General features: G+C 58.5%; 57 protein-coding genes and 1 pseudogene (1 of these 58 only partly in view). 26 read left to right on the forward strand and 32 right to left on the reverse strand.

What is annotated here, in order from left to right:
* Both RRF55_RS16780 and sbcD read right to left on the reverse strand, forming a co-directional pair.
* Window positions 1-827 (reverse strand): AAA family ATPase (locus RRF55_RS16780; RefSeq protein ID WP_154236276.1); only part of this gene is annotated, 827 nt, incomplete at its 3' end.
* Window positions 824-2029 (reverse strand): exonuclease subunit SbcD, encoded by a 1206-nt coding sequence (sbcD, locus tag RRF55_RS16785; protein WP_023284724.1) that lies wholly within the window; start codon window positions 2027-2029, stop codon window positions 824-826. The genes RRF55_RS16780 and sbcD, both read right to left, overlap by 4 nt.
* A gap of 182 nt (window positions 2030-2211) precedes the next feature.
* Here sbcD and phoB point away from each other — a divergent pair, with 182 nt between their 5' ends.
* The 5 genes from phoB to malZ all read left to right on the forward strand — a co-directional run bounded on the left by phoB (window position 2212) and on the right by malZ (window position 9380).
* Window positions 2212-2901 (forward strand): phosphate response regulator transcription factor PhoB, encoded by a 690-nt coding sequence (gene phoB / locus RRF55_RS16790; RefSeq protein WP_002890343.1) that lies wholly within the window; start codon window positions 2212-2214, stop codon window positions 2899-2901.
* A gap of 21 nt (window positions 2902-2922) precedes the next feature.
* The gene (phoR, locus tag RRF55_RS16795) at window positions 2923-4218 is read left to right on the forward strand and encodes a phosphate regulon sensor histidine kinase PhoR (RefSeq protein WP_002890344.1); all 1296 of its coding nucleotides are present in this window, start codon (window positions 2923-2925) and stop codon (window positions 4216-4218) included.
* A 413-nt stretch (window positions 4219-4631) separates the two neighbouring features.
* Window positions 4632-5951 (forward strand): branched-chain amino acid transporter carrier protein BrnQ, encoded by a 1320-nt coding sequence (brnQ, locus tag RRF55_RS16800; protein WP_004144627.1) that lies wholly within the window; start codon window positions 4632-4634, stop codon window positions 5949-5951.
* Window positions 5952-6037: 86 nt separating this feature from the next.
* Entirely contained in the window at window positions 6038-7411 is a 1374-nt protein-coding gene (proY, locus tag RRF55_RS16805) for a proline-specific permease ProY (protein ID WP_009485323.1), read from the forward strand.
* Between the two features lie 151 nt (window positions 7412-7562).
* A complete protein-coding gene (gene malZ / locus RRF55_RS16810; RefSeq protein ID WP_125346330.1) occupies window positions 7563-9380 on the forward strand; it encodes a maltodextrin glucosidase in 1818 nt (605 codons plus the stop codon).
* On the opposite strand, the gene RRF55_RS16815 is transcribed toward malZ, so the two are convergent.
* Entirely contained in the window at window positions 9377-10279 is a 903-nt protein-coding gene (locus tag RRF55_RS16815; RefSeq protein ID WP_002890353.1) for a LysR substrate-binding domain-containing protein, read from the reverse strand. The genes malZ and RRF55_RS16815 overlap by 4 nt on opposite strands.
* Window positions 10280-10545: 266 nt before the next feature.
* On the opposite strand from RRF55_RS16815, the gene RRF55_RS16820 reads away from it, so the two are divergent.
* The 3 genes from RRF55_RS16820 to RRF55_RS16830 all read left to right on the forward strand — a co-directional run bounded on the left by RRF55_RS16820 (window position 10546) and on the right by RRF55_RS16830 (window position 13812).
* Window positions 10546-11187, forward strand: coding sequence for a hydrolase (locus RRF55_RS16820; protein ID WP_125346328.1), 642 nt, complete (start codon window positions 10546-10548; stop codon window positions 11185-11187).
* A 186-nt stretch (window positions 11188-11373) separates the two neighbouring features.
* The gene (locus tag RRF55_RS16825) at window positions 11374-11919 is read left to right on the forward strand and encodes an antibiotic biosynthesis monooxygenase (protein WP_130974902.1); all 546 of its coding nucleotides are present in this window, start codon (window positions 11374-11376) and stop codon (window positions 11917-11919) included.
* A 24-nt stretch (window positions 11920-11943) separates the two neighbouring features.
* The gene (locus tag RRF55_RS16830; protein WP_130974903.1) at window positions 11944-13812 is read left to right on the forward strand and encodes an amidohydrolase; all 1869 of its coding nucleotides are present in this window, start codon (window positions 11944-11946) and stop codon (window positions 13810-13812) included.
* A 58-nt stretch (window positions 13813-13870) separates the two neighbouring features.
* On the opposite strand, the gene fba is transcribed toward RRF55_RS16830, so the two are convergent.
* From fba to RRF55_RS16855, 5 genes are all read right to left on the reverse strand, one after another.
* Window positions 13871-14725: a class II fructose-1,6-bisphosphate aldolase gene (gene fba, locus RRF55_RS16835; RefSeq protein ID WP_004218830.1), complete on the reverse strand. Its 855-nt coding sequence runs from the start codon at window positions 14723-14725 to the stop codon at window positions 13871-13873.
* A gap of 35 nt (window positions 14726-14760) precedes the next feature.
* Window positions 14761-15723 (reverse strand): carbohydrate kinase family protein, encoded by a 963-nt coding sequence (locus tag RRF55_RS16840; RefSeq protein WP_002890372.1) that lies wholly within the window; start codon window positions 15721-15723, stop codon window positions 14761-14763.
* 65 nt (window positions 15724-15788) lie between these two features.
* On the reverse strand, window positions 15789-17180 hold the full coding sequence (locus RRF55_RS16845; RefSeq protein WP_004151345.1) for a PTS ascorbate transporter subunit IIC: 1392 nt from the start codon (window positions 17178-17180) through the stop codon (window positions 15789-15791).
* 20 nt (window positions 17181-17200) lie between these two features.
* Window positions 17201-17488, reverse strand: a complete 288-nt coding sequence (locus tag RRF55_RS16850) for a PTS sugar transporter subunit IIB (protein WP_002890376.1) — start codon at window positions 17486-17488, stop codon at window positions 17201-17203.
* Window positions 17489-17493: 5 nt separating this feature from the next.
* Entirely contained in the window at window positions 17494-17937 is a 444-nt protein-coding gene (locus RRF55_RS16855; RefSeq protein WP_002890380.1) for a PTS sugar transporter subunit IIA, read from the reverse strand.
* 55 nt (window positions 17938-17992) lie between these two features.
* Here RRF55_RS16855 and RRF55_RS16860 point away from each other — a divergent pair, with 55 nt between their 5' ends.
* A complete protein-coding gene (locus RRF55_RS16860; RefSeq protein ID WP_032427897.1) occupies window positions 17993-18160 on the forward strand; it encodes a hypothetical protein in 168 nt (55 codons plus the stop codon).
* A 123-nt stretch (window positions 18161-18283) separates the two neighbouring features.
* Here RRF55_RS16860 and RRF55_RS16865 read toward each other — a convergent pair whose 3' ends face one another.
* Together RRF55_RS16865 and acpH are read right to left on the reverse strand one after the other, a co-directional pair.
* Complete coding sequence (locus tag RRF55_RS16865; RefSeq protein WP_002890386.1) at window positions 18284-18886, reverse strand: peroxiredoxin; 603 nt, start codon at window positions 18884-18886, stop codon at window positions 18284-18286.
* Between the two features lie 127 nt (window positions 18887-19013).
* On the reverse strand, window positions 19014-19595 hold the full coding sequence (gene acpH / locus RRF55_RS16870; protein ID WP_021312312.1) for an ACP phosphodiesterase: 582 nt from the start codon (window positions 19593-19595) through the stop codon (window positions 19014-19016).
* 74 nt (window positions 19596-19669) lie between these two features.
* Here acpH and RRF55_RS16875 point away from each other — a divergent pair, with 74 nt between their 5' ends.
* From RRF55_RS16875 to RRF55_RS16910, 8 genes are all read left to right on the forward strand, one after another.
* Window positions 19670-19786: a hypothetical protein gene (locus RRF55_RS16875; protein ID WP_004218831.1), complete on the forward strand. Its 117-nt coding sequence runs from the start codon at window positions 19670-19672 to the stop codon at window positions 19784-19786.
* A gap of 64 nt (window positions 19787-19850) precedes the next feature.
* The gene (queA, locus tag RRF55_RS16880; protein ID WP_002890390.1) at window positions 19851-20915 is read left to right on the forward strand and encodes a tRNA preQ1(34) S-adenosylmethionine ribosyltransferase-isomerase QueA; all 1065 of its coding nucleotides are present in this window, start codon (window positions 19851-19853) and stop codon (window positions 20913-20915) included.
* A gap of 108 nt (window positions 20916-21023) precedes the next feature.
* A complete protein-coding gene (tgt, locus tag RRF55_RS16885; protein WP_002890395.1) occupies window positions 21024-22151 on the forward strand; it encodes a tRNA guanosine(34) transglycosylase Tgt in 1128 nt (375 codons plus the stop codon).
* A 22-nt stretch (window positions 22152-22173) separates the two neighbouring features.
* Window positions 22174-22506: a preprotein translocase subunit YajC gene (gene yajC, locus RRF55_RS16890; protein WP_002890398.1), complete on the forward strand. Its 333-nt coding sequence runs from the start codon at window positions 22174-22176 to the stop codon at window positions 22504-22506.
* A gap of 26 nt (window positions 22507-22532) precedes the next feature.
* Window positions 22533-24380, forward strand: a complete 1848-nt coding sequence (secD, locus tag RRF55_RS16895; RefSeq protein ID WP_002890400.1) for a protein translocase subunit SecD — start codon at window positions 22533-22535, stop codon at window positions 24378-24380.
* Between the two features lie 10 nt (window positions 24381-24390).
* Window positions 24391-25362: a protein translocase subunit SecF gene (secF, locus tag RRF55_RS16900; RefSeq protein ID WP_002890403.1), complete on the forward strand. Its 972-nt coding sequence runs from the start codon at window positions 24391-24393 to the stop codon at window positions 25360-25362.
* Between the two features lie 136 nt (window positions 25363-25498).
* Window positions 25499-25864 (forward strand): VOC family protein, encoded by a 366-nt coding sequence (locus RRF55_RS16905; protein WP_002890404.1) that lies wholly within the window; start codon window positions 25499-25501, stop codon window positions 25862-25864.
* A gap of 23 nt (window positions 25865-25887) precedes the next feature.
* Window positions 25888-26583: a helix-turn-helix transcriptional regulator gene (locus RRF55_RS16910; protein WP_004144646.1), complete on the forward strand. Its 696-nt coding sequence runs from the start codon at window positions 25888-25890 to the stop codon at window positions 26581-26583.
* Window positions 26584-26637: 54 nt separating this feature from the next.
* Here RRF55_RS16910 and RRF55_RS16915 read toward each other — a convergent pair whose 3' ends face one another.
* Together RRF55_RS16915 and RRF55_RS16920 are read right to left on the reverse strand one after the other, a co-directional pair.
* Window positions 26638-27522, reverse strand: coding sequence for a nucleoside-specific channel-forming protein Tsx (locus RRF55_RS16915; protein WP_002890412.1), 885 nt, complete (start codon window positions 27520-27522; stop codon window positions 26638-26640).
* A 298-nt stretch (window positions 27523-27820) separates the two neighbouring features.
* Window positions 27821-28360 (reverse strand): DUF3251 domain-containing protein, encoded by a 540-nt coding sequence (locus RRF55_RS16920; RefSeq protein WP_002890414.1) that lies wholly within the window; start codon window positions 28358-28360, stop codon window positions 27821-27823.
* Window positions 28361-28507: 147 nt separating this feature from the next.
* Between RRF55_RS16920 and nrdR the strand changes: the two genes are divergently transcribed.
* The 6 genes from nrdR to pgpA all read left to right on the forward strand — a co-directional run bounded on the left by nrdR (window position 28508) and on the right by pgpA (window position 32600).
* On the forward strand, window positions 28508-28957 hold the full coding sequence (nrdR, locus tag RRF55_RS16925) for a transcriptional regulator NrdR (RefSeq protein WP_002890417.1): 450 nt from the start codon (window positions 28508-28510) through the stop codon (window positions 28955-28957).
* A 3-nt stretch (window positions 28958-28960) separates the two neighbouring features.
* Window positions 28961-30064 carry a bifunctional diaminohydroxyphosphoribosylaminopyrimidine deaminase/5-amino-6-(5-phosphoribosylamino)uracil reductase RibD gene (ribD, locus tag RRF55_RS16930; protein ID WP_004144650.1) on the forward strand — a complete coding sequence of 368 codons (1104 nt, stop codon included), beginning with the start codon at window positions 28961-28963 and terminating at the stop codon, window positions 30062-30064.
* Window positions 30065-30151: 87 nt separating this feature from the next.
* On the forward strand, window positions 30152-30622 hold the full coding sequence (gene ribH, locus RRF55_RS16935) for a 6,7-dimethyl-8-ribityllumazine synthase (RefSeq protein ID WP_001021161.1): 471 nt from the start codon (window positions 30152-30154) through the stop codon (window positions 30620-30622).
* 19 nt (window positions 30623-30641) lie between these two features.
* Window positions 30642-31061, forward strand: coding sequence for a transcription antitermination factor NusB (nusB, locus tag RRF55_RS16940; protein WP_002891356.1), 420 nt, complete (start codon window positions 30642-30644; stop codon window positions 31059-31061).
* 71 nt (window positions 31062-31132) lie between these two features.
* Window positions 31133-32104, forward strand: coding sequence for a thiamine-phosphate kinase (thiL, locus tag RRF55_RS16945; protein ID WP_004144652.1), 972 nt, complete (start codon window positions 31133-31135; stop codon window positions 32102-32104).
* Window positions 32097-32600 (forward strand): phosphatidylglycerophosphatase A, encoded by a 504-nt coding sequence (gene pgpA / locus RRF55_RS16950; RefSeq protein WP_004177266.1) that lies wholly within the window; start codon window positions 32097-32099, stop codon window positions 32598-32600. Before thiL ends, pgpA begins: the two co-directional genes overlap by 8 nt.
* A 45-nt stretch (window positions 32601-32645) precedes the next feature.
* Here pgpA and RRF55_RS16955 read toward each other — a convergent pair whose 3' ends face one another.
* Genes RRF55_RS16955 through xseB form a run of 4 tightly spaced genes read right to left on the reverse strand, consistent with a single transcriptional unit; the run spans window position 32646 to window position 36704 of the window.
* Window positions 32646-33620 carry an aldo/keto reductase gene (locus RRF55_RS16955; RefSeq protein WP_004147313.1) on the reverse strand — a complete coding sequence of 325 codons (975 nt, stop codon included), beginning with the start codon at window positions 33618-33620 and terminating at the stop codon, window positions 32646-32648.
* Between the two features lie 60 nt (window positions 33621-33680).
* A complete protein-coding gene (gene dxs / locus RRF55_RS16960; protein ID WP_004144655.1) occupies window positions 33681-35543 on the reverse strand; it encodes a 1-deoxy-D-xylulose-5-phosphate synthase in 1863 nt (620 codons plus the stop codon).
* Window positions 35544-35561: 18 nt separating this feature from the next.
* The gene (ispA, locus tag RRF55_RS16965) at window positions 35562-36461 is read right to left on the reverse strand and encodes a (2E,6E)-farnesyl diphosphate synthase (RefSeq protein ID WP_004144656.1); all 900 of its coding nucleotides are present in this window, start codon (window positions 36459-36461) and stop codon (window positions 35562-35564) included.
* Entirely contained in the window at window positions 36462-36704 is a 243-nt protein-coding gene (gene xseB / locus RRF55_RS16970; RefSeq protein WP_002891398.1) for an exodeoxyribonuclease VII small subunit, read from the reverse strand.
* Window positions 36705-36885: 181 nt separating this feature from the next.
* Between xseB and thiI the strand changes: the two genes are divergently transcribed.
* Window positions 36886-38334, forward strand: coding sequence for a tRNA uracil 4-sulfurtransferase ThiI (thiI, locus tag RRF55_RS16975; protein ID WP_004151340.1), 1449 nt, complete (start codon window positions 36886-36888; stop codon window positions 38332-38334).
* Window positions 38335-38400: 66 nt separating this feature from the next.
* Here thiI and RRF55_RS16980 read toward each other — a convergent pair whose 3' ends face one another.
* From RRF55_RS16980 to panE, 3 genes are read right to left on the reverse strand one after another with little or no spacing between them, the layout of a single operon-like run.
* Window positions 38401-38877 (reverse strand): SRPBCC family protein, encoded by a 477-nt coding sequence (locus tag RRF55_RS16980; protein ID WP_048331635.1) that lies wholly within the window; start codon window positions 38875-38877, stop codon window positions 38401-38403.
* Window positions 38878-38927: 50 nt separating this feature from the next.
* Window positions 38928-39521, reverse strand: coding sequence for a protein deglycase YajL (gene yajL / locus RRF55_RS16985; protein WP_002891460.1), 594 nt, complete (start codon window positions 39519-39521; stop codon window positions 38928-38930).
* Window positions 39484-40395 (reverse strand): 2-dehydropantoate 2-reductase, encoded by a 912-nt coding sequence (gene panE / locus RRF55_RS16990; RefSeq protein ID WP_004178742.1) that lies wholly within the window; start codon window positions 40393-40395, stop codon window positions 39484-39486. Before panE ends, yajL begins: the two co-directional genes overlap by 38 nt.
* A 191-nt stretch (window positions 40396-40586) precedes the next feature.
* On the opposite strand from panE, the gene yajQ reads away from it, so the two are divergent.
* Window positions 40587-41078, forward strand: a complete 492-nt coding sequence (gene yajQ, locus RRF55_RS16995; RefSeq protein ID WP_012068356.1) for a nucleotide binding protein YajQ — start codon at window positions 40587-40589, stop codon at window positions 41076-41078.
* Window positions 41079-41121: 43 nt separating this feature from the next.
* On the opposite strand, the gene RRF55_RS17000 is transcribed toward yajQ, so the two are convergent.
* The 8 genes and pseudogenes from RRF55_RS17000 to RRF55_RS17035 all read right to left on the reverse strand — a co-directional run bounded on the left by RRF55_RS17000 (window position 41122) and on the right by RRF55_RS17035 (window position 50943).
* Window positions 41122-42486 carry an MFS transporter gene (locus tag RRF55_RS17000; protein ID WP_004144660.1) on the reverse strand — a complete coding sequence of 455 codons (1365 nt, stop codon included), beginning with the start codon at window positions 42484-42486 and terminating at the stop codon, window positions 41122-41124.
* Window positions 42487-42645: 159 nt separating this feature from the next.
* On the reverse strand, window positions 42646-43824 hold the full coding sequence (locus RRF55_RS17005) for a Gfo/Idh/MocA family protein (protein ID WP_004191717.1): 1179 nt from the start codon (window positions 43822-43824) through the stop codon (window positions 42646-42648).
* 330 nt (window positions 43825-44154) lie between these two features.
* Window positions 44155-45519 carry an MFS transporter gene (locus RRF55_RS17010; protein WP_102000025.1) on the reverse strand — a complete coding sequence of 455 codons (1365 nt, stop codon included), beginning with the start codon at window positions 45517-45519 and terminating at the stop codon, window positions 44155-44157.
* 10 nt (window positions 45520-45529) lie between these two features.
* Window positions 45530-46348 (reverse strand): sugar phosphate isomerase/epimerase family protein, encoded by an 819-nt coding sequence (locus tag RRF55_RS17015; RefSeq protein ID WP_002891476.1) that lies wholly within the window; start codon window positions 46346-46348, stop codon window positions 45530-45532.
* Window positions 46349-46405: 57 nt separating this feature from the next.
* A pseudogene (locus tag RRF55_RS17020) lies at window positions 46406-48104 on the reverse strand (FAD-dependent oxidoreductase).
* 10 nt (window positions 48105-48114) lie between these two features.
* Entirely contained in the window at window positions 48115-48435 is a 321-nt protein-coding gene (locus RRF55_RS17025) for an NIPSNAP family protein (protein ID WP_002891541.1), read from the reverse strand.
* Between the two features lie 13 nt (window positions 48436-48448).
* Window positions 48449-50125 (reverse strand): FAD-dependent oxidoreductase, encoded by a 1677-nt coding sequence (locus tag RRF55_RS17030; RefSeq protein WP_102000027.1) that lies wholly within the window; start codon window positions 50123-50125, stop codon window positions 48449-48451.
* Window positions 50122-50943, reverse strand: a complete 822-nt coding sequence (locus tag RRF55_RS17035; protein WP_023284734.1) for a shikimate dehydrogenase family protein — start codon at window positions 50941-50943, stop codon at window positions 50122-50124. The genes RRF55_RS17030 and RRF55_RS17035 overlap by 4 nt, the downstream gene beginning before the upstream one ends.
* Before the next feature lie 152 nt (window positions 50944-51095).
* Between RRF55_RS17035 and RRF55_RS17040 the strand changes: the two genes are divergently transcribed.
* Entirely contained in the window at window positions 51096-51854 is a 759-nt protein-coding gene (locus RRF55_RS17040; RefSeq protein ID WP_002891624.1) for an IclR family transcriptional regulator domain-containing protein, read from the forward strand.
* A 39-nt stretch (window positions 51855-51893) separates the two neighbouring features.
* Here the strand turns inward: RRF55_RS17040 and RRF55_RS17045 are convergent, their stop codons facing one another.
* The 5 genes from RRF55_RS17045 to cyoB all read right to left on the reverse strand — a co-directional run.
* Complete coding sequence (locus RRF55_RS17045; protein WP_002891626.1) at window positions 51894-52226, reverse strand: hypothetical protein; 333 nt, start codon at window positions 52224-52226, stop codon at window positions 51894-51896.
* 249 nt (window positions 52227-52475) lie between these two features.
* The gene (cyoE, locus tag RRF55_RS17050) at window positions 52476-53363 is read right to left on the reverse strand and encodes a heme o synthase (protein WP_002891629.1); all 888 of its coding nucleotides are present in this window, start codon (window positions 53361-53363) and stop codon (window positions 52476-52478) included.
* 11 nt (window positions 53364-53374) lie between these two features.
* Window positions 53375-53704, reverse strand: coding sequence for a cytochrome o ubiquinol oxidase subunit IV (locus RRF55_RS17055; RefSeq protein WP_002891634.1), 330 nt, complete (start codon window positions 53702-53704; stop codon window positions 53375-53377).
* Window positions 53704-54315 carry a cytochrome o ubiquinol oxidase subunit III gene (locus RRF55_RS17060; RefSeq protein WP_002891635.1) on the reverse strand — a complete coding sequence of 204 codons (612 nt, stop codon included), beginning with the start codon at window positions 54313-54315 and terminating at the stop codon, window positions 53704-53706. The genes RRF55_RS17055 and RRF55_RS17060 overlap by 1 nt, the downstream gene beginning before the upstream one ends.
* Window positions 54305-55446, reverse strand: the 3' portion of a protein-coding gene (gene cyoB, locus RRF55_RS17065) for a cytochrome o ubiquinol oxidase subunit I (protein WP_002891638.1). It continues 850 nt past the right edge of the window; only the last 1142 of its 1992 coding nucleotides appear in the window; the start codon falls outside the window, past its right edge; it ends in the stop codon at window positions 54305-54307. Before cyoB ends, RRF55_RS17060 begins: the two co-directional genes overlap by 11 nt.

Here is a 55446-nt window from a genome sequence, read left to right on the forward strand (position 1 = left end):
GCGTCCGCCAGCGCCTGGCGGGCCTGCTGCTGCCGGGTGGCGGCCTGCTGCTGCTGCTGCGCCAGCTCGTCGCGGCGGGTCAGCCACTGGAGCTGCTGCTGCTGGCTCTGCTGCTGGGCCAGCAGGGCTTTTTCTTCGTCAGTAAGTACCTGCAAACTTTCCTGCAGCGCCTGCTGCTGGGCCTCCGTCAACAGGACGATGCCCGCCGCCTGGGCTTCGAACTTCTCCAGCGCATGGCGAGCGGCTTTGTGCTGTTCGTAGACCATGGCTGAAATCTGGCCGTAGATTTCCGTGCCGGTCAGCTCCTCCAGCAGCTCCGCGCGATCGCTCGGCTTCGCGTTCAGGAAGGCGGCAAATTGCCCCTGGGAAAGCAGCATCGAGCGGGTGAAGCGGCCATAGTCGAGGCCGGTAAGCGTCGCGGTTTGCTCCAGCTTGTCCGAGACTTTATCGGCGAGGATTTTGCCGTCAGCGCAGCGCGCCAGCTCGACGCGGGGCGCCTGCAGATTGCCATCCGGCTGGTTACGGGCCCGGTTCTGGCTCCAGAAAGCGCGGTAGGCGATGCCTTTTACTTCAAATTCGACTTCCGCCAGACACTCGGCGGTATCGCGGGTCATCAGGTCGTTTTGCGACTGGGAGACCTTGTTCAGGCGCGGCGTCTCATGATAGAGCGCCAGGCAAATGGCATCGAGCAGCGTGGTTTTCCCGGCCCCGGTGGCGCCGGTAATGGCGAACAGGCCATTGCTGGCGAACGGCTCGGCGGTAAAGTCTATCTTCCATTCCCCTTTCAGGGAGTTGAGGTTTTTCAGGCGCAGACTGAGGATTTTCATGCGTTTTCGTCCTCCGCGGTGAGCGTATGCACCGTATGGGCGAACAGCTCATGCAGCCGGGCGCGCTTCATCTCGTCAATTTCGGTCAGCGCCAGCCGGCGCTCGAATACCTCCTCCACCTTCAGTTCACTGAGCGTCTCCCGCTGGGCGTTGAGCAGTATTTTCTCGCGCTGCTCGCGGCTGCGGCGCACCAGCAGCACTTCCACCGGCAGATCCTCCGTTAGCGCCTGAATATGCCGTTGAATATCGTGCAGATAGTCCTCGGTGGTGATTTCGATATCCAGCCACACCGGCGGGTCCTGCTCGACGCCGCGCCACTGCTCCAGCTGGGCGGTGATGGCGGCCAGATCGCCTTTGATTACCGCCAGAGGCTGGGTCACGGGCACCTCCAGGGTTTCCACGGCGCTAAGTCGCCCCTCGCTAAAGCTCACCAGATGCACCGATTTCGCTTTGCCGGTTTCATCGAAGCTCAGCGGCAGCGGCGAGCCGCTGTAGCGGATATGCTCGCAGCCGCCGACCATCTGCGCCCGGTGAATATGGCCCAGCGCAATGTAGTCGGCAGGGGGGAAGTGTTGCGCCGGAAAGGCATCCAGTGTGCCGATGTAAATGTCGCGGACGGCATCGCTTTTGCTGGCGCCGACGGTGGTCAGATGGCCGCTGGCAATGATGGGCAGCGGCCGATCGCCGCGCAGCGCGCAGGCCTGCTGATACTGCTCCTGATAATAGTCGCTGATGGCGTGCAGCAGCAGCTGCTGTTTTTCCCGACCGGAGTGACCGGCCTGGCTGGTCACCAGCTCGCGCGGGCGTAAAAACGGCACCGGACAGAAGATGGCGCCCGGCGTGCCGTCGCGCAGCGGCAGCTCAATCGGCGCGTAGCCGGCGTTCGCCACCACGGTGGTGTGTAAGAAGGCGAGGATATCGCGGGATTCATTGAGCATCGCCACCGAGTCGTGGTTGCCCGCCAGCACCACCAGGCGACAGCCGGTCTGCTGCAACTGGACGACGAAACGGTTATACAGTTCGCGGGCGTAGCTCGGCGGCGAGCCGGTATCAAAAATATCGCCAGCCACGATAATGGCGTCGACTTCATGCTCCTGCGCGCGGTCCAGTAGCCAGGTAAGAAAAGCGTCGTGTTCGGCCGCGCGGCTTTTACTGTAAAAATTCTGGCCCAGGTGCCAGTCGGAGGTGTGAAGGAGGCGCATAAATCTTCCCTAGCGAAAAAAGCATGGGTGGCAGTATACCACTTGTTAGTGAGGGGTAAGTCCGCGTCGTGCTTCAAAATACCTGATCATCAGACGGTCATTTTTTTCATAAATCTGTCACAAAAGTGACGCATAATGACGCCGCACTTCTATACTGATGGCTAAAAAACACAGGGTAAATAATGGCGAGAAGAATTCTGGTCGTTGAAGATGAAGCTCCAATCCGCGAAATGGTCTGCTTTGTTCTGGAGCAAAATGGCTTTCAGCCTGTCGAAGCGGAAGATTATGACAGCGCGGTGAATCAACTCAATGAACCCTGGCCTGATTTGATTCTCCTGGACTGGATGCTGCCGGGCGGTTCGGGGCTGCAGTTTATTAAACTGCTCAAGCGCGAGGCGATGACGCGGGATATTCCGGTAGTGATGCTGACCGCGCGTGGAGAAGAAGAGGATCGCGTTCGCGGCCTGGAGACCGGCGCGGATGACTACATCACCAAGCCTTTCTCTCCGAAAGAGCTGGTGGCGCGAATCAAAGCGGTGATGCGCCGTATTTCACCGATGGCGGTGGAAGAGGTGATCGAAATGCAGGGGCTGAGCCTCGACCCTTCATCGCACCGGGTAATGACCGGCGACAGTCCGCTGGATATGGGACCGACGGAATTTAAATTATTGCACTTCTTTATGACCCATCCGGAGCGGGTGTACAGCCGCGAACAGCTGCTGAACCACGTCTGGGGGACCAACGTTTATGTGGAAGACCGCACGGTGGACGTCCATATTCGCCGCCTGCGCAAAGCGCTGGAACACAGTGGCCATGATCGTATGGTGCAAACGGTTCGCGGCACGGGGTATCGTTTCTCCGCCCGTTTCTGAATTTTGACAGGAGTGTGACCCGTGCTGGAACGGCTGTCATGGAAAAGGCTGGCGCTGGAGCTCTTTTTAGCGTGTATTCCGGCCCTGATTCTGGGGGCGTTTGTGGGGCATCTGCCGTGGTTTTTACTGGCGGCAGTGACCGGTTTGCTGATCTGGCATTTCTGGAATTTGATGCGCCTGTCGTGGTGGCTGTGGGTGGACCGGAGCATGACTCCTCCGCCTGGCCGCGGCAGTTGGGAGCCGCTGCTGTATGGTCTGCACCAGATGCAGATGCGTAATAAAAAGCGTCGGCGCGAGCTGGGAAGCCTGATTAAACGCTTTCGCAGCGGGGCGGAATCGTTACCGGATGCGGTCGTCCTGACCACGGAAGAGGGGGCTATTTTCTGGTGTAATGGCCTGGCGCAGCAGATTCTAAACCTGCGCTGGCCGGACGACAGTGGCCAAAACATTCTTAACCTTCTGCGCTATCCTGAGTTCGCCAACTATCTGAAACAGCGCGATTTTTCAAAGCCGCTCAATCTGGTGCTGAATAACGCCCGTCATCTGGAAATTCGCGTGATGCCCTACAGCGACAAGCAGTGGCTGATGGTGGCGCGCGACGTGACGCAGATGCATCAGCTGGAAGGGGCGCGGCGGAACTTTTTCGCCAACGTCAGCCATGAGTTGCGCACCCCACTGACGGTGCTGCAGGGCTATCTGGAGATGATGCAGGAGCAGGTGCTGGAGGGGGCGACCCGAGAAAAAGCCCTGCACACCATGCGGGAGCAAACTCAACGTATGGAAGGCCTGGTGAAGCAGCTGCTGACGCTGTCGCGTATTGAAGCCGCGCCGGCGCTGGCGATGAATGATCGCATCGACGTGCCGATGATGCTGCGGGTGGTGGAGCGCGAGGCGCAAACTCTCAGCCAGGAGAAACAGACGCTGATCTTCACCGTCGATGAGCAGCTCAAGGTGCTGGGTAATGAGGAGCAGCTGCGCAGCGCCATCTCCAACCTGGTCTATAACGCGGTGAACCACACCCCGCCGGGGACCGAAATTCGCGTCAGCTGGCAGCGAACCCCGCAGGGAGCGCTGTTCAGCGTCGAGGATAACGGGCCAGGCATTGCGCCGGAGCATATTCCCCGTCTGACCGAGCGTTTTTATCGGGTGGATAAAGCCCGTTCCCGGCAAACGGGGGGCAGTGGCCTGGGACTGGCGATCGTCAAACACGCGGTTAACCATCATGACAGCCGGCTGGAAATCGACAGCACGGTGGGCAAGGGAACCCGCTTTAGCTTCCTGCTCCCGGAACGATTAATTGCCAAAAATGACGCCTGATCGACGCGCTGTCAGTTTATCTTGCCAATGACCAGCTTCAGCTGGTCATTTTCATTGGCAGTCGTTTTTTCTCGCCTATTTAATGAGCGTGCGCTGCTTTTTTGTTCGCATGATAAGCCACGGGTTTTCTATCAATATGGTAAATGATTCTGGTGTTAAAGACATAACCAGCATAATCATCTGCTTTTGCGATCGTGCCTTGCTTTAAAACGTTATAAGCGTTTAAATTGCGCCTGCGCAGTCGATGACAGACTGCTTTTGCGTGGTAATACCAAAAACAATTCTTTCCCACGCCGCTTCGGGAGCATATCTCGCTGAGTTTACCGGCAATGGCCGCTGTATCGTCCCTGAGAGGGGAGCGCGGTATTTTTCCATTTTTTTACAACACCACATCCACAGGCAGTAATGAATTTATGACCCATCAGTTAAAATCTCGCGACATCATAGCGTTGGGCTTTATGACCTTCGCGTTGTTCGTTGGCGCAGGCAACATTATTTTCCCTCCGATGGTTGGCTTACAGGCGGGCGAGCACGTCTGGACGGCGGCGATCGGCTTCCTGATCACTGCGGTGGGTCTGCCGGTGCTGACGGTGGTGGCGCTGGCGAAAGTCGGCGGCGGCGTTGAAAGCCTGAGCACCCCGATTGGTAAAGTGGCCGGTATCCTGCTGGCGGTGGTGTGCTATCTCGCGGTAGGACCGCTGTTCGCGACGCCGCGTACCGCGACCGTCTCCTTTGAAGTCGGTATTGCCCCGCTGACCGGCGACGGCCCGCTGCCGCTGCTGATCTACAGCGTTATTTACTTCGCGCTGGTGATTCTGGTCTCCCTCTATCCGGGCAAACTGCTGGACACCGTGGGCAATTTCCTTGCGCCGCTGAAAATTATCGCCCTGATTGTGCTGGCGGTCGCCGCCATCATCTGGCCAGCGGGCCCGATCAGCGACGCGCTGGAAGCGTATCGTACGGCACCATTCTCCAATGGCTTCGTCAACGGCTACCTGACCATGGATACCCTCGGCGCGATGGTATTTGGCATCGTGATTGTTAATGCCGCTCGCTCACGCGGCGTCAGCGAAGCGCGTCTGTTGACCCGTTATACCGTCTGGGCTGGCCTGATGGCGGGCGTCGGCCTGACCCTGCTGTATCTGGCGCTGTTCCGTCTGGGCTCTGACAGCGCTACTCTCGTGGATCAGTCCGCCAACGGCGCGGCGATCCTCCATGCCTACGTGCAGCACACCTTCGGCGGGGCGGGCAGTTTCCTGCTGGCGGCGCTGATCTTCATCGCTTGCCTGGTGACGGCGGTGGGCCTGACCTGCGCCTGCGCTGAGTTCTTTGCCCAGTATCTGCCGTTCTCCTATCGCACGCTGGTCTTTGTTCTCGGCCTGTTCTCCATGGCGGTCTCCAATTTGGGCCTTAGCCATCTGATCCAGGTATCGATTCCGGTGCTGACCGCTATCTATCCGCCGTGTATCGCACTGGTTGTATTAAGCTTTACCCGCAGTTGGTGGCATAATTCGTCCCGCGTTATCGCGCCGGCCATGTTTATCAGCCTGATGTTTGGTATCATTGACGGGATTAAGTCATCGGCATTTGCCGCGATTCTGCCGGACTGGACCGCGCGTCTGCCGCTGGCGGAGCAGGGCCTGGCCTGGCTGATGCCCACCGCCGTGATGACCATTCTCGCGGTGATCTGGGATCGCGCAGCCGGACGTCAGGTGACTTCCAGCGCGCATTAACCGGCGGTGAGGACAAGCGTTTAACCACGGGACTTCGGGTTCCGTGGTTTTTTATTTTTTGTGTTAAACGGCATTGAAAAACCACGATGGAAAGTAGTAACAAGCTTAAGCGCGGGCTAAGCACCCGGCACATTCGCTTTATGGCCCTGGGTTCCGCCATCGGCACCGGGCTTTTTTACGGCTCGGCCGACGCCATTAAAATGGCCGGACCCAGCGTACTGTTGGCCTACATTATCGGCGGCGTCGCGGCATATATCATTATGCGGGCGCTCGGTGAGATGTCGGTGCATAACCCTGCCGCCAGCTCATTCTCCCGCTATGCCCAGGAAAACCTCGGCGGACTGGCGGGCTATATCACCGGCTGGACCTACTGCTTTGAAATCCTGATCGTCGCCATCGCCGACGTTACCGCCTTCGGCATCTACATGGGCGTCTGGTTCCCGACGGTGCCGCACTGGATCTGGGTGCTCAGCGTGGTGCTGATCATCTGCGCCGTCAACCTGATGAGCGTCAAGGTGTTTGGCGAGCTGGAGTTCTGGTTCTCGTTCTTCAAAGTGGCCACCATTATCATCATGATCCTCGCCGGGTTCGGCATCATTATCTGGGGGATCGGCAACGGCGGCCAGCCGACGGGGATTCATAACCTGTGGAGCAACGGCGGCTTCTTCAGCAACGGCTGGCTGGGAATGGTTATGTCGCTGCAGATGGTGATGTTCGCTTACGGCGGCATCGAAATCATCGGCATTACCGCCGGTGAGGCGAAGGACCCGGAGAAATCCATTCCGCGCGCCATCAACTCGGTGCCGATGCGCATTCTGGTGTTCTACGTCGGCACGCTGTTCGTCATTATGTCCATCTACCCGTGGAATCAGGTGGGAACCGACGGCAGCCCCTTCGTCCTGACCTTCCAGCATCTGGGCATTACCTTCGCGGCCAGTATTCTTAACTTCGTGGTCCTGACGGCTTCGCTGTCGGCGATTAACTCCGACGTGTTCGGCGTGGGCCGTATGCTGCACGGCATGGCTGAGCAGGGCAGCGCGCCGAAGGTGTTCGCTAAAACGTCGCGTCGCGGTATTCCGTGGGTGACGGTGATGGTGATGACCATTGCGCTGCTGTTTGCGGTATACCTAAATTACATCATGCCGGAGAACGTTTTCCTGGTGATCGCCTCCCTGGCCACCTTCGCCACGGTGTGGGTGTGGATTATGATCCTGCTGTCACAGATAGCCTTCCGCCGCCGTCTGTCGCCCGAAGAGGTTAAGGCGCTGAAATTCAAAGTCCCTGGCGGGGTGTTGACCACGGTGATCGGCCTGCTGTTCCTGGCCTTTATTATCGCCCTTATCGGCTATCATCCGGACACCCGCATCTCGCTGTACGTCGGTATGGCGTGGATTGCGCTGTTGCTGCTCGGCTGGGTCTTTAAGACCCGCCGTGAGCGCCGCCTGGCGCAGGCTCAGTAATCGACATCGCCCCGGTCAGCATCGCGCGGCCGGGGCGGCTTGCGGTCCCGCGTCCTCCCCCGTTATCCTCCCCCAAAAAGTTCTGAGATGATGAGTTCTGCGCCCGGCGGCTATGGCAAGGTGTGCCCATTCTGCACAATGAGGATTCACGATGTTGAAGGCATGGCACCTTCCGGTTGCACCCTTTATCAAGGTGCAACAGGACCGACTGTTTATTACTCTGTGGTTAAGCGGTGAGTCGCTGCCGCAGCGGATCACGCTGCGCGCGGAAGAGGATAACGAAGAGCTGTCGCTGCCGATGCAGCGGCTCCGCCAGGCGCCGCAGCCAGGCGTGGTGGCATGGCGCGGCGAAATCTCTCTCGCCAGCGGCCAGCCGCGCCGCCGCTACAGCTTTAAGCTGCTGTGGGCCGACCATCAGCGCTGGTTTACGCCACAAGGCTTCACCCGATTCCCGCCGGCCCGACTGGAGCAGTTCGCCATTGACCTGCCGGACGCCGGCCCGCAGTGGGTGGCCGATCAGGTGTTCTATCAAATTTTCCCCGATCGCTTTGCCCGCAGCGCCGCGCGTGACGCCGACCAGGATGCGGTCTATTACCATCACGCGGCGGGACGGGAGATTGTGCGCAAGGCGTGGGACGACCCGCTTACCGGCGAGGCGGGCGGGTCGACGTTCTACGGCGGGGATCTCGACGGCATCAGCGAAAAACTTCCCTACCTGAAGCAGATCGGCGTAACCGCTCTGTATCTGAACCCGGTTTTCGCCGCCCCCAGCGTGCATAAATACGATACCGAGGATTATCGGCGCGTCGATCCGCAGTTTGGCGGCGACGCGGCGCTGCTCCGGCTGCGCCACAACACCCTGCGGGCGGGAATGCGCATGATCCTCGACGGCGTGTTCAACCATACCGGCGATTCCCATCCCTGGTTCGACCGTCACCAGCAGGGCAGCGGCGGCGCCGGCCACGATCCGGACTCCCCGTGGCGCGACTGGTTTACCTTCTCAGAGGAGGGGCAGGCGCACAACTGGCTGGGCTATGCCAGTCTGCCGAAGCTCGACTATCGGTCGACCAGCCTGGTCAACGAGATCTATGCCGGTGAAGACAGTATCGTACGCCACTGGCTGAAGGCGCCATGGAGCATGGACGGCTGGCGTCTGGACGTGGTGCATATGCTGGGCGAAGGCGGCGGGGCGCGGAATAACCTGCAGCATATCGCCGGCATTACCCAGGCAGCGAAGCAAGCGCAGCCGGAAGCTTTTGTCTTTGGCGAACATTTTGGCGACGCGCGCCAGTGGCTGCAGGCGGATGCCGAAGACGCGGCGATGAACTATCGCGGCTTCACCTTCCCGATCTGGGGATTCCTCGCCAATACCGATATTTCTTACGATCCGCAGAAAATAGACGCCCAGACCTGTATGGCGTGGATGGATAATTATCGCGCCGGGCTGTCGCATCAGCAGCAGCTGCGGATGTTCAACCAGCTCGACAGCCATGATACGGCGCGTTTTAAATCTCTTCTTGGCAAAGACGTAGCGCGCCTGCCGCTGGCGGTGGTGTGGCTGTTCAGCTGGCCGGGGGTACCGTGCATCTACTATGGCGACGAGGTGGGCGTGGATGGCAATAACGATCCGTTCTGCCGCAAGCCGTTCCCGTGGGATCCGGCGCTGCAGGATACCCAGCTGCTGGCGCTGTATCAGCGGATGGCGAAACTGCGTAAGGCCCACCAGGCGCTGCGCTACGGCGGCTGTCAGGTGATTTACGCCGAGGATAACGTGGTGGTGTTTGTCCGCGTCTACAAACAGCAGCGGGTGCTGGTGGCGATTAACCGCGGGGAAGCCTGCGAGGTGGTTATTGAAGATTCCCCGCTGCTGAACGTGGCCGGGTGGACGCTGCAGGAGGGCGCCGGCGCCTTCCAGGACGGGGTGCTGACCCTCCCGGCCATCTCCGCCAACGTCTGGTCCGGCCGTTAATGGTAGAGCTGGCTCAGCAGGTCGCCGCGGAGGAGCGCCTCCCGCCACCAGCGCTGAGCCAGCCCATCATTCCCGCTGCGCCAGGCCATATAGGTAATATCCTTTTCCCGCCAGCAGGCGACGCTTTTCTCCACCAGACTGCCTTTTACCAGCCACGGGCGAGCGATATGGCGCGGCAGAAAGCCGCAGCCCAGCCCGGCGCACAATAGTTCGACTTTACTGGCGAAATCATCGACGCCGATTTGCGGCTGCTCGTCGAGGAGATTGCTGTTGAGCGGATGGCAATAGCGGGCGCTGTCGCGGATCACGATGGCCCGATGCTGGCTGAGCTGTTTATTGGCCAGTGGCTCCTTCGCCTGAGCCAGCGGGTGATGGGGGGCGACGACGAAAATGTTATCCAACGCGCCGAGGGTTTGCCATGACCACTCCGCGGAGGTGGGCGGCTCATTGATGGCGCCGAGGATAATATCCGCCCCATGATGGGTCAGCTCTTCCCACGAACCGGCGAGGGTGTGATGGCTGAAGTTCAGTCGCGTCTGTGGGTTTTGCGCGTAAAACTCGGCGATCAGCGGCAGCAGGGCCGAAAAGGGAAATGAGGCGTCAAGGGCGATGGCTAGCTCTCGCTCCCAGCCCGCGCTCAGCTGCTGGGCCTGCTTTTCCAGATCTCTGGCGGCACTTAAAAGCTGTCGCCCCTTCTCCAGCATCAGCCGCCCGGTATCGGTAAATTTTGCCCGATGGCCGGAACGATCCAACAGCACGATGTTCAGATCGCTCTCCAGTTTCTGGATCATATAGCTCAGAGCGGCGGGGGTTTTATACAGCGACTCCGCGGCGGTGGCGAAGGATCCGTGGCGGTCAAGGGCATCAAGGATCATCAAAACATCAAAGTTTACGCGCATATGAAGCTATCCATTAATTTGTTTTCTCTGTTGTACCTAAGCGCAATAATCAAAGCCAGTGAATAAATCAGAACAGTTTGGCGTAAAAATTTGATTAAAACAGGCGTGAATAAATCCTGGTCGCGGCAAAAAATATAAACCATAAAAAATCCTTAATAACTTGTTAGAAATAACTGGCTATACTCACCATGCTTTATCAGTCAGGATCCACACGACGCATTAATCATCATGTCATCTTTTTAACTAATTGATTAAGAAGGTATTTAATGTCTATTCGTGAACTGCTCGATCCCACTAATTCCGCGCTTATCTTTATTGACCATCAGCCGCAAATGTCCTTTGGCGTGGCGAATATCGATCGCCAGACCCTGAAAAATAACACCGTGGCGCTGGCAAAAGCGGGCAAAATTTTTAATGTACCGGTGATTTATACCTCCGTAGAGACCAAAAGCTTTAGCGGCTATATCTGGCCGGAATTATTGGCCGTGCATCCTGACGTCAAGCCGATTGAACGTACCTCCATGAACTCCTGGGAAGACGATGCGTTTGTGGCAGCGGTGAAAGCGACCGGCCGTAAAAAGCTGGTGATCTCCGCTCTGTGGACCGAAGTCTGCCTGACCTTCCCGGCGTTGATGGCGCTGGAGGCGGGCTACGAGGTCTATGTAGTGACGGATACCTCCGGCGGCACCTCTGTCGACGCCCATGAGCGGTCTATTGACCGGATGGTGCAGGCGGGGGCGGTGCCGGTGACCTGGCAGCAGGTGCTGCTGGAGTACCAGCGCGACTGGTCGCGCAAAGCGACCTACGGTGCGGTAATGGACCTGGTGCGCGAACACAGCGGCGCCTACGGGATGGGCGTCGATTACGCTTATACCATGGTGCATGGCGCGCCGGAGCGTAAAGCGTAAATCACTCCATCCTTCAGGCTGCTGCGTTGTTGGCTGCGTTTGTCCGTCCCCAGCTACTGAATTTATTCAAGTTCACGGGGACGTGCCCGCCTGCCGCTTCAACGCAGCATGAAGGATGTTGTGTCAGATCATTTATGGAGAGTGGCAGGAGAAAACCGGCCATTTCCCTGAAGCAAGGAACTCGTCATGGCGCAGCAAAAATCGATGACCCTGGTTATCAGCCATCTGCTCGATCCGCAACACAGCCAGCGCTACGAAGAGTGGCTCGGTAAAATTATGCCCATTGCGGCAGAATTTCCCGGCCATCTTGGGGCGAATGTGATCCGGCCCGCCGCAGGGCAGAATCTGTGGAGCGTCATAATCCGCTTCGATACCCTGGAGCACCTCTACGCCTGGACGCAGTCGGAAACCCGTCGGCAACTGGTGGCTGAGATTGCCCCACTGCTGACGGAAGGCGATCGGACTGAGGTGCGGACTGAACCGGCCTTCTGGTTTACCCCGCCGACGGTGAACGTACGCCAGCCGCGGCGCTGGAAACAGTTTCTGATCACCCTGCTGGTGATTTTCCCCAGCACCAACCTGGTGCCTGCGGTGACCGGCATGCTGCTGCCGTCGCTTAAGGGGAGCCTGCTGCTGCACCTCATCAATGATGCCTGTGTGGTTGCGCTGGTGGTCTGGTTCTGGATGCCCATCGTGACCCGCCTGTTTGCTGGCTGGTTGAAGAAAAACTGAGTCAGCCTCCTCAAGGAGTGCGTTATGTCGCAAACTGCCACACTGATTCTGACCCACGGTCAGATTCATACCCTCGATCGTGCGAATCCCCTGGCGGAAGCCGTGGCCATCGCCGACGGAAAAATTGTTGCCACCGGAAGTCACGATCGGATCATGAGCTTTGCCGCCGAGGGGACGCAAATCGTCGATCTCAAAGGGCATACGGTGATCCCGGGCCTCAACGATTCTCACCTGCACCTGATCCGCGGTGGGTTGAACTACAACCTTGAGCTCCGCTGGGAGGGCGTCCCCTCGCTGGCGGATGCCCTGCGAATGCTGAAGGATCAGGCGGATCGCACGCCGTCCCCGCAGTGGGTGCGGGTGGTCTGCGGCTGGAACGAATTTCAGTTCGCTGAACGGCGGATGCCGACCCTGGAAGAGCTGAACGAGGCGGCGCCTGATACGCCGGTGTTTGTGCTCCATCTCTACGATCGCGCGCTGTTGAACCGTGCGGCGCTGAAAGCCGTGGGATATACCAAAGAGACGCCGGATCCGGCGGGCGGCGAGATCGCCCGCGATAGCCACGGCAACCCGACCGGGATGCTGATCGCCAAACCGAACGCCATGATCCTTTACGCTACGCTGGCCAAGGGGCCGAAGCTGCCGCTGGATCTGCAGGTGAACTCCACCCGTCAATTTATGCGCGAGCTGAACCGACTGGGGCTGACCAGCGCCATCGACGCCGGAGGCGGCTTCCAGAACTATCCGGAAGATTACGAGATTATCGAACAGCTGCACGCGAAAGATCAGATGACCGTGCGCATCGCCTACAACCTGTTTACTCAGCGGCCGAAGCAGGAGCTGGAGGATTTTGAACGCTGGACCGACATGCTGAAGCCGGGGCAGGGGACTGACTTCTATCGCGCCAACGGCGCCGGCGAGATGCTGGTATTTTCGGCGGCGGATTTTGAAGATTTCCTGCAGCCGCGGCCGGATCTGCCGCAAGGCATGGAGGATGAGCTGGAGCGGGTGGTACGCCATCTGGTGGAGCATCGCTGGCCGTTCCGCCTGCATGCCACCTACGATGAGTCCATCAGCCGGATGCTGGACGTGTTTGAGAAGGTGAACCGCGATATCCCGTTTAATGGCCTGCACTGGTTCTTCGATCATGCCGAGACCATTACCGAGCGTAACATTGAGCGGGTGAAGGCGCTGGGGGGCGGTATTGCGGTGCAGCATCGGATGGCCTTCCAGGGCGAATATTTTGTCGATCGCTACGGCAAAGAGGCGGTGAAACATACCCCGCCGGTAGCAAAGATGCTGGCGCTGGACGTGCCGGTGGGGCTGGGCACCGATGCGACCCGCGTCGCCAGCTATAACCCGTGGACCGCGCTGTACTGGCTGGTCTCCGGGCGCACCGTTGGCGGGATGGCGATGTATGACGACGCCAACCGCCTGCCGCGCGATGTCGCGCTGGAGCTGTGGACGGCGGGCAGCGCCTGGTTCTCCAGCGAGCAGGGCAAGAAAGGCCGTCTGGCCGCCGGTCAGCTTGCCGATCTGGTGGTGCTGTCGAAAGACTACTTCAGCGTCGCGGAAGAGGAGATCAAAGGCATTGAGTCGGTGCTGACGGTGGTTGACGGCAAAGTGGTGTACGCCGCCGGTCACTTCTCGCCGCTGGCGCCGCCGCCGATCCCGGTGCTGCCGGAGTGGTCGCCGGTGGTGAAGGTCCCGGGCCATTACCGTTCCGCTCCGCCGGCGACGGCTAAAATCGGCGCCATGGTGCAGATGCACCAGTGCTGCGGTAGCTGTGGCGTCCACGGCCATCAGCATGATATTGCGCGTAAGTCGTCGATTCCGGTCTCTGACGAGCAGGCCTTCTGGGGCGTGCTGGGCTGTTCCTGCTTTGCTTTTTGATACCTGAAACCACCGCCCCGGCAGCGTCGGGGCGGTGGTTTCAGCCGCAGGCCCGGCGTCAATAGCGCTGCTCTGAGCCAAAGAGCGCCATGCGGCGGGCAATCATCTCGCGTACCGGCTGCAGTCCCTGGGCGATGACTTTCCGCGGATCGTTCACATCGTGCCCGGTGTCGGCGGCGAAAATTGCTTTCACCTGTTGGCACCAGGCGTACATATTTTCGGTATTAACGTTAATCTTGGCGGTGCCGCAGGCAATCGCCCGGCGCATATCCTCATCGGCAATTCCGGTGCCGCCATGCAGCACCAGCGGAACCTTCACCTGCTCGGCAATGGCTTTCATCTCGGTAAATCCCAGCCGGGCTTTACCTTTATACAGACCATGGGTGGAGCCCAGCGCGGCGGCGAGGCAATCCACCTGGGTTTCTGTCACCAGGGTGTAGCACTCCTGCGGATCGGCGTAGATGACTTCGGAATTGACAATGCCGTCTTCACTGCCGGCGATGGTCCCCAGTTCGGCCTCCACAGAGATACCTTTGCTGTGGGCCAGCGTCACCAGGTGGCGGGTAATGGCCAGGTTTTCCCTGAACGGCAGATGCGAGCCATCAAACATAATGGAACTGAAGCCGGCGGCGATCGCCGCTTCGCAGGCCTCCCGGGAGGTGCCATGATCCAGATGCAGCGCCACCGGAACATCAATATGCAAATACTCCATGGCGTTAACCACGATGTCATGAATACATTTTAACCCGAGCATATGCTTAACCGTGCCGCCGGACACCCCCAAAATAACCGGTGAGCGGCACTGCTGGGCGGTGCTTAATACGGCGCCGACCCATTCCAGATTATTAATGTTGAACTGACCGACGGCGTAGCCGTCCCGCAGGGCATGCTGAAGCATGTCCTTCATCGACACTAACATATTCACCTCTTGATATTTATTAAATGCAGTTATTCTTCAAAATATTGCGTTAAGTTTCTCTCGTAGCTATTTAACGAGTGGTGGACGACCGCCAGGTCCGGCATCGATTCCCGAACCCCTTTTTTCTCAATAGAAATGGCGGCGGTCAGGCTGGCAAATAAAATAATGTTATCGATATGCCATGAGTAATGGACGCCATAGGTGAAGGCGCCGTGAAATACATCCCCGGCGCCGGTGGTATCAACGGCATTGCACAGCCAGGACGGGACGATCTGCAGCATACCGCTTTTTAAAAAAGCGCAGCCTTTTTCGCCAAGGGTAATAAATGCTTCACCGCGGCAAATTTTATTCAACTCAATCAGGGCCGCTTTAATTTCTGCTTCGGTGCTCAGCGAGCGATAGCTCATATAATCGCGGGCGAAATGTTCGCTCACTACAAAATAGTCAGTCCAGGCCGCCAGTTTAATATTGCTGGCGCGCAGTGACCCGCCGTCCATCACGACCCTGGCGTTGGGCAGTTTCTTAATTAAATATTCACTGATTTCCGCCTCATGGCCGTCAATTAAAATGGTGACCGGCTCCTCGCTGGCAATCAGTCGCTCGGCGAGGTCGTCCAGTTTGAGCTTTTGCTCGTAGGTCAGGGAAGGCGGCGTTTGCATCTTGCGGGTAATAATCGTCCGCGAACCCGTTAAGCGATTGACCAGCACCGAGGCCAGCGGGGTGATCATGTCATCGGAGAAAACCACCTGGCTGGTATCCACCCCCGCCTCGGCAAACTCATCGATAATGCGCTGACCGTAAAGGTCCTGCTGCAGATGACCAATGTAATAAACCTCCTCGCCCCATAATCCCAGCAGCCAGGCCGCATTGGCCGCCGGACCGCCGCCGCTTTCAATAAAATCATGACAAAAGTTTTTGGTATTCTCCTGGGGCCATTCATTGAGAAAGAAAAACTGATCGAAACAAGCAAATCCAATGGACAAAATAGCCATAACCACTCCTGATTATTTGTCAGCGGCGGAAAGCGTGGCCCTCCCGCCGGGAAAAATGACCTCGCTTATTCATTTTTCTGCTTCGCCGTCAGCTCCTCATAGCTGAGCGTGTTGCCCACCACCTGGACGTGACGGAAGCAGAAAGGCGCCAGCAGCGCGACGAGCAGCGCCAGACAAATCAGATAGATAGTGATCTGACCAAACTGGGTGAAAGCATTCCCGATAATGATGCCCCATACCGCGAAGTCGAAATCGGCGAAGGTGCTGTTTTCAAACCCGAGGTTGCCGAGCGCCGGCAGCAGCATCGCCGGCAGGAAGGCGAGGAAGATCCCGCCGATAAAGGAGGCGATGATACATCCGCGCTTACCGCCCAGTTTGTCGGCGAAGACGCCGGACGTGCCGCCGCAGAAGAAGTGCGGCACCATGCCGGGAATAATCAGCGCCATGCCCAGCCCGCCGAGCAAGAGCATCCCGACCAGCCCGCCCACAAAGGAGCTGATGAATCCCACTACCACCGCGGTGGGGCTAAAGGTGAAGAACACCGCGCAATCAACGGCCGGGATGGAGTCCGGGATCAGCTTCTGGCTGATGCCCTGGAACGCCGGCACCAGATCGCCGAGGATCAGCCGCACGCCGTTATAGACAATGGCTACGCCAACGGCGAACTGCAGACCGGTCAGCACCGAGAAGATCAGCATGTTTTGGTCGGTGATGGTGCTCAGGTACGCCGACCCGGCGACAGCGCTGCAGACAAAGTAGATAACAAACATCACGATACCGGTGGTGACCGTGGTATCGCGCAGAAAGCCCCACTTTTCTGAAATTTCGGTATCGGCGAAGGAATTTGCCGGATTGCCGGTCCGGCTGGCGATCCATGCCGAGAGGTAGTAGCCGAGAGAGCCGAAATGGCCCATGGCGATCCCGCCGTCTTCGGTTACCTGCCTGGTGTAACGCTGACCGATGGCCGGGGAGATGGCCGACCATGAGCCCAACAGGAATCCACCGATCAGGATCAACATCCAGCCCTGGAACTCCGCCGCCTGCAGAACGGCGGAGAACAGGCAGGCGAGAAAGAACGAATGATGGCCGGTCAGAAAGATATATTTATACTTGGTACAGCGGGCGATAATCAGGTTGAAAATAAAGCCTAACAGTAAAATACTCATGGTTTCCACGCCCAGCATCTTCTGGGCGACGGAGACAATGGCTTCATTGTTCGGAATAACGCCGCGGATATTAAATCCGGCCTCGATAATACCGCCCAGCGGATTGAGATTGGCAACGATAACGCCTGCCCCAGCGCTCAACATCAAATAGCCTAAAATCGGCTTCAATGTGCCGGTAAGCAGTTTATTGCCAGGGGAGCGCAGTGCCACTAAACCAACAAAGGCGATAAGCCCCATTAAAAAGGCGGGTTGACTGAATATTTCCGTTAAGAAACTAAGAATAGCCTGCATGGTCGTTCCCTCTATGCTGATTAAGAGTGAGTCGCAGCAATTTTCATCAGCGCATCGGTAATATCCTCGGCGATCTTCGCTTTATGGACGTAGCTGCGAATGATGGCGACATGACAGTGGGCCGGAAATTGATTTGCCAGTTCTTTTATCGTGACGTAAAGGTCGGCTTTTTCCCCGACGGCGTTAGCAAAATCGACCGAGGCGACGTCCGCTTTGATGCCTAATTCGTCACAGATCTTTTTCACATTATTCGCAGCCATCAATGAGCTGCCAATACCGTTACCACAAACCGTTCTGATAACTAACATAATGACTACTCCATTTGTTTTTGAATGAAATGTAAGACTGAATTAACGTCATTTTCCTGCTGAAGAAAGGTCACAATATCTGACTCGATCAGCGAGGCTATCAGTTGGATCATTTTGATATGACTGTCAGCATCGGCGCCGGCGATCGCGATGACCACGGAAACCGGATCGAACTCATCGTGGCCGAAGGAGATTGGCGTGGCGGTGGTGACAAGTGAGAACCCGGTCTGTAATGCCCCTTTTTCCGGGCGGGCATGCGGCATGGCAATCCCGTCATCTATCACGATGGCGGCGCCAAAATCTTCATATACCGTCAGCATCTCGTTGACATATTCGGCGCTGCAAATCTGGCGCCTGGCAAGTAATGAACCCGCCAGTTCGATGGCCTCTTCCGCACGGGAAATATTCTGCTTAAGGGCGATTAACGACGGGTCAAAAATAATTTCCATCCTCAGCTCCTGAACGTATTCCTGTTCCTGAGTTAAATCATGACCAAATACATTGATGAAAATGATGGATGAGATCACATCCGCGGTTTTAAATATTGATGGGGATCACATCGACGGCAAAGTACCGGCAGAAAACGATATAAATAATTTATATATTTTTCAGTCTGTTATGAAGACTTTGTATTTTGACGCTGAAATTTGGCAGAGAAAAAGTGAGAGGTAGAGCGAATTTTTTCGCCAGAAGTGTATCGCTGGTCACAAATATCGGCGGGTCATTTTCTTAAATTTTGACGCCGCTAACAAAAAAGGCCCGCCTGAGCGAGCCTTTTATTAAAACGCGTGCCGATTACAGGCTGGAAACGTTTTCGGTCAGGTATTTTGCAACGCCTTCCGGAGAGGCGGCCATACCTTCTTTTCCTTTTTCCCACTGCGCCGGGCAGACTTCGCCGTGCTCTTCGTGGAACTGCAGGGCGTCAACCATACGCAGCATTTCGTCGATGTTACGGCCCAGCGGCAGGTCGTTAACCACCTGATGACGAACGATGCCGTTGGCGTCGATCAGGAAGGAGCCGCGCAGCGCTACGCCTTCGTCCGGATGCTCAATACCGTAAGCTTTCTGGATTTCACGTTTGATGTCAGCAACCATCGCGTATTTAACCGGGCCGATACCGCCCTGGTCTACCGGGGTGTTACGCCATGCGTTGTGCACGAACTCGGAGTCGAAGGAAACGCCAACCACTTCCACGCCGCGTTTCTGGAATTCTTCGTAACGTTTGTCGAACGCGATCAGCTCAGACGGGCACACGAAGGTGAAGTCCATCGGCCAGAAGAACAGAACGGTAGGTTTACCGTTGGTGTGCTGTTTGAAATTGAATTTCTCAACGATCTCACCATTACCCAGCACAGCGGCTGCAGTAAAATCCGGCGCTTGACGAGTGACCAGAACCATTTGATTCTCCTGTAATTACTAAGGTTATTTGGAACGCAACGCGGGCAAGTATAGAGCCTGTCCGGCAATAACACAAAGAGGCGCTAACAATCGTTCAGCCAGCTTTTACCTATCAATGACGTGGCTATTACAGCTGTTTGTTTTCTGCCTGGCGCATCATCTGCGGATAAAAGCGCCAGAACTGCGTCTCCAGACGGTCGTAATGGGTATCCAGATCCTGCCAGGAGTCGCGTAGCGCCTCGAGACGTGGACGGCGGCTGGCCATGCCGTTCAGCACGCGCTGAATAAAATCCATTTCCCGATAGCGCTCCAGCCAGCGCTCCGACCAAAGATATTGATTGAGATTGACGAAGCGGGGCGGCGAGTCGGGCAGGATGGGGACGATCTGCCGCTCGGCGTAGCGTACGAACTCGTCCAGCGGCAGGTCAGGGGAGAGCTGCGCCCAGTGCTGGGACAGGAAATGATCCCACATGACGTCGAGGGTGATGGGGGCGACGCGGCGGGTCTGCGGGCGAAACCACTCCCGCGCCTCTTTGACTTCCGCCAGGTTGTCAGTCATCACGTCAATCCGCCGATGCATAAAGATGCCGTCGATGATCTCCGCCGGATAGTCGCCCTGCGGGTTGCCGCGCACGAAGTCGGCCATCAGGTTGCCGGGCAACGAACTGTCGGCGAGATGGGCCAGGTGCAGGTGGGCGAGAAAATTCATAAAACGACATCCTTTAAATACGAGCGGGCAGGTGGAAACACCGATGTTGCGCTGAACGGCGCCTCGGTGGCCGAATGGCATGCTGTCTGGCCGCGCGCGGCACCTTTGCCACCGGTAAGGCATTCGGTTGCCGCATGGCGGCATTCGGAATGATTTGGAATATAGATTATGTCATTCATCCGGAGGGGTAAAGGTTGCAGCCAGACCGCCCCGGCACTAGACTACCCGCCTCTTTATTCAGTCTGAGTTACCGTCATGCGCGTTACCGATTTTGCTTTTGAACTACCCGAATCTCTGATCGCCCACTATCCGATGCCTGAGCGCAGTAGCTGTCGCTTGCTCTCCCTGGACGGGCCGACGGGCGCGCTGACGCATGGCACCTTCACCGACATCCTCGATAAGCTCAATCCCGGCGATCTGCTGGTGTTTAACAACACCCGGGTGATCCCGGCGCGTCTGTTCGGCCGCAAGGCCAGCGGCGGCAAGATTGAAGTGCTGGTGGAGCGGATGCTGGATGATAAGCGCATCCTGGCCCATATTCGCGCCTCAAAAGCGCCGAAGCCGGGCGCCGAGCTGCTGCTGGGCGATGACGAGAGCATTAAGGCCACGATGCTGGCGCGTCATGGCGCGCTGTTTGAAGTGGAGTTTAACGACGAGCGCCCGGTGCTGGAGATCCTTAACGGGATCGGCCATATGCCGCTGCCGCCCTATATTGACCGCCCGGACGAAGACGCCGACCGCGAGCTCTATCAAACCGTCTATGGCACCAGGCCGGGCGCGGTAGCCGCCCCGACCGCCGGTTTGCATTTCGACGAACCGCTGCTGGACAAACTGCGCGCCAAAGGCGTTGAGATGGCGTTTGTCACCCTGCATGTGGGCGCGGGCACCTTCCAGCCGGTGCGCGTCGACAGCATTGAAGAGCACACCATGCACTCCGAATATGCCGAAGTGCCGCAGGAGGTGGTCGATGCGGTGCTGGCGGCGAAAGCGCGCGGCAACCGCGTGATCGCGGTGGGCACCACCTCGGTACGTTCGCTGGAGAGCGCGGCGCAGGCGGCGAAAGACGCGCTGATCGCGCCGTTCTTCGACGATACGCAGATTTTCATCTACCCGGGTTATCAGTACCAGGTGATCGATGCGCTGGTGACTAACTTCCATCTCCCTGAATCCACACTGATTATGCTGGTGTCGGCGTTTGCGGGTTATCAGCACACCATGAACGCCTATAAGGTGGCGGTTGAGCAGAAATATCGCTTTTTTAGCTACGGGGATGCGATGTTTATCACGTACAATCCGCAGGCTATTTCTGAGCGTCCCTGAAAAGGCCGGTACGCCGGCTTGTAGACGCCATAACGCATTTTTTAGCTACGGAATCATTCCGTGGCGAGTATGAAAACGTCGGACTGTTTTTCTGACGCAGGAGCAAGCATGAAATTTGAACTGGATACCACCGACGGTCGCGCCCGCCGCGGTCGCCTGGTGTTTGAGCGCGGCGTGGTGGAAACACCGGCCTTTATGCCCGTTGGCACCTACGGCACCGTCAAAGGGATGACGCCGGAAGAGGTGGAAGCCACCGGCGCGCAGATTATTCTCGGCAACACCTTCCACCTGTGGCTGCGCCCGGGTCAGGAGATCATGAAGCTGCACGGCGATCTGCACGATTTTATGCAGTGGAAAGGACCGATCCTGACCGACTCCGGCGGTTTCCAGGTGTTCAGCCTTGGCGATATCCGTAAGATCACCGAGCAGGGCGTCCACTTCCGCAATCCGATCAACGGCGATCCGATTTTCCTCGATCCGGAAAAATCGATGGAGATTCAGTACGATCTCGGCTCTGACATCGTGATGATCTTCGACGAATGTACGCCGTACCCGGCGGACTGGGATTACGCCAAGCGCTCAATGGAGATGTCTCTGCGCTGGGCGAAGCGCAGCCGCGACCGTTTCGATAGCCTTGGCAATAAAAATGCGCTGTTCGGCATTATTCAGGGTAGCGTTTACGAAGATTTACGCGATATCTCGGTGAAAGGTCTGGTAGAGATTGGCTTTGATGGCTACGCTGTCGGCGGTTTGGCGGTTGGTGAGCCGAAGGAAGACATGCACCGTATTCTGGAGCACGTCTGCCCGCAGATCCCGGCCGATAAACCACGATACCTGATGGGCGTCGGGAAGCCGGAAGATCTGGTGGAAGGGGTACGTCGCGGTATCGATATGTTCGACTGCGTCATGCCGACGCGCAACGCGCGTAACGGCCACCTGTTCGTCACCGACGGCGTGGTGAAAATCCGCAACGCGAAGCACAAAAGCGATACCGCGCCGCTGGACGCCGAGTGTGATTGCTATACATGTCGCAATTATTCACGCGCTTACTTGCATCACCTCGACCGTTGCAACGAAATATTGGGCGCGCGTCTCAATACCATTCATAACCTGCGCTACTATCAGCGTTTAATGGCTGGTTTACGCAAGGCTATCGAAGAGGGTAAATTAGAGAGCTTCGTGACCGATTTTTACCAACGTCAGGGGCGCACCGTGCCTCCTTTGAACGTTGATTAATTTTAATAATGAGGGAATTTCAATGAGCTTTTTTATTTCTGATGCGGTAGCGGCAACGGGTGCACCGGCGCAGGGCAGCCCGATGTCTCTGATTCTGATGCTGGTGGTGTTCGGTCTGATTTTTTACTTCATGATCCTGCGTCCACAGCAGAAGCGCACCAAGGAACATAAGAACCTGATGAACTCCATCGCCAAAGGTGATGAAGTGCTGACCAACGGCGGTCTGGTCGGTCGCGTGACCAAAGTAGCGGAAACTGGCTACATTGCTATCGCGCTGAACGATACCACTGAAGTGGTTATCAAACGTGACTTCGTTGCTGCCGTTCTGCCGAAAGGCACCATGAAGGCGCTGTAATCTAACTTTTCCCAAAGGGAACTGCCGTGTTAAACCGTTATCCTTTGTGGAAGTACGTCATGCTGGTCGTCGTCATTGTCGTCGGCCTGATCTATGCGCTTCCCAACCTGTATGGTGAGGATCCGGCTGTTCAAATCACTGGCGCGCGCGGCGTCGCCGCCAGTGAGCAAACGCTGATCCAGGTCCAGAAAACTTTACAAGAAGAAAAAATAACCGCGAAGTCTGTGGCACTGGAAGAGGGCGCTATTCTTGCGCGCTTCGACACCACTGATACCCAGCTGCGCGCGCGCGAAGCGCTGCTTAACGTGCTGGGTGACAAATACGTCGTGGCGCTGAACCTTGCTCCGGCAACCCCACGCTGGCTGGCGGCGCTCTATGCCGAGCCGATGAAGCTGGGTCTTGATCTGCGCGGCGGCGTGCACTTCCTGATGGAAGTCGACATGGACACCGCGTTAGGCAAACTGCAGGAACAGAACATCGATAGCCTGCGCAGCGAGCTGCGCGACAAAGGCATTCCTTACGCGACCGTGCGTAAAGAAGACAACTACGGTCTGAGCATCGTCTTCCGCGACAGCGCGGCGCGCGACCAGGCTATCTCTTATCTCAGCCCTCGCCATCGCGATCTGGTTATTTCCTCTCAGGGTGACAACAGCCTGAAAGCGGTGATGACCGATGAGCGCCTGAAAGAAGCCCGTGAGTACGCGGTTCAGCAGAACATTAATATCCTGCGTAACCGTGTGAACCAGCTGGGCGTCGCCGAGCCGCTGGTTCAGCGTCAGGGCGCTGACCGCATCGTGGTTGAGCTGCCGGGTATCCAGGATACCGCGCGTGCGAAGGAAATCCTTGGCGCGACCGCGACCCTCGAGTTCCGTCTGGTCAATACTAACGTGGACCAGTCCGCCGCCGCCTCTGGCCGCGTGCCGGGCGACTCGGAAGTGAAGCAGACGCGTGAAGGCCAGCCGGTAGTGCTGTACAAGCGGGTGATCCTGACCGGGGACCATATCACCGACTCGACCTCCAGCATGGATGAGTACAACCAGCCGCAGGTTAACATCTCGCTGGACAGCGCGGGCGGTAACATCATGTCTAACTTCACTAAGGACAACATCGGCAAGCCGATGGCGACCCTGTTCGTGGAGTATAAAGACAGCGGTAAGAAAGACGCTAACGGTCGCGCTATCCTGGCGAAAGAGGAAGAGGTGATTAACATCGCCAACATCCAGTCGCGTCTGGGTAACAGCTTCCGTATCACCGGTATCAGCAATCCGAACGAAGCGCGTCAGCTGTCGCTGCTGCTGCGTGCCGGCGCGCTGATTGCGCCGATTCAGATCGTCGAAGAGCGGACTATCGGCCCAACCCTGGGAATGCAGAACATCAAGCAGGGTCTGGAAGCCTGTCTGGCCGGTCTGGTGGTCTCTATCCTGTTCATGATCCTCTTCTATAAGAAGTTCGGCCTGATTGCGACCTCGGCGCTGATTGCCAACCTGATACTGATTGTCGGCATTATGTCCCTGATCCCGGGGGCGACGCTGACCATGCCGGGCATCGCGGGTATCGTGTTAACCCTGGCGGTGGCGGTCGATGCTAACGTTCTGATCAACGAGCGTATCAAAGAAGAGCTGAGCAACGGGCGTACCGTTCAGCAGGCGATTGACGAAGGTTATCGCGGCGCGTTCAGCTCGATCTTCGACGCCAACGTGACGACGCTTATCAAAGTGATCATCCTGTACGCGGTCGGTACCGGTGCCATTAAAGGGTTTGCGATTACCACCGGTATCGGTATCGCGACCTCAATGTTTACCGCTATCGTCGGCACCCGTGCCATCGTGAACCTGCTGTACGGCGGCAAGCGCGTTAAAAAGCTGTCTATCTGAGGAGTGCGTTGTGGCACAGGAATATACTGTTGAACAATTGAACCACGGCCGTAAAGTCTGGGACTTTATGCGCTGGGACTACTGGGCCTTCGGCATTTCAGGTTTTCTGCTGATTGTGTCGATCGCCATCATCGGCGTTCGCGGGTTTAACTGGGGGCTCGATTTCACCGGCGGTACGGTGATTGAAATTACCCTTGAGAAACCGGTCGATCTGGACCAGATGCGCGATTCCCTGCAGAAAGCGGGCTTTGAAGAGCCCCAGGTGCAGAACTTTGGCAGCAGCCGCGACATCATGGTACGTATGCCGCCGGTGCATGACGCCAACGGCAGCCAGGAGCTGGGCAGCAAGGTCGTGACGGTGATTAACGAATCGACCAGCCAGAATGCGGCAGTGAAGCGTATTGAGTTTGTCGGCCCGAGCGTCGGCGCGGACCTCGCGCAAACCGGCGCCCTGGCGCTGATTGCGGCGCTGGTCTGTATCCTGATCTACGTCGGCTTCCGCTTCGAATGGCGTCTGGCCGCCGGGGTGGTTATCGCCCTGGCGCACGACGTGGTGATCACCATGGGCGTGCTGTCGCTGTTCCATATCGAGATCGACCTGACCATCGTGGCCTCGTTGATGTCGGTTATCGGCTACTCGCTGAACGACAGTATCGTGGTATCGGACCGTATCCGTGAAAACTTCCGTAAGATCCGCCGCGGTACGCCGTACGAGATCTTTAACGTGTCGTTGACCCAGACGCTGCACCGTACCTTGATCACCTCTGGTACCACTTTGATGGTGATCCTGATGCTGTTCCTGTTCGGCGGCCCGATTCTGGAAGGCTTCTCGCTGACCATGCTGATCGGTGTTTCCATCGGTACGGCTTCTTCTATCTACGTCGCGTCCGCGCTGGCGTTGAAGCTGGGCATGAAGCGCGAGCATCTGATCCAGCAGAAGGTCGAAAAAGAAGGGGCGGATCAGCCGTCCATTCTGCCGTAATAGAGTTCAGTTGAGATAAAGCAATCCCGGCCCTTGCGGCCGGGATTTTTTTGCCCGCGACAAAACCTGCTGACAGTATGCTGTCAGGAGCCCTCCCATACACTGCCTCTGAACTCACTAACGAGCAGGAGGAAGTATGAACAACGTGATTAACTGGTTTGAAATTCCGGTCGCCGATATGGATCGCGCCGTCGCGTTTTATGAGCCGGTGATGCAAGTGTCGCTGCGTCGCGAAACCATGGACTGCGCCGAGCTGGCGGTGTTCCCGCATCAGGATCCGGCCCCCGGCGGCGCGCTGGCCAAATTTGAAGGTATCGCGCCCTCGGCGCAGGGCGCTATTATTTATCTGCATACTGATCATCTTGCCGCCACGCTGGAGCGCGTTGCCTCGGCGGGTGGGGCCTGTGTCTTCGGCCCGCTGACGCTGCCGAATGATATTGGCACCATCGCCCTGTTTACCGACAGCGAGGGCAACCGCGTCGGCCTGCACCAGCCGGCTTAACCTTAACTTTTGTGAAGTGAGACATGACCCGACGCGCCGACCGTTTATTTCAGATTGTGCAGATCCTGCGCGGCAGGCGGCTCACTACCGCCGCGCTGCTGGCGGAGCGGCTGGGCGTGTCGGAGCGTACCGTCTATCGCGATATTCGCGATCTCTCCCTCTCCGGCGTACCGGTGGAGGGCGAAGCGGGCAGCGGCTACCGGCTGCTGGCGGGCTACGATCTGCCGCCGCTGATGCTGACCACCAAAGAGTCCGAGGCGCTGATCGCTGCGATTCGGCTGTTAAAAACCTGGGGCGGTGAGGCGCTGTCGCAGTCGCTGGAGTCCGCCCAGGAAAAAATGCTGGCGATCCTGCCGGAGGCGCGTCGGCGCCAGGCGGAGCAGACTCGCCTGTTTGCCCCTGACCTTGGCGCGCATCGCTATGCTAAAACCCATTTTGACGTTATCCACCAGGCCGTATCCAATCAGCAGGTATTACAGCTTCACTACCAGGATGAATCCGGTCAGGTGACGTGGCGTGAAGTGCTGCCCCTGGGGCTGTTTTTCTGGGGCGAACGCTGGCTGCTGGTGGCCTGGTGCGAACTGCGCAATGATTACCGCAATTTTCGCCTCGATCGTTGCCTGGAGGTCAGAAGGACCGAACGTCGATTCAGCGAGTGCGCCGACCGCTCGTTAAGCGATTTTCTGCGCAAGGTCCGGTGCGAGGTGCGGGAGAAATAAAAAAGCCCGGGCAGCAGGAGCTGCGGCCCGGGCGCTGTCTTGCTGTTTCAGCAATCAGAAGTTGTAGCCGACCACGAAGTAACCACCCCAGCCGGTCGAGCGAACGCTGAACGGACCATCGCCGAAGTTCAGCTTCGCATCATCAGCCCACTGGCCGCCGTTATGGAAGTAACGGGCGACGATAGAGTAGTGCCAGTGCGCGTAGTTCAGCGCCAGGATGTGGCTGGAGGCGATAGAGTTGCTGGTGCGCGCGTGCTTCCCGTTCAGATCGTAGAAGTTGTCATCGCCGAGGTCAGAACCCCAGTCGAAGTTGGTGAAGCCGATGTAGCTCAGCGAACCGCCCCACAGGTCGGTCAGCGGCACAAAGTATTTCACTTTGAAGCGATAGCCGTCCCATTCGTTTTCGTTGGAGGCGCCGTAGTTCTGCCACTGGTACTTGGCGTAGACGTTCAGCGACAGGCTCATTGGCAGGCCGGTATCGATATCGGTACCCAGACCCATATACCAGGTGCTCTGCTCCTGGGAGTCGTTGCGGCCCATATCGTAGATATAGTTGTTGGCGAAATACCATTCTTTGAACGGCCCGAAGCTCAGGTCGGTATTGGTCAGCTTATCGATAGAGAAACGCGGTTCGATCTCCATAAACAGCGGGGAACCTTTGTTCCAGATACCTTTTGCCGTGCTGTTGCCGCCGAAGAATACCGGGGCATCGATATAGCCGTAGAAATCAAACCAGTCTTTTTTGGCGAACGCTTCGTATTCCAGGTAGGTATCGTTACGGATCTGCGGTCCAAAACGGGTGTGGTAGCTGCCCACCACGTTAACACTCTGGTGCCACCAGTCAGACAGATACTGCGGTTTGTCGTTTTCTGCCGCGCCCGCGGCAAAAGTAGTGGAGAGCGCCACAACCGCACCCGCTGCCAGTAATGTTTTTTTCATAGTAATGCCACTGTTTAAATTGAGCCTGAAGGCGTTAAAAGAAGTGCCGAAGCGTTTCTAAATATTTCGTCTTTCTGTGGGGGTCTATTATAGGAATCATTGCTCACAAAAATACGTGTTGTTTCACATAACCAGAACATGCGTAATCGATTGCGTTCACGATTCTATGCATTTCTTGACAAAATGCTACTGAAAATCGCGCTGCAGAACGATTTCTAATGAACTCTTGCGAAAAGTTGTAAGTGGATAAGAAAGACAGGGCAGGAGGTAGCCGGGCGGGGCAGGCCCGGCTGAAGGCTTACTGGGCGGCGGCGGGCTGGATATCGTGTACGCGAATAAAACCGACTTTATCTGGCGTTACATTGAGGCGCAACGGGATATCGACATCGCTGGGGGCGAGGGTGCTGGCCGGCGCGCTAATCAGCTGATCCTGAACATTGACTTCCTGATAGCTGTGGGTGGTGCCGGTGATCTGTCCGGAAGCGACGGTGGCGGTAAAGGCCGGCAGCGGATCGTTGGATTCGCCCTGAATGCGTAAGGTCAGGCGTGACCCATCGCCATCCGGGGTAATACTGCCCACCGACATGCGCAGGGTGCCGATCTGGCTCTCCAGCCGCGCCGGGGTCTTGGCCTCCGGCAGCAGATAGACGCCGCGGGTGGATTTGGCGTTCAGCGCGTTTTGCTGGGTGATTTTGATCGTTTGCTGGTTGAGCTGGGTCATCTCCTGGCTCAGCGTACTCACGCTCTGGTGCATCTGGCGGATTTCGCTTTGCTGGGCGCAGGCGGTCAGGGTGAACAGGCAGCCCGCGATGGCGAGCTTCAGGTAACGTCTTGTCATGGTCAGGATTCCGTTTACAGAGGATGCTTAATGGTAGCCAAACCGGCCTCATCTCCCATAGATCCTTTGTCTCAAAAGCTCTTTCTTTGTAGTCCGGTCACTTCGCGGTAAACTACTCTTCAGTTTAACTACCTGTCAGGACGCGCTATGCATTGCCCTTTCTGTTTCGCCGTGGATACCAAAGTGATCGACTCTCGTCTGGTGGGGGAAGGCTCTTCCGTGCGTCGCCGTCGGCAGTGCCTGGTCTGTAACGAACGCTTTACCACCTTCGAAGTGGCGGAGCTGGTGATGCCGCGGGTGGTGAAGAGTAACGATGTGCGCGAACCCTTCAACGAAGACAAGCTGCGCAGCGGGATGCTGAAAGCGCTGGAGAAACGTCCGGTTAGCGCCGACGACGTGGAAATGGCGGTCAACCATATCAAGACTCATCTGCGCGGCACCGGCGAGCGCGAAGTGGCCAGCAAAATGATCGGCAACCTGGTGATGGAGCAGCTGAAAAAGCTGGATAAAGTCGCCTATATTCGCTTCGCGTCGGTCTATCGCAGCTTCGAAGATATTAAAGAATTCGGCGAAGAGATCGCCCGCTTACAGGACTAAGCCATGCAGGACGAAATGTACATGGCGCGTGCGCTGAAGCTTGCCGCGCGCGGTCGCTTTACTACCCATCCTAACCCTAACGTCGGCTGCGTCATTGTGAAAGACGGCGAGATCGTCGGCGAGGGGTTTCACTATCGCGCCGGCGAGCCGCATGCTGAAGTGCACGCCCTGCGCATGGCTGGCGAAAAGGCGCGCGGCGCCACCGCCTACGTCACTCTTGAGCCCTGCAGCCACCATGGCCGTACGCCGCCATGCTGCGATGCGCTGATTGCCGCCGGCGTCAGCCGCGTGGTCGCCGCGATGCAGGATCCGAACCCGCAGGTGGCGGGGCGCGGTTTGTATCGCCTGCAGCAGGCCGGCATTGAGGTCAGCCATGGGCTGATGATGAACGAAGCGGAAGCGCTGAATAAGGGCTTTCTGAAGCGGATGCGCACCGGTTTTCCCTGGGTGCAGCTGAAGCTGGGCGCCTCGCTGGACGGCCGCACGGCGATGGCCAGCGGCGAAAGCCAGTGGATCACCTCCCCGCAGGCGCGACGCGACGTGCAGCGTCTGCGCGCCCAGAGCCATGCCATCCTGACCAGCAGCGCCACCGTGCTGGCGGACGATCCGGCGCTGACCGTGCGCTGGCAGGAGCTGAGCGCCGATACCCAGGCGCTTTATCCCGAAGAGAATTTGCGCCAGCCGCTGCGCGTCGTTATCGACAGCCAGAACCGCGTCACGCCTGAGCATCGTATTGTGCAGCAGGCGGGGGAAACGCTGTTTGCCCGCCTGCGCGCCGATGAACGGCAGTGGCCGGAAAGCGCCCGCACGCTGCTGGTTCCGGAGCATAACGGCCATCTCGATCTGGTGCTGCTGATGATGCTGCTTGGCAAACAGCAGATCAACAGCGTCTGGGTTGAGGCAGGGGCTACGCTTGCCGGGGCGCTGCTGCAGGCGGGTCTGGTCGACGAGCTTATCGTCTATATTGCGCCTAAACTGTTAGGCAATGCGGCGCGTGGATTATGCGCGCTGCCGGGGCTTGAAGAGCTGAGCCAGGCCCCCCATTTTAAATTCAATGAGATACGTCAGGTTGGCCCGGATGTCTGCCTGCATTTAACCACTGCGTGAGGCTTTCCTGATTATTAGGAAGCAGCGCTCAGAATAATATGATAAAATCCGCCCCCCTTGCGGGGCACATGAACCCGAAGGAAGAGTATGAACATTATTGAAGCTAACGTTGCTACCCCGGACGCTCGCGTCGCCATCACCATTGCGCGTTTCAACAACTTTATCAATGACAGCCTGCTGGAAGGCGCGATTGACGCCCTGAAACGCATTGGTCAGGTAAAAGATGAAAACATCACCGTCGTTTGGGTTCCAGGCGCGTATGAGCTGCCGCTGGCGGCTGGCGCACTGGCGAAAACCGGTAAATATGACGCGGTGATCGCGCTGGGGACGGTGATTCGCGGCGGTACCGCCCACTTTGAATATGTGGCAGGCGGTGCCAGCAATGGCCTGGCGCATGTCGCTCAGGACAGCGAAATCCCGGTAGCCTTTGGTGTTCTGACCACTGAAAGTATTGAACAAGCCATTGAGCGCGCTGGCACCAAAGCTGGTAACAAAGGTGCAGAAGCTGCGCTGACCGCGCTGGAAATGATTAACGTATTGAAAGCCATCAAGGCCTGATTTTTGTAAGGGGAATTCCGTGAAACCTGCTGCTCGTCGCCGCGCCCGTGAGTGTGCCGTTCAGGCGCTCTACTCCTGGCAGTTGTCCCACAACGACATCGCTGATGTCGAATACCAGTTCCTGGCGGAACAGGACGTAAAAGATGTTGATGTTCTGTATTTCCGCGAACTGCTGTCCGGAGTGGCGACTAACAGCGCGTACCTCGACGGCCTGATGAAGCCCTACCTGTCCCGCCAGCTGGAAGAGCTGGGCCAGGTTGAAAAAGCGGTGCTGCGTATCGCGCTGTTTGAGCTGTCCAAACGTGATGACGTACCGTATAAAGTGGCCATCAATGAAGCTATCGAACTGGCGAAAACCTTCGGCGCTGAAGATAGCCACAAGTTCGTTAACGGCGTGCTGGACAAAGCGGCTCCGGTAATTCGTCCCCACAAGAAGTAAACTGCAGGCCGGGTTTTGCGAGGGTCGCCTCGCAGCCCGGCCTTATTTATTATTTTGCTGAGGCATAACGTATGGCATGCGGCGAATTCTCCCTGATTGCCCGTTATTTTGATCGCGTTAAAAGCGCCCGCCTTGATGTTGAAACCGGCATCGGCGATGACTGCGCGCTCCTGCATATTCCCGAGAAAAAAACGCTGGCAATCAGCACCGACACCCTGGTGGCGGGCAATCACTTCTTACCCGATATCGACCCGGCCGACCTCGCCTATAAAGCGCTGGCGGTGAACCTGAGCGACCTCGCGGCAATGGGCGCGGAGCCGGCGTGGCTCACGCTGGCGCTGACCTTGCCGGAGGTGGATGAAGTCTGGCTGGAAGCCTTCAGCGACAGCCTGTTTGTCCAGCTGGACTATTACGATATGCAACTGATTGGCGGCGACACTACCCGTGGCCCGCTCTCCATGACGCTGGGTATCCACGGCTTTGTGCCGCCGGGACGCGCCATGAAACGCGCTGGCGCGAAGCCGGGGGACTGGATCTATGTTACCGGCACTCCGGGAGATAGCGCCGCCGGCCTGGCGGTGCTGCAGAATCGTCTAACGGTGGATGAACCGTCTGACGCCGACTACCTGCTGGCCCGTCATCTGCGGCCGATGCCGCGCGTGCTGCAGGGCCAGGCGCTGCGTGACCTGGCGACATCGGCTATCGATCTCTCCGACGGCCTGATCTCCGATCTGGGCCATATTCTCAAAGCCAGCGGCTGCGGCGCACGTATCGATCTCGATGCCATGCCGTATTCCGACGCGATACTGCGCCAGGTGGAGCCCGAGCAGGCGCTGCGCTGGGCGCTCGCCGGCGGGGAAGATTACGAGCTGTGCTTTACCGTACCGGAGCTGAACCGCGGGGCGCTGGACGTGGCTCTTGGCCATCTTGGCGCGCGTTTTACCTGTATCGGACAGATTGCGCCGGAGAGCGAAGGGCTGCAGTTTATCCGCGACGGTAAGCCGGTCGCGCTTGATTTAAAGGGATACGATCACTTTGCGTAGTCGAGACGAGGCGCTTAGCCGCCTGAGTATGCGTAATCCGTGGCATCTGCTGGCGACCGGCTTTGGTAGCGGCTTAAGCCCGGTGGTGCCGGGGACGATGGGCTCGCTGGCGGCGATCCCGTTCTGGTATCTGATGACCTTTCTCCCCTGGCAGCTTTACTCGCTGGTGGTGATGATGAGCATCTGTATCGGCGTCTATCTGTGCCATCGCACGGCCAAAGATATGGGCACCCATGACCACGGCAGCATCGTCTGGGACGAGTTCGTCGGGATGTGGATCACCCTGATGGCGCTGCCGACCCTGGACTGGCAGTGGGTGGCCGCCGGCTTCGTGATTTTCCGTATCTTCGATATGTGGAAGCCGTGGCCAATTCGCTGGTTTGATCGCAATATCCACGGCGGAATGGGGATTATGGTCGACGACATCGTCGCCGGCGTGATCTCCGCTGGCGTGCTGTACGTCATTGGCCATCACTGGCCCATCGGTCTGCTTTAACCGCCTCTCCCCGGCAACGCTACGCTGCCGGGGAAACCACGCCCTTCACTTAAATCCCACCACCGGATGCGGCTGATACGGCGCCTCCAGCTTGTCGATCTGTTCCGGGGAGAGCGTCAAATCCACCGCCTGCAGCAGATCATCAAGCTGTTCCTGACGCGACGGGCCGATAATCGGCGCGGCGACGCCGGGTTTGCTTAACAGCCAGGCGAGGGCGACCTGGGCGCGGCTGGCGTCGAGTTCTTCCGCCACGTCCGCGAGATTCCCGGCGATCTGCGCATCGTTTTCTTCACTGGCGCTGTACAGCGATTTGCCGAACTCATCTGAGACCAGCCGGGCGGTGGTCTCACCCCAGGGGCGGGTTAGCCTGCCGCGCGCCAGCGGACTCCATGGGATCACCGCTACGCCGTTACGTTGGCACAGGGGCAGCATCTCATTCTCTTCTTCCCGGTAAATCAGGTTGTAGTGATCCTGCATGGTGACGAAGCGCGCCCAGCCGTTCTGCTGCTGGAGCGCCAGCGCCTGGGCAAACTGTCGGGCATGCATGGACGAGGCGCCGATATAGCGCGCTTTGCCGGCTTTCACCACCTCGTCCAGCGCTTCGAGCGTCTCTTCAATCGGGGTGGTATAGTCCCAGCGGTGGATCTGCAGCAGGTCGACATAGTCCATCCCGAGACGGCGCAGGCTGTCGTCGATGGAGCGCAGGATCTGCGCCCGGGAAAGTCCTTCCGCCAGATCGCCGACCTGGTGATACACCTTGGTGGCGACAACCACCTCGTCGCGGCGGGCAAAGTCGCGCAGGGCGCGGCCAACGATCTCTTCGCTGCTGCCGTCGGAGTAGCTATTTGCGGTATCGAAGAAGTTGATGCCGCCTTCAATGGCGTGCTGGATAAGCGGGCGGCTGCTCTCTTCCGGAAGCGTCCAGGCGTGCCTGCCGCGGTCCGGCTCGCCGAAGGTCATGCAGCCGAGGCAGAGTCGGGAAACACGTAAGGCAGTATCACCGAGGGGGATATAGTGCATAGTGCGCTCCTGCTATTCATCAAGGGTATCCCTTAAGCATAGCAGGAGCGGAAGGGGCAATTATGCCAGCCAGTCGCGGATTTTGGCTTCAATACCGGCGGCATCAAGGCCGAGGTCGGCGCGGATCTCTTCCTGAGTGCCCTGAGGAATAAAATAATCCGGCAGGCCAATATTGAGCACCGGTACCGCCCGGCGGTGGGCCATCAGCACTTCGTTCACGCCGCTGCCGGCGCCGCCCATGATGGCGTTCTCTTCCAGCGTCACCAGCGCGTCGTGCTCGCCGGCCAGCTGGAGGATCAGCGCGGTATCCAGCGGCTTCACAAAGCGCATATCCACGAGGGTGGCGTTGAGTTTGTCCGCTACCGCCGCGGCTTCCGGCAGCAGGGTGCCAAAGTTGAGAATCGCTATTTTCTCGCCCTGACGTTTCACCACCCCTTTGCCGATCGGCAGCGATGCCAGCGGCTCGAGCGTCGCACCGGTGCCGCTACCGCGCGGATAGCGCACCGCGCAGGGGCCGTCGCTGTAGTGGTAGCCGGTGTACAGCATCTGGCGGCATTCATTTTCATCGCTCGGGGTCATTACCACCATATCCGGAATACAACGCAGGAAGGAGAGATCGAACGCTCCCTGATGCGTCTGGCCGTCTGCGCCGACGATCCCGGCGCGGTCGATAGCAAATAGCACCGGCAGCTTCTGGATAGCCACATCGTGGATCACCTGATCGTAGGCTCGCTGCAGGAAGGTGGAGTAGATCGCCACCACCGGCTTGTAGTCGCCAATCGCCAGCCCGGCGGCGAAGGTGACCGCATGCTGCTCGGCAATGGCGACGTCAAAGTACCGATCGGGGAATTTCTTCGAAAACTCCACCATCCCTGAACCTTCGCGCATCGCCGGCGTGATCGCCATCAGCTTGTTGTCTTTGGCCGCCGTTTCACACAGCCAGTCGCCGAAGATTTTCGAGTAGGAAGGGAGGCCGCCGCTGCTTTTGGGCAGTACGCCGCTGGTATGGTCGAATTTTGGCACCGCATGGAAGGTGATCGGGTCTTTCTCGGCGGGCTCATAGCCGCGGCCTTTTTTGGTCATAATATGCAGGAACTGCGGGCCTTTCAGGTCGCGCATGTTCTTCAGCGTGCTGACCAGACCGAGCACGTCATGGCCATCCACCGGGCCAATGTAGTTAAAGCCCAGCTCTTCAAACAGCGTGCCCGGCACCACCATCCCTTTGATATGCTCTTCGGTACGCTTAAGCAGCTCTTTAATCGGCGGCACCCCGGAGAAGACCTTTTTGCCCCCTTCGCGCAGGGTGGAGTAGAGCTTACCGGAGAGCAGCTGCGCCAGATGATTGTTCAGCGCGCCGACGTTCTCGGAAATCGACATTTCATTGTCATTCAGCACCACCAGCAGGTCGGGTTTGATATCCCCGGCGTGGTTCATCGCCTCAAACGCCATGCCGGCGGTGATCGCCCCGTCGCCAATGACGCACACCGCGCGCCGCTGCTTATCCTCTTTCGCGGCGGCGATAGCCACCCCGATACCCGCGGAAATGGAAGTGGAGGAGTGACCGACGCTCAGCACGTCATACTCGCTTTCACCGCGCCACGGGAAGGGATGCAGGCCGCCTTTCTGACGAATGGTGCCGATTTTGTCCCGGCGACCGGTCAGAATTTTATGCGGGTAGGCCTGATGGCCGACGTCCCAGATCAGGCGATCGAACGGCGTGTTATACACGTAGTGCAGCGCCACGGTCAGTTCCACAGTGCCGAGGCCAGAGGCAAAGTGACCGCTGGAACGGCTGACGCTGTCCAGTAGATAGCGCCGCAGCTCATCACATAGCTTCGGCAGGCTCTCTTTTGGCAACAGGCGCAACTCCTGGGTGGAATCTACCAGCGCCAGGGTCGGGTATTTGGCAATATCAAAACTCATCAGAGACTCATTTTTTGTTTATTTATCGCGCTGAATAATGTAATTCGCGAGCGCTTCCAGTGCCGAAGTATCCAGAGATTGTGCGGCCAGCTCATCTAACGACCGGCGGGCATCAGCGATCAGGTCGTGCGCTTTCTTCCGGGCTTGCTCAAGACCCAGGAGGGCGGGATAGGTGCTTTTACCCAATTGCTGGTCGGCACCCTGACGTTTGCCAAGGGTCGCAGTATCCCCTACCACGTCGAGAATGTCATCCTGGACCTGGAAGGCAAGACCGATATTTTCCGCATAGCGATCCAGCGCGGGCAGGGCAGCGCGGCCGCGTTCGCCGGCGCTCAGGGCTCCCATCCGGACGGCGGCGCGGATCAGGGCGCCCGTTTTATGGCGATGGATACGCTCCAGCGCCTGTAAATCAACCTGCTGTCCCTCGGCCTGCAGATCCAGCGCCTGGCCGCCGCACATGCCCGCCACGCCGCTGGCCTGCGCCAGTTCGGAAACCATCGCCAGCCGGTCCCGGTCAGGAACGTCGACCATCGGCGCATCACTCAGTATAGAGAACGCCAGCGTTTGCAGGGCATCTCCCGCAAGAATTGCGTTGGCTTCGCCAAATTTAATATGGCAGGTCGGCAGGCCGCGGCGCAGATCGTCATCATCCATCGCCGGCAAATCATCATGCATCAGGGAGTAGGCATGAATGCATTCGACCGCCGCGGCAGGAGCATCCAGCGTGGTACGGCACACGCCGAACATCTCGCCGGTGGCGTAGACAAGGAAGGGACGCAGGCGTTTACCGCCTAACAATGCGCCATAATGCATCGCTTCCACCAGCGGAGTGTTCTGAAAGGGCTGCGGGGCGATGAAACGGCGCAGCGCTTCGTTTGCCTGTTCCACACAGGCCTGCAATTGTTGCGGGAAATCCATTTATTCAGCGTCCGGCGTAAAAGGCGTGGTCGGGGAATCTTCACTATCCGCCAGCAGGATCTGCACGCGCTGTTCGGCCTTCTGCAGCTGACTTTGCCCCTGGCGCGCCAGCTGTACGCCGCGCTCAAATTCGCTTAGCGCTTCCTCTAACGGCAAATCGCCGCTTTCCAGACGGTTAACGATCTGCTCCAGTTCGCCCAGAGCAGTTTCAAAGCTGGCCGGGGCCTCATTTTTCTTTGGCATAGTGAATGTAGACTCTTGTTATGTCGCGACGGCAATACCGGGTATGGTAACGAAGTCACGCGTGTAAGCAAATAACGCGCAATGGTGATATACTCCGCGCCCAGGATGCAGGCACCGGTGTGCGCTGCTTTACAACTTTTGCTTATAGCCCCGTCGGGCTTGCCAACGAACTATTGTCGCTATGAAGTTTATCATTAAATTGTTCCCGGAAATCACCATCAAAAGCCAATCTGTGCGGTTGCGCTTCATTAAAATCTTAACCGGGAACATTCGTAACGTTCTCAAAAACTATGATGAGACGCTGGCCGTCGTCCGTCATTGGGATCATATCGAAGTTCGCGCGAAAGATGAAAATCAACGCCCGGCTATTCGCGATGCGCTGACCCGTATCCCCGGCATCCACCATATTCTGGAAGTCGAAGACGTGCCGTTCACCTCGCTGCACGATATTTTCGAGCAGACGCTGCCGCTGTGGCGCGAGGCGCTGGAAGGCAAAACCTTCTGCGTGCGAGTGAAGCGTCGCGGCAAACATGAATTCACCTCAATTGAAGTGGAACGTTACGTCGGCGGCGGTCTGAATCAGCATATTGAAACGGCGCGCGTGAAGCTGACCGACCCGGACGTCACTGTCAATCTCGAGATTGAAAACGATCGCCTGCTGCTGGTGAAAGGCCGCTATGAAGGCATCGGCGGTTTCCCGATCGGCACCCAGGAAGATGTGCTGTCGCTGATCTCCGGCGGCTTTGACTCCGGCGTCTCCAGCTACATGCTGATGCGCCGCGGCTGCCGCGTTCATTACTGCTTCTTTAACCTTGGCGGCGCCGCCCATGAGATTGGCGTCCGCCAGGTTGCGCATTATCTGTGGAACCGCTTCGGCAGCTCACACCGCGTTCGCTTTGTGGCGATTAACTTTGAGCCAGTAGTCGGCGAAATCCTTGAAAAAGTGGACGACGGCCAGATGGGCGTCGTGCTCAAGCGCATGATGGTCCGCGCCGCGTCAAAAGTCGCGGAACGCTATGGCGTGCAGGCGCTGGTCACCGGCGAAGCGCTCGGCCAGGTCTCCAGTCAGACCCTCACTAACCTGCGCCTGATCGATAACGTCTCCGATACTCTGATCCTGCGCCCGCTGATTTCGCACGATAAAGAGCACATCATCGACCTGGCGCGTGAGATCGGCACGGAAGATTTCGCCCGCACCATGCCGGAATATTGCGGCGTGATCTCCAAGAGCCCGACCGTGAAGGCGGTGAAGGCGAAGATTGAAGCGGAAGAAGAACACTTCGATTTCAGCATCCTTGATAAAGTGGTGGAAGAGGCGAGCAATATCGATATCCGCGAGATCGCCCAGCAGACGGAAGAGACGGTGGTGGAAGTGGAAACCGTGACCGGCTTTGGCGCCAACGACGCGATCCTCGACATTCGCTCCATCGACGAGCAGGAAGACAAGCCGCTGAAGGTCGAGGGGGTTGAGGTTGTTTCCCTGCCGTTCTACAAGCTAAGCACCAAATTTGGCGATCTCGATCAGAGCAAAACCTGGCTGCTGTGGTGCGAGCGCGGGGTGATGAGCCGTCTGCAGGCGCTTTATTTGCGCGAGCAGGGCTTCAGCAACGTGAAAGTTTATCGCCCGTAACAGATTGTTATGATGCAAAAGGCCTTCCCTGATGGAAGGCCTTTTTACTATTGGCAGGGGAGTATATTAGCGCAGGGTCAGCGCCAGGTCATTGAGCTGATCGATGACAATATTCCAGCCCTCGAAAAATCCCATCTGCTCATGCTGCTCGCGGGTTTCATCATCGGCATGCAGCACCGTAGCCGTATAGCGACACCCGCCCTGTTCATGGGCAAAGGTGATGATGGCCGTCATCGCGAAGGGGGAAACGGCGGGGCGATAATCCGCCGTCAGCATCGAGGTCATGACGATTTTTTGTTGCGGGATAACCTCAAGAAAACAGCCGGGGTTATCGCTGCGTTCACCGTCAGGCCCGTGCATCACGGTGTGAAAGGCCCCGCCGGCGCGAAAATCAAAGGCCAGAACCTCGGTTTGCCAGGGCTTCGGGCACCACCAGGTTCGGAGTAATGCCGCGTCGGCCCACGCGCGCCACAGGGCTGGGGCGGGCGCGCTGAGCAGGCGGCTGATTACAAGATCGCGAGAATCGGTTGCGCTCCGGGACATGCTGCGACTCCTCAGGAAAAGGGGAGCCAGCCCGCGGCGCGGACCGGCTATCAGGCTTCGTAGTAATTATAGATGCCAGCGGCCATCACCAGCTGTGAGGCGACCTCATACGCTTTCTCGCGCCCCACCAGCAGATCGATCATTTTCAGGGCGAAATCAATCGAAGTCCCCGGACCCTGGCTGGTTAACAGATTCACCCGCGGATCCCAGACCACTCTTTTATCCTGCCACTGCTCGGCGGGGATATGTTCCTTCAGCGCCGGAAAACCGGTCATGTTGCCGATCGGGAACAGATTATGGGGTACCAGCACGGTCGCCGGGGCGGCGCAGATGGCGGCCACAATGCGCCCAGAGAGATGAAACTGGCGGACGGTTTCCACCAGTAGCGTGCTGTCGCGGAAGCACTCTGCGCCCTTGATACCGCCCGGGAGGACGATGATATCGAAATCACCATCGGCCACCTCGACCAGCGGCGCATCCGCCAGCAGTTTGACGCCGCGCGAACAGACGATGGTCAGGCTGCCGTCGCTGGCGACGCTGGCGGTGGTCACCTTTACTCCGCCGCGGACCAGCAGGTCGATAGTGGTGACCGCTTCGGTCTCTTCGCTACCAGGGGCGAGGCAAATCAGTGCCGACGCGCTCATATTCATTCTCCTTACGCTTGATCAATTCAAATAAGCGGGCGTTTTCCGGTACGGCGACGCCGTGGGCGCGGGCGCGGTTGAGCAGAAAACCGGTGATGTAGTCGATCTCTGTATGCCGCTGGGCGCGAACGTCCTGCAGCATGGAAGAGATATTTTCTGCCGTACTTTCAATTACCTGTTCGACATAAAATAGCAGGTTTTCCGCCGAGGTATGAATACCTTCGCGCTCCATCACCGCCGCCACCTCGCGACAAATGGCCGCAACTTCCTGCGTATAGTCGCGCAGATCGCCGTTTTTACACCCTTTGAGCGCGGTCAGAGGGTTAATCACGCAGTTAACCGCCAGCTTGCGCCAGATGGCCGAGTGGATATTGTTATGCCAGGCGACATCCGGCAGCACGCTCTGCAGAACTTCTGCGAGATAGCTGTAGTCCCCCTCGTAGCTTTTTGCCGGTCCGATATGCGTGGTGCCCTGGGCAACGTGGATGATGACATTCCCATCGCGCCGCGCCGCCTGGGTCGTGGAGGCCAGCAGCAATGGCTGTTTCACGCCGCGCAGCTCCTCGACGGTGCCCATGCCGTTATGAATCAGCACAATTGGCGTGGTGTCCGACAGGATCCCGGCCAGGTGCTTTACCGCATTCGACACCTGCCAGGCCTTTAAGGTGACGATAAGCAGCTCGCTGCTGGCGAGAAAATCGGGGTCGTTGGCCGTCAGCGATTCGTTGAACACTGAGCCATCGGTTTCAATGACGTTGACGCTACAGAATGGCTGCGGTACGCGCAGCCAGCCCTGGACTTCATGTCCCTGTTTGTACAACGCGGTCAGCCATAGTTGTCCCAGCGCACCGCATCCCAGTACGGTTACTTTCATTGTTCCTCCTCATCTGCCGCTATCCCAGGCGCTGATGGCTAAAGTCTATCTCGTCGCTTTTCGCATCGTCGGACATCACGGGGAAAATAGCGCGAGCGTTGCGTAATCAGCTAAGCTTCCGGGATAACAAGTTGAGTTATGCCGCGTTGCAGGTATTATGCAACGCAAAAGAAACGGAAGGAGAGGAAAAGATGCCATCTTTCGATATTGTCTCTGAAGTTGATCTTCAGGAAGCCCGTAACGCGGTGGACAACGCGAGCCGCGAAGTCGAGTCGCGTTTTGATTTTCGTGGCGTTGAAGCCACTTTTGAATTAAACGACGCCAACAAGACCATTAAAGTGCTGAGCGAGTCTGACTTCCAGGTGAACCAGCTGCTGGATATCCTGCGCGCCAAGCTGCTCAAGCGCGGCATTGAAGGCACCTCCCTCGACGTACCGGAAGATATCGTGCACAGCGGTAAAACCTGGTTTGTTGAAGCGAAGCTGAAGCAGGGCATTGAAAGCGCGGTGCAGAAGAAGATCGTTAAAATGATCAAAGACAGCAAGCTGAAAGTGCAGGCCCAGATTCAGGGCGAAGAGATCCGCGTGACCGGTAAGTCCCGCGACGATCTGCAGTCGGTGATGGCGCTGGTGCGCGGTGGCGATCTGGGACAGCCGTTCCAGTTCAAAAACTTCCGCGACTAAGGCGGCGGGCAGACAGCAAAAAGCGGGGAATTCCCCGCTTTTTTTATACCCCTTTGATGAGCTGCTCTATCTCGAAGCGGTTGGTGACCTTGCTGTCGATTTTGATATACACCGAACGCTCCTCGGGTACCACCAGCGCCTGATGAACCCCGCTGGCGCTCAGCAGACGCGCCTGCAGCGCGCTGTCGACCACCACGCCGTCCGGCACCTCCACCCGCAGGCTGCTGACGTACGGCGGCTCGCTCATGGTGCTGGCCACCAGCAGCCACAGCATCGCCAGCAGGGCGCCCAGCAGAAACACGGTTTGCGAATCAAAGAAACCATCGACCCAGCCGCCAAGCGCGCCGCCAATCGCCACGCCGAGAAACTGGCTGGTGGAGTAGACGCCCATCGCGGTGCCTTTGTAGCCCGCCGGAGACTCCTTGCTAATTAGCGACGGCAGCAGCGCTTCCAGCAGGTTAAACGCCAGGAAGAAGAGCTGAACGCCCGCCACCAGCTCCCAGAAGTAGCCTCCGGCGCCCCAGAGGACAATTTCCGCAATCAGCAGGATGGCGACGCAGAGCAGGAAGACGCGCTTCATCTTGCGCTTCACTTCGGCGTAGATGATAAACGGCACCACCGAGATGAATGAGATAACCATGGTGACCAGGTAAATCTTCCAGTGCTCGGCGGCCGGGAAGCCGGCGGCCTCCAGTTGTCCGGGCAGGGCGACAAAAGTGGACATCAGCATAATGTGCAGGCACATGATGCCAAAGTTAAGCTTCAGCAGGCGCGGCTCCGCCAGCACCTTGCTAAAGCAGCCCTTCACCATCCCGGATTCGCGGTTAAGGACATGGTTATGGCTGTTGGGCACCACCCACAGGGTGAGCAGGATGCCGACGGTCGCCAGGATGGCGATCATCCAGAACAGCGCGTGCAGACCCAGCTGGTGGGTGACAATCGGCCCCAGCACCATGGCGATGGCGAAGGTGACGCCGAAGCTGACGCCGATAAAGGCCATCGCTTTGGTGCGGTTCTGTTCGCGGGTGAGATCGGACAGCAGGGCCATAACCGCGGCGGCGATGGCGCCGGAGCCCTGCAGGGCGCGGCCAAGAATGATGCCCCAGATGGAGTCGGTGAGCGCGGCGATGACGCTGCCGAGCACGAAGATAAGCAGGCCGCCGACGATCAATGGCTTACGGCCAATACGGTCAGATAACAGTCCGAAGGGGATCTGGAACACCGCCTGCGCCAGGCCGTAGATACCGATCGCCAGGCCAATCAGCGCTTCACTGGCACCCTGCAACGCCATTCCATACGTGGTCAGAACCGGCAGGACCATAAACATGCCAAGCATGCGCAGGGAGAATACTGTCCCCAAACCCCAGGTCGCGCGCAGTTCCCCTGGCGTCATTTTGTTATCGTTCATTACCACCTCAATATAAAAACTGCGCCTAGTGTAGCGGCGGGGGGTAAGAAGCGTAAATAAATGTTTGTTTAACAGATATTACGGGGCTGTTGCGCGATGCGACAAGTTGGTAAAAATCAATAAACCAGTGGAGGGGGACTCCACTGGCGAGGGGGAAAATTAAGGTAAAGTAAAGTCAACCCACTGGCTGCCAGCGTCAGCCGATTTGACGCACTGCTCTACCCAATAGACGCCGTGCAGCCCGGCTTCGACGTCCGGATACCAGAAGTCTTGCAGGAAGGCGCGATCGTCGCGATCCGTGGCGTCAATCGCCTGCGCATAGCGGCGATAGAGGTTGGCCCAGGCTTCGAACAGCCCTTCCGGATGGCCGCCGCCAATGCGGTCATCCGCTAGCGCGTTCGGCGACAGGTAGGGCATCCCACGTTCCAGAATGCGCGCCGGCTCGCCCTGCACCTCATAGCTGAGCTGGTTAGGATGCTCATCCCACCATTCGATGCTTGCTTTTTCGCCGACGATGCGCACTTTTTGCGAGTGCATGGCGCCGCTGTTGACCGCGCTGGTCCACATCGAGCCAACCGCGCCATTGTCATATTCCATCAGGACAAAGGCGTTATCTTCCAGCGGCGCGCGGGAGGGAACAAAGCTCTGACGGGAGCACATCAGCCGTTTGATATTGAGCTGCGGCGCCATGGTCTCGGCGACAAACAGCGGATGGGTGGCCAGATCCCCAAGCACATAGCTGGGCCCGGCAAACTTCGGCGTTACTCGCCAGCGGGTGGATTCTGCCTGCAGCTCGACGGCCTGGTTATGGAAGCCGTGGGCGAATTGCATGTTAACGATGCGGATCTCGCCGAGCAGTCCATCGGCAATCATCTGCCGCGCCTGCTGGATCATCTGATAGCCGGCATAGCCGTAGGTAACGCCGACGATTTTGTTCTGTTTTTTGCTCAGATCCACCAGCTCGCGCGCCTCTTCGGCGGTAAAGCAGAGGGGCTTTTCGCAGATAACGTGGAGTCCCGCCTCCAGCGCCGCTTTGGTGATGGCGAAATGGGTATTGTTCGGGGTGGTGACCGAGACGACCTCGATCCCGTCAGGGCGCTGCGCCTCTTCGCGAAACAGGGTCTGGTAGTCGGCGTAGCAGCGCTCCGGCGCGATGCCCAGTTGCTCACCGAACGCGCGCCCGCGCTCGGCATCGACGTCAAGCGCGCCGGCCAGCAGGGTATAAACATTGTCACGCAGCGCCGCACAGCGGTGGCTGTAGCCGATCTGACTGGTTCCCCCGCCGCCGACCATGCCCCAGCGCAGGGAACGGGATAAGGGTTTCAGGCCGTTTAACATGGTGCTCTCCTTTTTGAAATCATTTGCACTCTGAGGCGCTCAATGCCGACGCCTGCGGCAACGCGCATCCGGATAGACTGACTTCAACTTAAGGAAATGTTTGTTCTGTTTCAATTGTGTTGTGGAATTTATTTTCCATATATGCGAGGGGGATCGAATTAGCGAAAGTTTCTTTTGCGCTTGGTTGAAAAGGTGAGGGCGGGATATCGCCTGCCGGAGTCGTCCAGATTGTTGCGGGCGTTTTTCGTTTCAACAAAATATGAAATAAATTTTCTTTATTAGCTGCTGAAGGCGGTGCAATCCGCCGATTGCACCGGGGACCAGATGCCGCTATGACGCTCCGCGCACAGACGCGGGGGAAGTTGAAGCGACGGGAGGATGACCGGCCGCAAAGATGCCCTTCGCCGCCAGGCCTGCGACGGTGAGGGCTGCCGGGATGCCGAGGATCAAAAAGACGCTTTCAAAGGGCAGGTTGAGCGCCATCATCTCGGCGCCGGCAAAGGCGCTGAGAATGGCGCCGATGCGCCCGACGCCGTGCATCCAGCTGGAGCCCGTCGCCCGCGCCTGTGTAGGGTAGTAGCGGGCGGAGAGGGCGTTCATGCCGGTATTCGCGCCGTTCAGGCAGGCGCCGCTGATAAACGCCAGCATACAGAGCAAGGCAAAGCTGCCCGCGGCGTAGCCCATCGCCATGGTGAACAGGCCGCCAACGGCGTAGATTATCCCCAGCGCGCGATGGGGGTTGATCCTGTCCATCAGCCAGCCGGCAAACAACGAGCCGAGGGTGCCGCCCGCCTGGTAGATCGCCGTCATGATGGCCGCCTGGCTAACGGTCATTCCTACCGCTTTAACCAGCGTTGGCAGCCAGCTGCCGAGGATATAGACCAGGAACAGCCCCATAAAGTAGACCAGCCATAGCATCAGCGAGCCGAAACCGTACTGGCGGGAGAGGACAATGCGCATCGCGTTGCCGGCCGCTGGCTGCGCCGGCAGGATAAACGTCACATTGTCGCTGATTTGTCCGGGATAGAGACGGTTAAGAATGGCGCGTATGCGCGCCGCGGGCGCTTGTTTGATCACCAGAAAACGAACCGATTCCGGCAGCAGCCAGATGAGCAGGGGGGCAAACAGCAGCGGCAGAATACCGCCGAGCGCCATCAGCGAGTGCCAGCCAAACTGGGGGATCAGCCACGATGCCGAAAATCCTCCCGCCGCCGCGCCGAAGGTGAAGCCGCAAAAGATGATGGTGATAATAAATGAACGCTGGCGTTCCGGGGCGTATTCCGACACCAGCGTCCCGATATTCGGCATCGCGGCGCCCAGCCCGAGGCCAGTCATAAAGCGAAAGAACATCATCTGTTCTACGTTGTGCGAGAAGGCGGTGGCGATGGTCCAGAAACCGAAGAAGAAAACGCTATTGATGATGATTTTCTTACGTCCCAGCCAGTCGGCGAGCGGGCCGGAGAAAATCGCCCCCAGCGCGAGGCCGATCAGCGCGGCGCTGATCACCAGACCCAGCTGGTGGTTGCTTACCCCCCATTCCAGCTTTAGCGTCGGGGCGATAAAGCCCATGATCGCGATATCAAAACCATCGAGAGCGATGACGCAAAAGCCGAGAAATATAATCAGCTTCTGAAATCGGCTCAGCGGGTTACGATTTATTAACTCTCTGACATCCAGGCGTTGAGTCTGTGTCATAGCGTATTCCTTATGCGCAGGCGCGCAGGTAGGGCTGCGCGGCATCGAACAGTAACTGCGCCCGCTGAAGAGGCGGCAGGGCGCCTTGCTCGCCGTCAAGCGGCACTTCGAGAGAGACCGGCAGCGTCGCCGGCAGGGCCGACATCAGACCATGCAGATCCAGACCGCCTTCCCCCGGCACGTTGCGCGCCGAGCGGGCCTGGCGGATAAGTTCCTGCTCGCTCTCCGGCCTCTGCGCCGCGCCATCGCAGAGTTGCATATAGTTGAGATGATGCGCGGGCAGGCTGGAGAGGGCGGCGAGCGATTCTCCCGCGCGCCAGAAATGGAGAGCGTCCACCAGAATGCCGATGTCTTCCCGCCCGCTGGCGGCGATTAGTGCTTGCGCTGCGGCGATGTTGCGCAACTGGGTCCAGGGCATCGGCTCAAGATTCATGGTCAGCCCAAATGGACGACCGGCCGCGGCGAGGATGGCGAGGTTGTCAGCGCTGCGCTGCAGGTTGTCATCATTGCCGGCGACTAACACCTGTCCGGCGCCAAGACGCGCGGCGGTCTCCATAAAACGCTGCAGCCGATCGTCGAGGGTAAACCCGGGGGTCAGGCGGACGATCTCCACGTCCGACACGCGGATGCCAGTTTCCATCAACGCGGCGAGCGTCGCCCGGACGGCCGGGGTATCGCCCAGCATGTCGTAGTCCGGGTCGGTCGGTGTGGCGGGGAGCAGTCGCAGTCCAACGTGGGTAAAACCGGTTCTGGCCGCAATCCGCACCTGTTCGGGGGGAGGGACATCGAGCAGGGTCAGCGCGGCGAGCGATAGGGTACGCTTGTTCATAAATGGCTCCGGTACAGTTGCAGGTGAAGAGAGTTAGGGTGCATCCATTCGTGGAAATCAAACTATGTTATTGTTTATATTTGTTTTTTTTTGCCAGATTTTTACCCACCAGATAGCCGAAGGTCATGGCGGGCCCGAGGGTGATCCCTCCGCTGGGGTAATAGCCGCGCATCACGCTCGACATGTCGTTGCCGATGGCGTACAGACCCGGTATCGGGTGCTGCTGTTCATCCAGCACCCGGGCGTGTTCGTCGGTTTGCAATCCGCTGAAGGTGCCCAGCGAGCCGGGCAGAATGCGCACCGCGTAGAACGGCCCTTCGCGCAGCGGTCCGAGCGTCACCTGATGGTCACCCTGGGCGCGGTTATAGGCTGAGGCCCCGCGGTGAAAATCGACGTCTTCGCCAGTGCTGGCGAAGTGGTTAAAGCGTTCAACGGTTTCCGCCAGCGCATTGGCGTCGATAGCGCACTGCTTCGCCAGCTCCGCCAGGGTGTTTCCTCGCTGCAGATAGCCGGTACGCAGCCAGGCGGTGGGGGGGAACGGGAACGGTCTGGCGTGGCCCAGGCCGTAGCGACGCAGCGTACGACGATCGGCCAGCAGCCAGGCCTGCGGCGTGTCGCCCGCGGGTGTGGCCGCCAGCAGGGCGGCGATAAAGTCATGATAAGAGTCGGCCTCGTTAACAAAACGTTTGCCGTTGGGCAGGACGGCGATCAGCCCGGGTTTGGCGCGCTCCACCAGATGAGGAAACATTAGCTGCTGGCCGCTGGCCAGAGTGACGCGGGACACCGGCGCCCAGGCCAGCGGGTGGCGCAGGGAAGTGTCGAACTGGCCGCCGACGGATTCGCCAAGCCTGATCCCCTCGCCCTGATTGTCCGGCGGTGCGGCGGAGAAATGGCCGTAACCCTCCGCCGCGTGGGGCACCACCTGCGCCAGCCGCTGGCGATCGTGGGGAAAACCGCCGCAGGCCAGCACCACGGCGCCAGCTTCGACGTGAATCTCCCCGCCGTCGCTGCGCAGCACCGCGCCGGACACGCCCGGCGGACCCTGCAGCAGCCGGACCACCGGGGCATTGAGCTGAAAACGCACGCCGGCGTCGAGGGCGGATCGCAGCAGACGGGCGACCAGCGCATTGCCATTGACCAGATGCTGCCCCCGTCCGGCGCGTAGCCGCTGCCAGCCGTGGCGCAGCAGGCGGCGGGCAGCATACAGCGCGGAGCGCGGCGAGCGGGTGGCATTGAAAAAATGCGCCATATCCGCGCCGCCGGCGATGCCCATCCCGCCCAGGCTAATGGTTTCCAGCGGCGGACGCAGGCGATGGAGCCAGTCGCCGAGCAGGCGGCCATCGTAGGGTTGCGCGGTGACCGACCGCCCACCGTTCGCCGCACCCGGCGACGGGTGAAAGTCCGGCATGGCGCTGCCCGAGAGAAACTGCACCGCTGTCCGCTGATGGAAAAATTCCACCATCTCCGGCCCGTAACGCAGGAAGGTTTGCAGACGAATATCGGCGGCTTCGCCCCCCATCTCATGCTGCAGATAGGTCAGCGGCGCGTCGGCTGCTTCGTCGATGCCCTCCGCCCGCGCCAGCGGGTTGCGGGGGATCCACAGCCAGCCGCCGGACCAGGCGCTGGTTCCGCCGAGCACTGACGCTTTCTCCGCCACCATGACGCTGGCGCCGTGCATCGCCGCAGTCACCGCGGCAGAGAGCCCCGCGGCGCCGGAGCCGACCACCAGCACATCCACCTTCACAGGCCCGCTCATGTTGGACTCCTTACTGCAGAGGTGAAAAAGCGGTGGGGCGCATCAGCACCGACTCGAGGCGTTCCACGGCGGCCAGTTCGCGATTTTTACGCGAGAAGGTCTGCCAGCGTTCGTCCTGGGCCATCCGCGCGCGGCGCACCAGACGATCGTCCAGGCTTTCATAAGCCCAGATGTGCACTACCTGATTGACCACGCCGATCTCGGTAAAAAAGAAGCCGATTAGCTGGCCGAGATGGTCGGTTTGCACCGCCAGGGCATCGCTTTGGTACAGCGCCAGCCAGTCGGCCATTTTCAGCGGATTGATGGTGTACGTGCGTTTTTCGTAGATCATGATGTTTTCCTGATTAGTGGGTGGAGTGTTGTGCCAGATGGCAGGCGGCGAGATAGCCAAACGTCAGCCCCGGGCCGAGGGTGATGCCGGGGCCCGGATAGGTGCCGGCCATCAGCGAATCCATGTCGTTTCCCACCGCGTACAGCCCCGGGATGGGGTGTCCTTGGGTATTGACGACCTGGGCATCGGCGGTGGTGACCAGGCCCCGTGAGGTCCCCAGATCGCCGGTATAAAGTTTGATGGCATAGAACGGCGCGCTGAGCAGGGGGGCATTACAGGCGTCAGGCTGATGGCCCGGATCGCCCATCGCCCGGTTATAGCTGTTGCCGCCTTTAGCAAATTCCCGATCCACGCCCTGCGCGGCGTCGCGGTTGTAGCGGGCTACCGTTTTGCTCAGGGTTTGGGCATCCAGACCAAGCTGTTGCGCCAGCGCGGCCAGGGTATCGGCTTTGTGCAGATAGCCAGCGGCGACCAGGGCGTCATTATTGACCGGCGCCGGGCGTGCCAGCCCGAGGCCATAACGCTTCATCGCCTGGGCGTCGCAGAGTAAAAAACAGGGGGCATTTTCCGCTGCATCCTGCATTGCGCTGGCGAAATGGTGATAGGAGCTGGACTCGTTGACGAAGCGTACCGCCCGCTGATTGACGGCAATCACGCCCGGTTTTGCGCGATCGGTTACCAGATGGGGGAAGCGCTCCTCGCTGCCGTCGGCCCGGGTCAGCACCGATACCGGCGCCCAGAAAAAATTGGATGGCCGATCGGCTCCCTCGCGAGCGTTAAGCGCCGCCGCGAGATGCAGCGCGGCGCCATCGTTGGCCGGCGGCGACATGGTGAAGTGTTCGCGGGTGTGTGGCCGATAGCGCGCCGCCAGCGCGCCCGCGGCGAAGCCGCCTGCGGCCAGTACCACCCCGCGGCGGGCGTGCAGCGTCTCTCTTTGCCCCTGATACTCAATCTCCACCCCGCGGACCGCGCCTTGCGCTTCGCACAGCGTCAGAACATTGACATTCAGCCGCAGGCTCATGCCTTTACGCAGCGCCGTAGTCGCCATGCGGGCAATCAGCGCATTGCCCATCGCCAGGCGGGTACCGCGAGGGTACTTCACCCGGTCGCGGGCATAGCGCAGCAGCAGCCGGGTGCAATGGGCCAGGGAGCGCAGCGAGCGGCGCATGTCGAGAAAATGTTGAATATCGACGCGGTTGACCATCATCCCGCCAAACAGCAGCATCCCCGGCGGCGGTGAACGCAGGTCGCGAAACGCGTCCCCCAGTTCACGGCCGTCATACTCCACCACCTCCAGCGCACGACCGACGTCGACTGCGCCGGGTTCATCCGGATAGTAATCGGGCGAGAGCGGACGCAGGCTGTACTTTACTGCCCCCTCACGCTCGAGAAAGGCCAGCGCCTCCCGCCCGGCGCTGACAAACGCTTCGGCGAGATCTTCACGGTACTGGCCCTCGCCGATAATGGTTCGCAGGTAGATTTTCATCGCCTCGGCGCTACCGCTTTTGCCCTCGGCGCGCGCCTGGTCGGTATCGTGCAGCCACACGGCGCCGCCGGAGATGGCCGAGGTGCCGCCGAACTGGCCGGCTTTCTCCAGCATCAGCACCGACAGCCCTTTACAGCAGGCGGTGACCGCGGCGGCAAAACCGGCCGCGCCGCTGCCGATGACGATCACATCCCAGCTCTTCATGCCGCCGCTCCCTGCGCCTGCGGGATGGCGCCGATAAACTGGCCCATCAGCCTCATCTGCGCCAGCGCCATTTCCGGCCCGGTCTGTACTTTGCAACCACGTGCGGCGGCGAAAGTGAGCAACGGCGTCATCACCGGGGCGGTGACAACGTCGGCCACATGAGTGGTGCTGTCGAGCGTATCCAGAAGCGCCTGCGGTAGAGGCAGCTCATCAAATCCGGCCATGCCGGCCGGTGAGCCATTAACCAGTAGATCGAGGCCGTAAAGGGTGTCTGGCAGCGCGCTCAGTTGCACCGCCGGAAAGGCCTCAGCCAGAAGGTCATGCAGGCGCTGCCGGGTGGCCGGGGTTTGATCGTGCAGGGCCAGCCGACGGATCCCCGCCTCGCACAGTCCCCAGGCGATGGCGCTGCCGACGCCGCCGCAACCGGAGAGCAGCGCCTGCTTACCTGCCGGCTGAAAACCCTGCGCCTCGGCGGCGAGCTGAAAGCCGACGCCGTCCAGCATATCGCCCTGCAGGCGGCCATCCGCCAGCTTGCGGATCACATTGACGGCGTTGAGTCGGCGGGCGCGCGGCGTGAGGTCGTCGACCAGCGCGGCGGCGCGCTGCTTATGCGGCACCGTCACCAGCACGCCGGTCATGTTCTGCCAGCCGCGCAGAGCGTTAAGGTAGGCGGCCACCGCGTCCGGGGCGATATCCACCGGGATCATGACGCTGTCCATGTGCTGTTCGGCAAAGTAGCGGTTGAAGTTATCCGGTGATTTCACCTGGGCGATCGGATGACCAATCACGGCGACAACCTGGGTAGTTCCACTGACCATTTCAAACCTCATTTGTTAAATTAATGTTGTGAAAGTATTTCAGTGGAAGCTGGGAGCGACAACGCAGAATTCGGACATGTCGGTTGTTAATCGCACGAACGCTGCGATAATCGCAGGAAATCGATAATGATGTTGCAAAAATGTGAGCGAATATGCAAAACACCATTCATCCACGCGATCTGATCGTCGGTTTACAAAAAGGGCTGGCGCTAATTCAGCTTTTTTCCAAAACCTGCCCAAAGCTCACCGTCGCCCAGACGGCGAAAATGAGCGGCCTGACGCAAAGCGCCGCGCGACGTTTTCTGCTGACGCTCCTGCATGAGCGCTATCTGCAAACCGACGGGCGCTATTACTGGCTTACCCCAAAGACGCTGCGGCTTGGCCAGGCCTATGTCGATTCGGCGCAGTTTCCTCGCATGGTACGGCCGATTGTCGAATACATCGCCAGCCGGACCGAAGAGCACGCCTCGGTGGGGGTGGTGGATGAAGATGAACTGGTCTATATCGCCCGCAGTCGGCATACGCCGTTCAACTCTACGTCGGTGCGGCTTGGGGAGCGGGTGCCCATTTTCTGTACCGCCGGGGGGCGACTGTGGCTGGCTTCGCTGCCGGAAGCAGAGTGTGAGACCGTCCTGCAGCGCATAACCCGGGAACAACGTACCCCCTATACGGTGACCGATATCGCGTCGCTGATGGAGAAAATCGCCCAGGTACGGCGCCAGGGATACGCCACCATTGAGCAGGAGTTTGAGATTGGCATGCTGGTGCTGGCGGTGCCGTTAACCGACAGGGAAGGGACCTGGTGGGGGGCGCTGAGTCTGACCAGTCATCAATCGCGCACTTCGCTGGAAGCGTTATGCCGCGATCACCTCGATCTGCTCTACAGCGCGCAGGCGATGCTGGTGGGTTAAACAGGGCAGCCAGTGGCGCTGCCCTAAGATAGACGTCGCTTAGGCCGACGCTTTGGTCAGAAAGGTGTTCCAGTCGCTGGCCGCGTTATTCACGAAAGTATTCCAGCTGTTGCCGGCGGTGTTAACAAAGCTTCCCCAGTTTTCCTTTCCGGCGGTCACAAAGGTTTCCCAGTTTGACTGTCCGGTCAGGAAGGAACCAAACGCCATCGCGCTGTCGCCGACGAAGGAGGCAAATGCGGTGCCGGAGGTCAGAACAAAAGAGGTGAAGCCGACGCCAGAGTTGGCGACAAAGCTGGCGAAGCTGCTGGCTGCGCCGAACAGATTAAAGCCACCGGAGATATACTCCATTTCGTTCAGTGTTAACTCTTTCATTGCAATTCCTTGTAGTGATTATTTCCCAAAGGGGCAAGAGCCCCGGCGAAAGGTAGCATTGCAGGACCGTGCGGCGCGAGTGATGCCCGATGCGTACTGGCTCAATTTTTCCTCATTTTTTGATATGAAAGATAGCGGGAAAGCGACGGGGGAGGGGAGGGAAGTATGAAATGAGAAAGAAAGCGATGATGAAACAGGAAAGAAAAAGCCCCGTAAATACGGGGCTTTAGATCGTACGGGAGTGCGTAATTATCTCACGTAAGCCAGCAGACTATGTGAATCCGGCACCATAAAGTCAACGGACATCATCACGGACAGCGCGGTGATGGCGACGATAGAAAAGACGAACAGCTTACGCGCCCAGACTTTATCATCGGCCACTTTATAGCCACGCAGCGCCATGCCCAGCCACCAGACGCTGACCGCTGCCGCCACGACCAAGTATTTATACCCGGCGTAGCCGCCCAGCGAGAGCATCAGGGTTGCCACGGCAAAGGCGACGATGTACAGCGTAATATGGTTTTTGGCGACCGAAATGCCTTTCACCACCGGCAGCACCGGAATATTCGCCGCCTGATAATCCTTAAAGCGGAAAATCGCGATGGCGTAGGAGTGAGGCATCTGCCACAGGCTAAAGATAGCCAGCAGGATCGCCGCACCGCTGTCGAAATCACCGGTGACCGCGCAGTAGCCAATCACCGGCGGCGCAGCGCCGGAGAGTGAGCCAATCAGCGTGCCGTAGACGGAGTGGCGTTTCATGTACAGGCTGTAGACGCCGACATAAACCACGAACCCCATCACCCCCAGCCAGCAGGCCAGCGGGTTAGCGCCGAACCACAGCAGCATGAAGCCAGCAATACCCAGCAAGGTGGCGTACACCAGCGAAGCTTCTGGCGAGATCAGCCCTTTGACCAGCACCCGGTTTTTCGTCCGTTCCATCTTACGATCGATGTCCCGGTCGATGTAGTTGTTGAATACACAACCCGAGGCGACCACCAGGGATACTCCAAGGAGCGTCCAGACGAACAGCGGATAGTCGATGTGGCCTTTGGAGGCCAGCAGGAAACCGCCGATCACGGAGATCAGGTTGCCAAAAATAATGCCTGGTTTCGTTACTTGCAGGTATTGCTTAAACATACTCGCCGCTCTTAGTGCATCATCATGTTGTAGTTCAGGTTCCACATAATCCAGATGGAGCCGACAACCACGATCGCAATGATGATTACGGTGAAGATAAATGCGGTCAGGTTCCAACCTTCATCGGACTTGCTGTTCATATGCAGGAAGTACACGAGGTGTACCACGATCTGCACCACAGCGGTCACCAGAATGGTGCCAAGGATAACCGCATGCGAGGCGGAGCCACTCATCACCATGGCGAACGGAATGACCGTCAGGATGATGGACAGGATAAATCCTGTCATGTAGCTCTTCACGCTGCCGTGAGAAGCGCCGCTATGATCGGTAGAATGACTCATTACATCGCCCCCATCAGATAGACAACCGAGAACACGCAGATCCACACGACGTCCAGGAAGTGCCAGAACAGGCTCAGGCACAGGATACGCGTGCGGTTAGTGCTGGTCAGGCCACGACGTGAAACCTGGAACATCAGCACCGCCATCCAGATAAGACCGGAGGTCACGTGCAGACCGTGGGTGCCGACCAGCGCGAAGAACGCGGACAGGAAGCCACTACGATCCGGACCAAAGCCTTCCATGATCAGGTGATGGAATTCATAAATTTCCATCCCGATAAATCCGGCGCCAAACAACCAGGTCAACGCCAGCCAGGAAACCACCTGGCTTTTGTTGTTTTTGTACATGGCGATAGCCGCCATGCCGTAGGTGATGGAGCTGAACAGCAGCAGTGCGGTTTCAACCAGAACGAACGGCAGTTCAAAAATATCTTTGCCCGTCGGTCCGCCGGCCGTGCCGTTCACCAGAACGGCATAGGTAGCAAACAGCGTAGCGAAGATAATGCAGTCGCTCATCAGGTAGATCCAGAAACCGAATACCTTCATCGGTCCTGTATCATGGTGCCCGTGTTCATGCGCGTGGGCAGTATGCGCAAGAGTATCAGTTGCCATTTTTCAGCCCTGCTTTGTTAATCTCATCGAAATGCTGTTTTTCCAGTTTTTCGACTTCTGCAACCGGTACGTAGTAATCCACGTCCTCGTCAAAGCTCTTAATAATCCAGGTCGCTACGATGCCGATGAAGCTGGCGATCGCCATCCACCAGATATGCCAGATCATGGCGAAACCAAATACCGTAGCGAAGGCGGCAATCACGATGCCGGCGCCGCTGTTTTTCGGCATATGAATTTCTTCATAGTGAGCAGGCTGTTTGTACGCTTCACCTTTCTCTTTCATTTCCCAGAAGGCATCACGTTCGTGAACCTGAGGAACGATAGCGAAGTTGTAGAACGGCGGTGGAGAAGAGGTTGCCCACTCCAGCGTACGGCCACCCCACGGGTCACCGGTCAGGTCGCGGTTCTGATCGCGGTCGCGAATAGACACGTAGAACTGAATCAGCTGGCACAGAATACCGCAGGCGATCAGCGCCGCACCGCAAGCTGCAATAACCAGCATCGGGTGGAACTGCGGATCGATCTGCTGGCTCAGACGACGGGTCATACCCATGAAGCCCAGCACGTACAGCGGCATAAACGCCACGAAGAAGCCGATGATCCAGAACCAGAAAGCGCGTTTGCCCCAGGTTTCGTTCAGGGTGAAGCCAAAGGCTTTCGGCCACCAGTAGGTCAGACCTGCGAAGCAACCGAACACTACGCCGCCGATGATAACGTTATGGAAGTGCGCAATCAGGAACAGGCTGTTGTGCAGAACGAAGTCCGCGCCCGGTACCGCCAGCAGCACGCCGGTCATCCCACCTACGGAGAAGGTCACGATAAAGCCGATAGTCCACATCATCGCCGAGTTGAAGACGATGCGACCCTGATACATGGTGAACAGCCAGTTGAAGATCTTAACCCCGGTCGGGATCGCGATAATCATGGTAGTAATACCGAAGAAGGCGTTTACGTTCGCGCCAGCACCCATGGTGAAGAAGTGGTGCAGCCAAACGATGAACGACAGAACGGTAATACAGACGGTTGCCCATACCAGAGAGGTGTAACCGAACAGACGCTTACGCGAGAAGGTCGCGGCGATTTCGGAGAAGACCCCGAACACCGGCAGAACCAGGATGTACACTTCCGGGT

The sequence above is a fragment of the Klebsiella sp. K47 genome (assembly GCF_051858335.1).
Taxonomy (GTDB): Bacteria; Pseudomonadota; Gammaproteobacteria; order Enterobacterales; family Enterobacteriaceae; genus Klebsiella; species Klebsiella pneumoniae.

Excerpts from the sequence above, each read along its gene's own strand:
- ribD (WP_004144650.1), top strand. The coding sequence starts at position 28,961 with ATGCAGGACGAAATGTACATGGCGCGTGCGCTGAAGCTTGCCGCGCGC.
- yajL (WP_002891460.1), bottom strand. The coding sequence starts at position 39,521 with ATGAGCGCGTCGGCACTGATTTGCCTCGCCCCTGGTAGCGAAGAGACC.
- ribH (WP_001021161.1), top strand. The coding sequence starts at position 30,152 with ATGAACATTATTGAAGCTAACGTTGCTACCCCGGACGCTCGCGTCGCC.
- RRF55_RS16830 (WP_130974903.1), top strand. The coding sequence starts at position 11,944 with ATGTCGCAAACTGCCACACTGATTCTGACCCACGGTCAGATTCATACC.
- thiL (WP_004144652.1), top strand. The coding sequence starts at position 31,133 with ATGGCATGCGGCGAATTCTCCCTGATTGCCCGTTATTTTGATCGCGTT.
- RRF55_RS17055 (WP_002891634.1), bottom strand. The coding sequence starts at position 53,704 with ATGAGTCATTCTACCGATCATAGCGGCGCTTCTCACGGCAGCGTGAAG.
- RRF55_RS16910 (WP_004144646.1), top strand. The coding sequence starts at position 25,888 with ATGACCCGACGCGCCGACCGTTTATTTCAGATTGTGCAGATCCTGCGC.
- RRF55_RS17000 (WP_004144660.1), bottom strand. The coding sequence starts at position 42,486 with ATGAACGATAACAAAATGACGCCAGGGGAACTGCGCGCGACCTGGGGT.
- RRF55_RS17030 (WP_102000027.1), bottom strand. The coding sequence starts at position 50,125 with ATGAAGAGCTGGGATGTGATCGTCATCGGCAGCGGCGCGGCCGGTTTT.
- malZ (WP_125346330.1), top strand. The coding sequence starts at position 7,563 with ATGTTGAAGGCATGGCACCTTCCGGTTGCACCCTTTATCAAGGTGCAA.
- phoB (WP_002890343.1), top strand. The coding sequence starts at position 2,212 with ATGGCGAGAAGAATTCTGGTCGTTGAAGATGAAGCTCCAATCCGCGAA.
- ispA (WP_004144656.1), bottom strand. The coding sequence starts at position 36,461 with ATGGATTTCCCGCAACAATTGCAGGCCTGTGTGGAACAGGCAAACGAA.
- proY (WP_009485323.1), top strand. The coding sequence starts at position 6,038 with ATGGAAAGTAGTAACAAGCTTAAGCGCGGGCTAAGCACCCGGCACATT.
- RRF55_RS16955 (WP_004147313.1), bottom strand. The coding sequence starts at position 33,620 with ATGCACTATATCCCCCTCGGTGATACTGCCTTACGTGTTTCCCGACTC.
- RRF55_RS16860 (WP_032427897.1), top strand. The coding sequence starts at position 17,993 with ATGAAAATGATGGATGAGATCACATCCGCGGTTTTAAATATTGATGGG.
- sbcD (WP_023284724.1), bottom strand. The coding sequence starts at position 2,029 with ATGCGCCTCCTTCACACCTCCGACTGGCACCTGGGCCAGAATTTTTAC.
- xseB (WP_002891398.1), bottom strand. The coding sequence starts at position 36,704 with ATGCCAAAGAAAAATGAGGCCCCGGCCAGCTTTGAAACTGCTCTGGGC.
- dxs (WP_004144655.1), bottom strand. The coding sequence starts at position 35,543 with ATGAGTTTTGATATTGCCAAATACCCGACCCTGGCGCTGGTAGATTCC.
- RRF55_RS16850 (WP_002890376.1), bottom strand. The coding sequence starts at position 17,488 with ATGTTAGTTATCAGAACGGTTTGTGGTAACGGTATTGGCAGCTCATTG.
- acpH (WP_021312312.1), bottom strand. The coding sequence starts at position 19,595 with ATGAATTTTCTCGCCCACCTGCACCTGGCCCATCTCGCCGACAGTTCG.
- RRF55_RS17040 (WP_002891624.1), top strand. The coding sequence starts at position 51,096 with ATGCAAAACACCATTCATCCACGCGATCTGATCGTCGGTTTACAAAAA.
- RRF55_RS16845 (WP_004151345.1), bottom strand. The coding sequence starts at position 17,180 with ATGCAGGCTATTCTTAGTTTCTTAACGGAAATATTCAGTCAACCCGCC.
- RRF55_RS16915 (WP_002890412.1), bottom strand. The coding sequence starts at position 27,522 with ATGAAAAAAACATTACTGGCAGCGGGTGCGGTTGTGGCGCTCTCCACT.
- nrdR (WP_002890417.1), top strand. The coding sequence starts at position 28,508 with ATGCATTGCCCTTTCTGTTTCGCCGTGGATACCAAAGTGATCGACTCT.
- queA (WP_002890390.1), top strand. The coding sequence starts at position 19,851 with ATGCGCGTTACCGATTTTGCTTTTGAACTACCCGAATCTCTGATCGCC.
- RRF55_RS16840 (WP_002890372.1), bottom strand. The coding sequence starts at position 15,723 with ATGGCTATTTTGTCCATTGGATTTGCTTGTTTCGATCAGTTTTTCTTT.
- tgt (WP_002890395.1), top strand. The coding sequence starts at position 21,024 with ATGAAATTTGAACTGGATACCACCGACGGTCGCGCCCGCCGCGGTCGC.
- cyoE (WP_002891629.1), bottom strand. The coding sequence starts at position 53,363 with ATGTTTAAGCAATACCTGCAAGTAACGAAACCAGGCATTATTTTTGGC.
- thiI (WP_004151340.1), top strand. The coding sequence starts at position 36,886 with ATGAAGTTTATCATTAAATTGTTCCCGGAAATCACCATCAAAAGCCAA.
- RRF55_RS16920 (WP_002890414.1), bottom strand. The coding sequence starts at position 28,360 with ATGACAAGACGTTACCTGAAGCTCGCCATCGCGGGCTGCCTGTTCACC.
- RRF55_RS16820 (WP_125346328.1), top strand. The coding sequence starts at position 10,546 with ATGTCTATTCGTGAACTGCTCGATCCCACTAATTCCGCGCTTATCTTT.
- RRF55_RS16855 (WP_002890380.1), bottom strand. The coding sequence starts at position 17,937 with ATGGAAATTATTTTTGACCCGTCGTTAATCGCCCTTAAGCAGAATATT.
- RRF55_RS17045 (WP_002891626.1), bottom strand. The coding sequence starts at position 52,226 with ATGAAAGAGTTAACACTGAACGAAATGGAGTATATCTCCGGTGGCTTT.
- panE (WP_004178742.1), bottom strand. The coding sequence starts at position 40,395 with ATGAAAGTAACCGTACTGGGATGCGGTGCGCTGGGACAACTATGGCTG.
- RRF55_RS16825 (WP_130974902.1), top strand. The coding sequence starts at position 11,374 with ATGGCGCAGCAAAAATCGATGACCCTGGTTATCAGCCATCTGCTCGAT.
- RRF55_RS17025 (WP_002891541.1), bottom strand. The coding sequence starts at position 48,435 with ATGATCTACGAAAAACGCACGTACACCATCAATCCGCTGAAAATGGCC.
- RRF55_RS17005 (WP_004191717.1), bottom strand. The coding sequence starts at position 43,824 with ATGTTAAACGGCCTGAAACCCTTATCCCGTTCCCTGCGCTGGGGCATG.
- RRF55_RS17010 (WP_102000025.1), bottom strand. The coding sequence starts at position 45,519 with ATGACACAGACTCAACGCCTGGATGTCAGAGAGTTAATAAATCGTAAC.
- RRF55_RS16815 (WP_002890353.1), bottom strand. The coding sequence starts at position 10,279 with ATGCGCGTAAACTTTGATGTTTTGATGATCCTTGATGCCCTTGACCGC.
- RRF55_RS17035 (WP_023284734.1), bottom strand. The coding sequence starts at position 50,943 with ATGGTCAGTGGAACTACCCAGGTTGTCGCCGTGATTGGTCATCCGATC.
- RRF55_RS16865 (WP_002890386.1), bottom strand. The coding sequence starts at position 18,886 with ATGGTTCTGGTCACTCGTCAAGCGCCGGATTTTACTGCAGCCGCTGTG.
- RRF55_RS17060 (WP_002891635.1), bottom strand. The coding sequence starts at position 54,315 with ATGGCAACTGATACTCTTGCGCATACTGCCCACGCGCATGAACACGGG.
- RRF55_RS17015 (WP_002891476.1), bottom strand. The coding sequence starts at position 46,348 with ATGAACAAGCGTACCCTATCGCTCGCCGCGCTGACCCTGCTCGATGTC.
- RRF55_RS16905 (WP_002890404.1), top strand. The coding sequence starts at position 25,499 with ATGAACAACGTGATTAACTGGTTTGAAATTCCGGTCGCCGATATGGAT.
- RRF55_RS16980 (WP_048331635.1), bottom strand. The coding sequence starts at position 38,877 with ATGTCCCGGAGCGCAACCGATTCTCGCGATCTTGTAATCAGCCGCCTG.
- RRF55_RS16875 (WP_004218831.1), top strand. The coding sequence starts at position 19,670 with ATGGCATGCTGTCTGGCCGCGCGCGGCACCTTTGCCACCGGTAAGGCA.
- yajC (WP_002890398.1), top strand. The coding sequence starts at position 22,174 with ATGAGCTTTTTTATTTCTGATGCGGTAGCGGCAACGGGTGCACCGGCG.
- brnQ (WP_004144627.1), top strand. The coding sequence starts at position 4,632 with ATGACCCATCAGTTAAAATCTCGCGACATCATAGCGTTGGGCTTTATG.
- yajQ (WP_012068356.1), top strand. The coding sequence starts at position 40,587 with ATGCCATCTTTCGATATTGTCTCTGAAGTTGATCTTCAGGAAGCCCGT.